We start from the raw sequence: 51,365 nt of genomic DNA, 5'->3' as shown, positions 1-51,365 counted from the left end.
AGTACGAGCCTGGTCGTCTCGCAGGCCGCCACGTCGACGACCGTGACGGTGCATGCGCACGACCTCTCGGCGACCGTCACCCCGGTCGCTCCTGGCACGGGCACGCCGACCGGCACGGTCACCTTCGCCGTCGGCGGCGTCCCGGTCGGCACCGCCACCCTGTCGGGCGGCACGGCCACGCTGACCTACACCGTGCCCACCGGCCGGGCGAACACGGTCGCCGCCGCGTACAACGGCGACACCGACTTCGCCGCGTCGTCGGTGTCGACCACGCGCCGCGATCCGCTGATCACCGCGCACGTGCAGAGCAGCAGCCCGCGCTCGTCGTACGGCTGGTACCACGCCGCGGTGACCGTCACCTTCACCTGCACGCCGCAGGGCGCCGCGCTCACGACGCCGTGCCCCGTCGCCGTGACGCTCACGCACGACGGCGCAGGCCAGTCGGTCAGCGGCACGATCATGGCGGCCGACGGCGGTGCGGCGACGGCGTCGGTCACCGGGATCGACATCGACACCGTGCGTCCGCGGGTCTCGATCGCGGGCGTGCGCAACGGTGCGACGTACCCGAGCGCACCGCGGGCACGCTGCTCGGCGAGCGACACGCTCTCGGGTGTCGCGCGGTGCACCCTCACCAGCAGCGTGCGCAACGGCCGCACCACCTACCGTGCCACCGCCGTCGACAAGGCGGGCAACACCGCGACGGCCACGGTGACGGTCACCGTGCAGGGGTACGCGCTCGCCGGGGCGCCGTTCGTCGACGGCGCCTTCACGGTGCACGTCGGACACGCCTACACGCTCGTCGTGCAGGGCGTGAGCGTGCAGCCGCACTTCTACGACGCCGCGGTCGTCCCGGCCCGACCGACGAAGCGCGACCAGGCCTTCCACGCCGCCGGACGCAACCGCTGGACCTTGGGTGTCTACATGCAACGGGCGTTGAGGTCACACCCGTACTGGTACCTCGGCGTGCTGGTCGGGCGCACCATGCACCTCGTCAAGATCCGGATCGCGCCATGAGTGATGAGGTGGAGATGACCGCGACGACGCGGCGGACGTTCCTGGCCGGCGGTCTCGGTGTGGTCGGCCTTGCGGTGGTGGGGACGAGTGAGGGTGTCGCCGACGCAGCGACGGCGCCCGCCCCGGCACGGCGGCACTACCGCGCGTCCGTCGGCAAGGTGTTCGTGCTGCGGCACGGCACGCACGCCTACCGCGCGCGGCTGACGGCGATCCGCAACCTGCCGCACGCCGGCACCAAGCACCGCGAGCAGTGCTTCTCGCTGGTGTTCACCAGCCTGCGCGGGCACATCCCCGACGGCACCTACACCGTGCAGCGGCGCGGCGTGCGCACGCACTCGCTGTTCGTGACCGGCGGCGGACGCAGCACCCACGCCATCGTCAATCGGGCGCACTGACATGACCGCACAACGCACCCTCGAGACCCGGCCGGTGACACAGGCCGACCTGCCGTTCCTGCGCGACCTGTTCGTCGAGTCACGTCCGGGGTTCGACCTGTTGCCGCCGATGGTGGTCGACCAGCAGCTGCTGGCCCAGCGATGGCAGTACCGCTTGCTGCACCCTGCGGCCGTCGACGAGATCGTGCTGCTCGATGGTGCGCCGGTCGGCCGTGTCTGGACAAGTGTTGAGGACGGTCGGCTGCACCTGCTCGACCTCGCCGTGCGTGCTGCGCACCGGCGCCGGGGCATCGCGCGCGTGGTGCTCGGGCGGCTCGCGAGCACGGGTCTGCCGATCGAGCTGCAGGTGTGGCGCGAGAACGACGCCGCGATCGCGCTGTACCGCTCGACGGGCTTCGTCGAGGTGGGCCATCAGGGCGGCGGTCACCTCGCGATGCACCGGCCTGCATCGTCGTCCGACCTGGACCGACCCGTGCACGAGAGCGAGGCGGCGCGATGAGCACCCCCTTCATCGGCGAGATCCGCATGTTCGGCGGCAACTTCGCCCCCGTCGGCTGGTTGTTCTGCCAGGGACAGCTGCTGCCGATCGACCAGTACGACGCGCTGTTCAACCTCATCGGCACGACCTACGGCGGCGACGGGCAGAGCACCTTCGCGCTGCCCGACCTGCAGTCGCGCGTGCCGGTGCACCAGGGCTCGGGGTACGCGCTCGGCCAGACCGGCGGTGCCGAGCAGGTGCAGCTGACGGCGAGCCAGATTCCGCAGCACACGCACGGGCTGCGCGCCGCGTCGGGGCCGGGCACCACCGCGTCCCCGTCGAACGCAGTCTGGGCCGGCAGCACCTACGACGCCTACAGCGACCAGACCCCCGACACGGCGATGTCGGCCGCGGCGGTCTCGTACACCGGCGGCAACCAGCCGCACGAGAACATGCCGCCGTTCCTGGTCATCAACTTCATCATCGCCACCGAAGGCATCTACCCGTCACCGAGCTGACGCCACGATCCGCGCGAGGAGTGCTTCGTGTCAGACCCGTACATCGGCGAGATCAAACTGGTCTCGTTCAACTTCCCGCCGAAGGGCTGGGCGTTCTGCAACGGCCAGCTGCTGCCGATCAACCAGAACCAGGCGCTGTTCTCGATCCTCGGCACGTTCTACGGCGGCAACGGTCAGACCAACTTCGCGCTGCCGAACCTGCAGGGGCGCGTGGCGCTGGCCTACGACGCGCAGCACCCGCTCGGTGAGATGGCCGGCGAGGAGCTGCACACGTTGACGCTGAACGAGCTGCCCGCGCACAACCACCTCGCGCAGGCGTCGGACACGGCAAGCAACCCCGGCAGCAGCCCCGCGGGGGCCGTCTGGGCGCAGAACGGCGCGGCGATGTTCGCCTCGGCCTCCGACGTCGCGATGGCCCCGGGTGCGCTGGGTTCGGCGGGGGGCGGCCAGGCACACGAGAACCGCCCGCCGTACCTCGTCCTGAACTACATCATCGCGCTCCAGGGCATCTTCCCGTCGCAGAACTGACCCGGCTCGTCCGCAGGAGACCTCCATGACCGATCCTTTCCTCGGCGAGATCCGCATGTTCGCCGGCAGCTACGCGCCCTACGGCTGGGCGTTCTGCGCCGGCCAGCTGCTGCCGATCAGCCAGAACACCGCGCTGTTCTCGCTGCTCGGCACCTACTACGGCGGCAACGGCACGTCGAACTTCGCGCTGCCGAACCTCAACGGCAGCGTGCCCGTCGGCCAGGGCCAGGGCCCCGGGCTGTCGGATCGCGTCCTCGGCGAGACGGGCGGGGCCGAGGCGGTGGGCCTGCTCGTGGGCGAGATGCCGTCGCACACCCACCAGGCGACGGCCGTCTCGTCCAACGGAGATCTGACGTCGCCGGCCGCCCTGACGACCTGGGCGCCCGCGAGGTTCGGACGGGCCGCGCAGAACCTCTACTCGACCGGCGCGCCCGACGTGGTGATGAACGCGAACGCGCTGGCCCTCGCCGGCGGTAACCAGCCGCACAACAACATGCCGCCCTACCTCGCCGTCACGTTCATCATCGCGTTGCAGGGCATCTTCCCCTCGCGTCCCTGATCGACCCTGGCGGCGGGATGTCGGCCGCGCGATAGTCGTGCCGACACCGACGACGGGGGACGAGCGTGAGCGAGACCGACCTCGAGCCGACGCGCCGCGCGCTGCACGCCGTGGCCGAGCACCTGCTGGCGGGGCCGCAGTACCGGGCGAGCGGACGCATCCGGCTCGCCGTGACGGCGGACGGGTTCGCCACCGTCGCTGACCCGGCCGTCCGTCTCGCGGGTGCGGAGGTGAGCGCGGGTGATCGCACGTGCCCCGTCGCCGGGACGGTGCGGCGCCTCGGCTTCGCGCTCGGACTCGAGCCGGGGCGGCCGGAGGGTCTCTACGAGGACGGCTCGGGCGTCGGACTCGACGACACGCTCACCGTCGACCCGGACGCCGCCGGCATCGTCCTCGCCGCGCTGATCACCGGCGACGCCGCGCTGCGCGAGTTCGCACCGGACGAGACGCCCGTGCTGTGGCCCGAGCACTTCGACGTGGCGATCCGCATCGACGAGGTCAACTACGGGGTGTCGCCCGGCGACGGCTTCGTGCCCGAGCCGTACGCGTACGTCGGCGTGCACCCCGTGCCGCCGGGCGGGTTCTGGAACGCGCCGTTCGGGGCCGCGCGTCCACTGCGCGAGCTCGGCCGGGCCGCCGACGTCGCGGCGTTCTTCGCCGAGGGACGCGCTGCCTCCGCAGGCTGACTGTCGCTGCGAGCGACCCGGCGCTTGCGTGCCGACCCTTCGCTCGACCGCTGTCGCACGGCTCGGCCCGAGGGCTACGCTGCGCCGCCATCACGACCTGGAGGCGGCCATGCTCAGCGACACGACGGCGACGACGATCCTGATGGTGCGCGACGGCGAGCGCGCGGTCGAGTTCTACCGCGACCGGCTCGGTCTGAAGTACGAGGGGCGGCAGGCGACCGACGAGGAGCTCTTCTCGCTGCGCGCCGGTGGCCTCGCGCTGCGGGTCGACCCCACAGCGACGGCGTCCGGACGCACCGAGATGTCCTTCGAGGTCGACGACATCGTCGGCGAGATCAAGGAGCTCGAGTCGCGCGGTGTCAGCTTCCAGGACTACGACCTGCCCGGTCTGACGACCGTCGACCACATCGCCGAGCGCGACGGGCAGAAGGCCGCCTGGTTCCTCGACCCCGACGGCAACGTGCTCTGCCTGCACCAGCTGCCGTCCTGATCGACGGCGCGAAGCAGGCGCGTCCGGCGTCTGCCCGCGTCGACGGGGCGGTTGGCCGACGGGTGTGTCTGGTGCGGGTGCATAGGGTCTGCCCGCGCCGGCTGGGCGGGGCGGGGCGGGGCGGGGCGGCGGACGTTTCCCGTTCGCGCCGGCCGGTCGCGTCCCACTGCCTGGTGCGCCGCGGCGATCGTGTGCAGGACGCGCGCGGAACTGCGGTGTGTCTGCACATGATCGCGAGCGGGCTTCCGATCATGTGCACGGCGCGCGCGGGACGTCGGCGTGTCTGCACATGATCGAGAGCGGGGTTGCGATCGTGTGCACGGCGCGCGCAGGACTGTGGCGTGTCTGCACATGATCGCGAGCGGGCTTCCGATCGTGTGCACGGCGCGCGCGGGACGTCGGCGTGTCTGCACATGATCGCGAGCGAACGCAGTACGGACGGGCTTGCCCCGTCTGCGCGGGCAGACCCTATCGACCAGCGCGACGAATTGCTTCCCGAGCAGCGCTGGCCGTGGACATGCTCAGGCGAGGTCGACGTCGTTCGCGGGGCCGTCCGAGTCCGCGTCGGTCACGGCGCCGGCCGGGCTGGGCAGCACCGGGATCTGATCCCACCGCTCGAGCCACTGCTCGACCCGGTTGGTCGCGATCGAGTGGTGGTCGGAGTCGGGGTTCACCGGCCGGGTGCCGCTGCGGAAGGCGAGGTACTCGTCGTGCTTCTCGCTGATGTCGTTCAGCATCCACCACTCGGGGACGACGTAGCTGCGCACGGCCGGGCCGGGGCCGAGGTGCACGAGCACCCAGAACGCCCGCGGGTGTTCGTCCTCGGCCATGGGAGTGCCGTAGCTGGCGCGGGTCTGCCAGTCGCCGGCCGTGCGGGCGCGCACGACGAGCCGCACCTCGCCCTCACCGCCCGGGCCGGTGACGACGACCTCGCGGCGGTTGCCGTCCTGGACGACGCGGGCCTGGCCGCCCCGCTCGGTGACCTCCTTGACCACGGCGGCGATGCCGCGGTCGTTCACCGACATGGTGACCCGGGGTGCAGCAGGAGCGCTCGGCCGGGCGCTCGTGCTGCTGCGCGGGGCCGTCGAGCGGGTGGTCGCCGTGCGCGTCGTGGTCGCGCGGCTGGTCGTCGTGCGCGTGCCAGTCGCGCGGGCCGCCGACTTCTTCGCGGGCGCCGCGACCGTCCACGTGACCGCGCCCTCGCCGTTGTGGCTGAACCGGCACGTGTAGTGGGTGCCGGCGGCGTCGGTGGTCCAGGTGACGGCGGCGTCGCTGCCGCAGCGGGGGCACGTCGGGGTCATGGTCACCATCGTCCCAGCCCGCGTGCTCGCCCGGACGCCCGAGGCGCGGCGCGCTGCGTCCGCCACACTCGTCCGGCTCGAAGATCCTCGGCCGCGACCGATGAATCCTCTTCCGCCGGCGGGTCATAGCTGGTGTCATCGATCGACTCGACCGCAGGAGGCCTCATGTCCACCATCACGCCGCACCTCTGGTTCGACCGGCAGGCCCGCGAGGCCGCCGAGTTCTACGGCGAGGTCTTCCCCGACTCGGGGCTGACCAGCAGCTCGGTCATCGGCGACACCCCGGACGGCGAGACCGAGGTCGTGACCTTCCGGGTGTGGGGTCAGGACTTCATGGCGATCAGCGCCGGTCCGCGGTTCACGATCACGCCGGCGATCTCGTTCATCGTCAACTTCGAGCAGGACGCCGACCTGCTCGACCAGGTGTGGGCGCGGCTCACCGACGGCGGCACCGTGATGATGGACGTCGGCGAGTACCCGTTCAGTCGCCGCTACGGCTGGGTGGCCGACCGCTTCGGTGTCTCGTGGCAGCTCATGGTGACCAACCCCGAGGGCGACCCGCGCCCGCGGATCACCCCCGCGCTGACCTTCGTCAACGACGTGTCCGGCCAGGCCGAGGAGGCGACCGACGCCTACATCAAGATCTTCGGTGACGCCGAGCGCGGGACGATCGCGCGCTACCCAGAAGGTGTCGAACGGAGCGAGCCGGGCACGATCATGTACTCCGACTTCCGCCTCGGCGACTCTTGGCTCGCCGCGATGGACGGCGGTCGCGGCCACCAGTGGGGCTTCAACGAGGCCGTCTCGCTGGTCGTGAGCTGCGCCGACCAGGCCGAGATCGACCACCCCTGGGACGCGCTGTCGGCTGTCCCCGAGGCCGAAGCGTGCGGCTGGTGCAAGGACCGCTGGGGCGTCTCGTGGCAGATCATCCCGGCCGAGTTCGGCGAGCTGATGGGCTCGGGCACGCCCGAGCAGTCGCAGCGCGTCGTCGCCGCGTTCATGCAGATGAAGAAGTTCGACATCGCCGCGCTGCGGGCCGCCTACGACGGCTGAGCCGGGTCACGACCGCGCGTTGTCGACGGCGGTGTTGCGGGCGCTCGTCGACCGGCCGAGGGCGGCGACCTCCGCGTCCATCTTCTCGAGCATCGCCGGCGCCTTCTGCAGCGTCGCCTGATCGCCCGCCTTGGACGCGAGCAGCACGCGCAGTCCGTGCATGACGGCGACCCAGCGCGGCACGTAGATGCGGCGCTTGCGGCCGGCGATGCCCGCGACGAACGCGTCGATGCACTTGGCCAGCGAGGTCGTCCGGCCCAACGGGCCGGGCAGCGCGGCGAGCATGTCGTTGAAGGCGCCGAGGTCGTCCTTGGCGTCCTGCACCAGCGGGGTGTCGATCCACGACATGTGCGCGGTGCCGACGTCGACGCCGTGGTGGGCGACCTCGAGGCGCAGCGCATTGCCGAAGTGCTCGACGCCCGCCTTCGACGCGTTGTAGGCCGCGAGACCCGGCGCGGCGGCGAAGGCCGCGAGCGACGACACGACGAGCACGTACCCGCGTCGCTCGATCACCGACGGCAGCGCGGCGCGCACCGTGTGGAACACGCCGTTGACGTTGATGTCGATGACACGGCGGAAGGTGGCCGGGTCGACCTGCAGCACCGATCCGTAGCTGGCGATGCCCGCGTTCGCGACGACGATGTCGATGCCGCCGAAGCGCTCGACGCCCTGGTCGACCGCGGCCTGCACCGAACCGAGGTCGGTCACGTCGGCGACGATGCCGACCGCGCACTCGCCGAGCGACGCGGCAAGCTCCTGCAGCGGCGCGCCGTCGACGTCGAGCAGCACCAACCGGCAGCCCCGCTTCGCCAGGGCCTGTGCGAGGCCGGCGCCGATGCCGCGCGCCGCGCCGGTGATGAGGACGACCTTGCCGGTCAGTTCAGCCATGCCGACACCATGTCACCCCGGCGTCCGCTGGGCCAGTTCACCCGGACTTGACCAAGATCGACTCGTATGTCTAGTGTGTGGAACATCGCTCGGCGCTAACCCTTCGCCAGCCGCTTCCTGTGCTTGGTGGGGCTCAATCCCAGCCTCTGCGAATCCCCTCATCCGACCGGTGTCGCGCCGTCCCGACTCGGCTCAACGAACGTTGAGCCTGTGGTCCTGACTCCGCGGCCCGGCCTTCGACCAACTGAAGCGGGGGAAAGAGCGTCGGCGCCGCGGACACCCGTGGCGCCGACGTTCCCGCCGAGGTCAGGCTCCGCAGATCGGGATCTTGGGTGTCACGCTCGAGAGGTCGACGACGCGTTTCTTGGTCTCGAGCCCGAATTCGAGCTTGGTGTTCGGCAGTACCTTCTGCAGCACCCCGACCAGCGACGAGTCGAACTCGACGCTCGCGCCGCCGGAGATGTCGACGTTGAGGAAGACGCTCTTGCAGAGTGTCAGCGGGGCGCCGAGTGCCGAGCCGTAGGTGACGCCGACCGCGACGGTGACCCCGGCGTTCGGTCCGGCATTGAACAGCGACGGACCGACGCCGACGGACCCCTTGATGTTGACGGCGAAGACCGCACCGCTCGGCGCCAGCGAGAGCCCGGCCAGGCTGTCGGTGAGGCTGCGCACGACGCTGACCTTCGGCGCGAGCACGTCGCCCGACGGGGCGATGCCGATGGGGCCGGCGAGCCCGTACTCGCCGAGCCCGTTCAGGGTGGCGTTGGCTCCGCCGAGCGCGAAGCTCAGACTGATCTTGTACTTCAGTGCGAAGGTGATCGGGAGATAGGCGGTCTCCGGCCCGGGTGGGAGGGTGACGCTGAGCCGTCCGGACGGGAGCAGCGCGACCTTCTTCGACCCGAGATCCTTCTTCACCCCGACGCCGACGCTGAAGCCGAGCTCGAAGCCGGTGATGCCGTTGATGCGGAATCCGCTCGACGTGGTCCGTCCGTTGCTGACGCCGTAGGCGCCGTCGATGCTCAGGTTCTTGGTCTTGAAGGACATGTCGACGGCCGCCTTCAGCCCGTCGGTGGAGTTGTGCTCGACCGTCGCACCGATCTTCTTGGTGCTGTAGGACAGGCCGACCTTCCACTCGCCGATGGTGAACGACGGGGAGATCGACGGCGGCGGCAACGGCTTCGTGGCCGTGACGGCCTGCGCTCGGAACGAGCTGGGCAGGTCGTCCTTCGTCGGTGTGGACGGCCCGATCTGCAGCCCGGGTACCAGCTGGAAGCGTGCGGTCGCCGGGTCGATGGCCCGGTGCAGGTCGATCCGGCCGTTGCGCAGCACCTCGTTCAGCTGCACGGGGGCGATCGTGACCCGACGCGTGCCTGCGCCGTCGGTGAGCGCGACCACCCGGCCGGCCACGATGCTCGTCATCAGCAGCACCGACCCGACCCTGAGCCGGCCGGCGTTCGGGGCGTGCGCGTCGATCGTCCACGTCAGCCCGTCGTCGGTCGCCCCCCTGACCGCCGCGGCGCCACCCCCGACCACGACGACGTCCGGCTGGTAGTCGACGCCGGTCGGTCGCGCGCCGTAGCCGAACGCCTGCTGTTGCTGCGGCGTGCCGGTCGACGTGGTGTCGCGGCGGGTGTCACTGCGCGAGCCCTGTCCCGTGATGCTGCCCGACGAGCAGGCGGTGACGGCGAGCAGCAGGGACGCGACGAGCGTGAGCAGCCGCGTCCTCATGCCAGCCGGCCGATGGCGATGCCGGCGAGCTTGATCAGCGACGGGCCGGTGTCGACGTCGTCCAGTCGCAGCAGGCGCAGCCCGACCCAGGTGCCTTTCGCCTTGACGAAGATCGCGCCGTCCTCGAGGTGCGCCTCGTCGCCGACGCCAGGCACCGTCCTGAACGTGTGACCGAGATCGATCTTGTCGATGTCGTAGTACTTCTTGGCGCCGTCGCCGACGTAGACCTCGAGCTGGCCGACGGCCCCGCTGGTCGGGGTGGCGAAGGTGCACAGCTGCTGGGCGCGCATCTTCGGCATCAGCTTCGTGCCGGCGATGGCGTCGGCCTCCTGCTGGGTGACCAGCGAGCACGGATTGCTCTTGGCCGCCGTGCCGGGATCCTCGAACGACTCGCTCGGCGTCGGTGCCGGGGCGGACGACACGGGCGCCGCCGACGGCGAGCCGGCACCCGAGCCGGTGCCGCCGACCGCGTCGCTGCTGCATGCCGTCGTGGCGAGCAGGGCGGTCGCGGCCAGGGCGGCCGCGGTGGTGATCATCGAGCTCATCGTGGGTCCCCCGTCCCGAGCAGCCATTCGGCCGGATTGATGCGGTCCACCCGCCACCCCGCCGCCTCCACCGCGACGCTGACAGCTGCCTCGTCGCAGCCCTCGACGAACGCGATGACGACCTCGTCCGCCGGCAGGTGGATCACCGCGGCCACCCGGAGGTGGTCGGGCAGGCGCGGGAACGGTTCGTGCGGCGCGACGTGCCCCCCGGTCGCGTCGTACCGCTCGACGGCGAAGAGGCGAGTGGACACGTCCGGGACGCTAGGAGCGCGGCGACGGCGAGGAATCGGGGGATTCCCTACGCGCCGGGGTCGGTCACCCCTCGGTGCGGCGGCCGGCGAGCGCGACGCCGAGCTCGGCCCGGGACGTGATGCCGAGCTTGCGGTAGACGCGCGCGAGGTTCGCCTCGACCGTCTTCGGGCTGATGAACAGCGTGTCGGCGATGACCCGGTTGGTGCGTCCGTCGGCCGCGAGCCGGGCGACGCGGTGCTCGGTGGCGGTCAGCTCGAGCGGGGCGGCGACGCGCTCCCCGAGCCGGGTGAGTTCGGCACGCGCCCGCGCGGCCCATGACGCCGCACCGAGCTCGTCGAACGCGGCGACCGCTGCGTCGAGACGCTCGCGCGCCTCGCGCTTGCGGCGGGCCCGCCGGTGGGCGATGCCGGCGACGAGCAGGCAGCGGGCCCGTTCGAGGGGCACCACGTCGGCGGGCAGGGCGGCGTACGCCTCGTCCAGGGCGGCGAGCGCGTCGTCGACCGGGCGCCCGGCAGCGGCCTCGACGAGCACGGTGCTGCGGGCGATCCCGAGCGCCGTCCACGGCCGCGGCAGCCGGTCGTGCCTGCGCCTCAGGCGCTGCAGTGCCTGCTCGGTGGTCGCCGGGTCGCCTGCGCCGACGCACGCCTCGACCCAGTCGGGCTCGAAGCGGCTGGCGAGCGGTTCGACCAGGCCGAGCGCATCGATGGCGGCGGCCAGCTCGGTGTAGGCGGACGCCGCCTCGGCCGGGCGCCCCGCGGCCAGCGCGACGTTGCCCGCCAGCAGCAGATGGATGCGCCGCCGCCACCAGTCGTCGGTCTCGGCCGCGATCCGAAGTTGCTCCGCCGCCGTCGCACCCGCGGCCTCGAGCTCGCCGACGCAGGCGTCGAGCAGCCCGCCGAGCCAGGTCTCGGCGACCAGTCCGGACGCGAGCTGTGCCCCGAGCTCGCGCGCCGCGTCGACCCACCGGCGCGCGTCGACGTAGCGACCGGCCTGGATCTCGGTCTCGGCGAGATGGGTCATCAACTCGTGTTGCGACGGTTCGTCGCCGAGCTCGACGGCGCGGTCGAGCATCCACTGCAGGCGGTCGCGGGCACGGGCGTGGTCGTCGATGCCCTTCCAGAAGATCGCCGGGATCGTGCCGGCCAGCCAGCTCGGCTCGTCACCCTCGAGCGCCAGCGCCTCGTCGAGCAGCGACAGCCGGATCGGCTGTCCGGCCCGCACCTCGTTGAAGAACTGCGACTCAGGGCGGACGCGAGCACCGACCGGTCGCTCTGGCCGAGCAGGCCCCGTGTCGGGGAGTCGTGGCGGCGCCCGGCCAGCAGCCGCGCGCCCGCGCTCGCGTGCTCGCCCGCCACGGACGGGTCGTCGACGAAGATCGCCAGATGGGCGTGGATGCGCCCGGCCAGCGGCGACGCGGGATCGACGTGCTCGAGTGCCTGCCCCGCCGCCCGTGCGGCCGTGGTCACGTCGTCGGCGCTCCATGCGACGGCGGCGCGCAGCAGCAACGCCTCGGCACGGGCGTCACCCGTCGCGTCGGCGGCCATCCGTTCGGCCTGCGCTGTCGCGGTGCCGTAGTCGCCGGCGTCGAAGCGGCAGTGCGCGGCGGCCAGCCGCCGTCGGGCTGCGCCGTCGGGATCGTCCGCCGGGGTCAGCGCCGCTGCCCGGTCGTAGAGCCCGGCCGCCAGTTCGGGCGCACCACGGGCGCGCCGCCGCGCGGCCGCGGCGTCGAGGTCGTCGGCGATGCCGGCGTCGGGCTGCACGGTCGCCCGCGCGAGGTGCAGCGCTCGTTCGTCGGGGTCGGGGGTGGCGGCGGCGATCGTGCCGTGCAGTCGCCGCCGCGCCGTCGGGGTCAGCGACGACCGCACCGCGGCCGCGTACATCGGGTGCGCGAACCGCACGCGCCCGGTCACGTCGACGGTGACCAGCCCGGCGGACTCGGCCGCCTCGAGGGCCGGCAGGTCCGCGCCGGCCGCGGTGAGGTCGCCGAGCCGCGGGGTGGTGAGCAGCGCCGCGAGACCGACGGCGTGCTGCGCTGGATCGGGCAGCGCGCCGAGTGTCGCGGCGACGAGCTCCTGCAACGACGCGGCGACCGGGAGGTCGTCACCGGGTGCCGGCGGCACCGGCAGCCGCAGTACGGCGCGGGCCAGTTCGGCCGCGAGCAGCGGGTTGCCACCCGAGTCGTGCGCGATGCGCGCGAGCAGGGGGCGCCCGAGCGAGGTCTCGAAACGGTCGGCGATGAGGTGGTGCAGGGGTCCGCTGCCGAGCGGGGTGAGCGTGATCCGCTCGGCGCGCTCGGGGGTCGCGTCCAGGCCGAGCGGCAGGGTGGCCGTGCCGTCGGTGCGGGCCGTGATCACCATCGCGAGCCCGGGCAGCCGGCGCACGGCGAAGCGCAGCGCGCGCTCGCTCGGCGGATCGAGCCACGGCGCGTCGTCGACTGTCACGACCACCCGGCTCGCCGCGCGCGTCAGCGCGTCCTTGAGCAGGGTGCGCGTGGCCGCCCCGAGTGCCCGCTCGTCGACCTGGAGGTCGTCGTCGAGCAGCAGTGCCGCGTCGACGGCGGCGCGCTGCGGGCCGGGCAGCTGCTCGGCGTGCTCGCGCAGCGGCTGCAGCACGTCGGCGATCGCCGCGAGCGGCAGGTCGTGCTCGGCCTCGGTCGGCGCACAGCCGAGCACGGTCCGACCGTCCTCCCGAGCCCGGCGCACCAGCTCGCGCAGCACGGCGGTCTTGCCGATCCCGGCCGGTCCCTCGAGCACGACGACCCGGTGCTCGCCGAGGGCGCGCATCGCCCGGTCGAGCACCTCGACGCGTCCGAAGACCGCGCTGATCATCGTGCGAGCCTGGCACCGCGGCGCCGCCGGGTCCATCCGGCGACGCGCGCGCTCACTGGGTGATCTGGCCGCGCAACACGCTGGTCTGGTGGCTCGGGTCGCCGTTGTAGCGCTGATCCGAGACGTCGACGATGTGGTAGGCCTGAGTGTCGATGCCCTCGGGCACGGTGAAGCTGCCGCGAGCCTTCGCGCCGAGCGTGCCGATGGCGACCATCTTGTTCGCGCTCGGGTCGTAGAGCCAGACCTCGTAGTAGCCGTGCGGCGCCGGCAGTCCGGACGTCGTCACCGTCATCTGCCGGCCGTAGGGCGACGCGTGCATGGTCGCCTCGCCGTGCGCGGCCGCGGCCGTGCCGGGCTGGGCGGCGAGGTCGGCCGACGCGGTCGAGCTCGCCGGTGCCGAGCGCGAGTGGCCGACGGCCCAGCCGATGCCCGCGGCCGCGACGACCGCGGCGGCCGCGAGCAGCGGAGCGAGCAACCGCCGGCGCGGACGCAGCGGGGTGACCGTCGGCGTGACCGTCCGGCCGGGGCGGTCGTCGTCGGCCACTGCGGCGTGGATGCGTTCCCACACCTGTGGAGACGGGCCGGGCGTGCCGTCGTCGGCGGCGCCGACCCGGGCGATCTCGCGGATCGCACGGAAGGCGCGCAGCTCGTCCTGGCACAGATCGCACGTCTCGATGTGGGCGGCGAGCTCGGCGTCGACCGGGTTGTGCAGCGCCAGGTGCGGCAGTTCGTCCCAGGCGCGGCGGTGCAGGTCGTCGCTCGCGGCGAACCGGCGGTCGTCCGCGGGCGGGGTGGGGTCAGACGAGGGCGACACCGGCTGCCTCCAATCGGGTGCGAAGACGGAGCAGGCCGCGCCGGGCGTGGCTCTTCACCGTGCCGAGCGGCAGCCCCGTGGCCGCCGCGATCTGATCATGGGTGAGGTCGTCGAAGAAGGCGAGTTCGAGTACCCGGCGTTGGCTCTCGGGCAGCTCGGCGAGCTCGTCCGCGACCACGACGGCGTCGACGGCGCGATCGGCCGGGTCACCGCCGACGGGCGGGGTGGGCGGCAGATTGGCGGTGAGCGCAGCGAGGTCGCGCACCTCGCGGGCGCGCGCACGAAGCACGTCGACCGCCCGGCGGCGGGCGATGCCGACCAGCCACCCGGCGAGCGAGCCGCGAACGGGGTCGAAGGTCTCGCGTCCGCGCCAGGCGGAGACGAACGTCGCCTGGGTGACGTCCTCGGCGTCGGACGCGTCCTGCAGGGTGCGCAGCGCGAGGCGGTACACCAGCGGGCCGTGCTCGTCGTAGGCCGCCCGCAACGCCCAGTCGTGCCCGGCCACGAAGGCGTCGGCCAGCTCGCGCCGGTGCTGCTCGTCGGTCGTCACGCCGCGCTCCCGTGGTTCGGCGAGGGGTGACGCGGCACGCCGGGGACGCAGCACGACCGCTCCTTCCGCCGCTCGGACATCGGGCCCTCCTGTCGGGTTCGACGGTGTTACGTCCGACGGTTCACGGCCGGATGCACCCCGGACAATCTGTGCCGGGTGTGCATCCGGGGTGCGGGATCGGGACGCAGTAGGGGGTGTCGCCGGCCGAGGGGCCGGCGCATCGATGCAGGACCGACCCGAGGAGGACGTCATGCCCGCTCGTCGTCTCGCCGCGCTCGTCGCCGGCGCCGCCCTGACCGTCGCCGTCCCCGGCGCCGCCCTGGCGGCCGGCTCCGGTGCCGCGCACACCACCGCCCCGGCCCGCGCCGCCGCAGCTTCGACCACGTACGTCGTCCCGGTCGGCGGCGTGACCATGCTCAAGCTCGCCCCGGCGACCGCGCAGGCCCTGGCGGCCAATCATGTGTCGGTGCGGCTCGCCAGCGAGGCCCGAAGCCTCAAGTCCGGCATCGGGTTCCCGATCACCGGCGGCCTCGTCAACGCCAAGACCCTCGGCGGACGCATCACCCACATGGGCGGCCTGACCTTCGTCGCCGGCGGCAAGCAGCTCACCGTCCGCGACTTCGTCATCAACACCGTGCGCGGCAAGCTCACCGCGTACGTCGACCAGGCCAAGACCCGCATCGACCTGCTGAACATCGACCTCGGCCACGCCAAGGTCACCGCGTCCTCGACGCACGTCGGCGTCGCGAACGTGGGCGCCACCCTCACCGCCGCGGCGGCGTCGGCGCTGAACAGCTACTTCAAGACCAACCTGTTCAAGGCCGGCCTGGCCATCGGCACCGCGCAGGTCAGCGCGAAGGTGGTCGTGCTGAAGAGCTGACCGCTGCTGACCGCTGCCGAGTGGTGGGTTCTGCGTCGAGTGGTGGGTCACAACCCGCCACACGCGCCGGAACCCACCACACGGTGGTCTGGGGCCCGCCTCTGGACCGGTAGCAACCTTGGGACGAACGGGACGGAGGCGGCGTGGCGAGGATCGTGGTCATCGGGGCGGGCGTCGGCGGGTTGACCGCCGCCGCGCGGCTGGCGGCGTCGGGGCACGACGTCACCGTCTGCGAGGCCGCGCCGACGGTCGGCGGCAAGCTCGCGTCGCGGTCGGTCACGGTCGAGCAGGGCACGTTCCGCTTCGACCTCGGCCCGACGCTGCTGACGCTGCCCGAGGTCTTCCACGAACTGTTCGCCGCGACCGGTGACGCGCTCGAGCTGCCGCTGCAGCGCCTCGACACGATCGTGCGGCACCGCTTCGCCGACGGCGCGCAGGTCGACACCGTCAGCAACGCGGTGGCGCAACGCCTGGTTATGGACGAGGCGTTCGGGGCGGGCGCCGGCGCGGCGTGGCAGCGGCTGATGGACCGCGGCGCGGCGATCTGGCGCGCGGTCGAGGAACCGATCTTCCGCACACCGCTGTCGCCGCGCCTCGCCTTCGGGCTGGCCGCCCGGTTGCGGCACCTCGGCGACCTGCGGGCGGTCGCTCCCGGGCGCACGTTGCGCAGTGTTGCGCGCAGTCTGTTCCTGGACGAGCGGCAGCAGCGGATGCTCGAGCGGTACGCGACCTACGAGGGGTCCGACCCGCGGCGTGCGCCGGCCGCCCTCGCGGTCGTGCCCTACCTCGAGGCGGCGCACGGCGCCTGGTACGTGCCGGGCGGCCTGCACCGCATCGCCGGTGCGCTCGCCGATCGGGTCGCCGACCGCGGCGGACGACTTCGGCTCGGCACCCGCGTGACGGCGATCGAGACCGACGGCGGCCGGGTGTCAGGGGTGCGGCTGGCGGACGGGCGCCGGCTGCCTGCGGAGGTGGTCGTGGCGAACGCCGACGCGTCCAGCGTCTACGGGCAGTTGCTGACCGAACGGCATCGGCTCGACCGCGCGGCACCACCGGCCGACTCGCTCAGCGGCGTCGTGCTGCTGCTCGGCCTGCGCGGGCGCACCCCGGGCCTCGCGCACCACACCGTGCTGTTCGGCGACCGGCCCTACGGCGACGAGTTCGACGCGGTCTTCGGGCGGCCCGGGCGTCCGGTCGCCGACCCGGTGCTCTACCTCAACGTGCCCGGCGACGCCGCGCCGAGCGGGTTCGAGGCGATGTACGTGCTCGTCAACGCACCCCGCCAGGGTGAGCCGGGCGGGCCCGGCACCTTCGACTGGACGGCGCCCGGTGTGGCAAAGCGGTACGCCGACGACCTGCTCGAACTGCTGGCCAAGCGCGGCGTCGACGTGCGTGACCGGGTGCTGTTCCGCGAGGTGCGCACGCCCGCCGACCTCGCGCGCGACACGCTCGCGCCGGGCGGTGCGATCTACGGGCGGGTGCAGCACGGGGCGTTGTCGACGCTGCGGAGACCGGCGAACCGCTCACGCACGCGGGGACTGTTCCTGGTCGGCGGCTCGACCCACCCCGGCGGCGGCCTGCCGCTCGTGGCGCTGTCGGGCACGGTCGTCGCCGATCTCGTCGGCCCGGCCTGAGCCGCTGCGCCGGCGTTCGTGCAGCTGCAGCGTGGCGAGGTACCCGACCAGGAACACCAGGTGCTCGAGGTAGATGAGGAAGCCGATCGCGGCGACCGTTGCCGCCGGCCGGTACCCGCCGAAGGCGTGGTCGAAGCCGGACACCGCGCGCACCACGATCACGTACGCGAGGGTCTGGCTGGCCAGCCATGAGGCCGTCCAGAACCCGCTGATCAGCAGCGCCCGTGCGCCCGGCCGGGCACTGGCGAACCAGCGGTAGACGACGACGAGCACGGCGAGCAGCGCGAAGAACAGGATGTTGAAGGCGACGAGGATGCCGAGCAGCCGCGCGCCGAGCCCGTCGCCGAAGGGGTCGAGGAGCAGCGGCCGCAGCAGCCCTACGAGGACGATCTCGCCGACGACCACCATCGCGACGAGGACGCCGGTGAGCACGCGTCCGCGCACCCAGCGCGACTTGCGCTCGGGTGCGGTCGAGAACCGTTCGAGGCTGCGCACCATCCCCTCGGCGTAGAGCGAGGTGGGGACGAGGGCGACGAGCACCGTCCACCAGCTGGTCGCGGCCGCGCTGTGCGCGAACGCGACGATGCGGTCGCCGAGCCCGAGCGGCCCGTGCAGGTAGCGGGCGAGCCCTTCGGCGGTGCGCGCGACGTCGTGGCGTCCGAAGCAGGCGGCCGCGACGCGCGTGCCGATGGCCAGCAGCGGGATCAGGCCGAACGAGGCGTAGCAGGTGAGGGCTGCCGCGACGACGAAGACGTCCGACCGTCGGGCACGCGCGCGCAGTCCCGCGGCGAAGGCTCGGAGCGCGGCGCTGTCCACCTGACTCAGCATCACCAATCGGCGCGGCGCTCAACCCGTGCGGCCGGGGTCAGCGCTGCGGGCCGACCGGTGTGCGGACGAGCTGGGCCAGGCCGACGGCGGTCGCGCCGACCCAGACGCCGCCGACGAGGCGGTACTGCCACGGGTGTCCGGAGATCGCCGTCGTGAGGCAGGCGACGATCGCGCAGATGGCGAAGGTCGGCCGTTCGGCGACGGTGACCTTTGCCGGGACGCGCCGGATGCGCCGCAGCGTGTCGACCGACAGCGCCCCGGCCGCCGCGGCCGTGGCGAGTGGCGCCGGAGTGCCGCTGCGCGCCAGCACGGTGGCGAAGGCGACGTCGCAGCACCGGTCGGCGATGGCGTCGGCGATCGCGCCGCCACGGGTGGGGCGGTCGCGCACGACGGCGACGGCACCGTCGAGCCCGTCGCAGACGACCGCGCCGAGCACGCACGCGGCGGCCGGCAGGGGAGCGGTGCGGGCGAGCGACACGGCGGCGACCGCGGACGCGACGCCGGCGGCGGTCACGGCGGTCGGCGGCACGTGCGCGCGGTGCAGCACGCGGCCGCCCGCCCACATCAGCCGCAGCCAGCCACCGACGAACGGCATCGACGTCGGGTCGATCCCGTGGTGCAGCGCCGACCACCGCCCGCGCAGCTCGTCACGCGTGACACCCGCGGTCTCCGGCATGCGATCGAGGCTACTGAGCCCGCCGGGCCGGTGCCGGTGCCTCAGTCGCTCGTGAGTGCGCGGATCATGACGAGATCGTCGAGACCGTCGAAGTCGGCCGCGTTGCGAGTCCACAGCTCCGCATCGACGACGCGCGCCGTGGCCGCGATCAGCAGGTCGCTGACCCGGCGCCGCGGCTGCCGCCCGACGTCGACCGTCCGGGCGGCGAGCCGGCCGTACTCGCGCGCCACGGCATCGTCGACCGGCAGTGCGTCGAAGGTCGCCTCGATCGTGCCGAGTCGGCGCAGTCGTTCCGACCGTATTGCCGGGTCGCGCGCGACGAGCACGCCGAAGTGCAGTTCGGCGAGCGAGATCGCGCTGATCGCGACCTCGACATCGCCGAGCTCGACGGCCGGCCCGAGGAGCACACTGGTGTCGAGCAGCGCCCTCACCGGTCGGACGGCTCGCCCAGGGCGTCGTCGACCAGCTCGCGGTCGGTCTCCCACTCGACGTCAGCCGGACCGCGGAAGATGCCGTCGAGGTCGGTACCTCGGCGCCATTGGTTGCGCCGCACCGGGCCGAGTTGGGCGACAGGTCGCCCGTTGATCGTGACGGTGATGATGTCGCCTCCCTCGGCCTGGCGGACGAGGTCACTGGCCTGTTGACGCAATTCACGCAGCCCGGTGGTCGGCATGCTCACGACGGTAGCACTTGTGCAACGTGGGTGCTCATCCCGCGCGCTCCTGCTCGACGGCCTCCCGGACCGACAGCACGGCCAGGTCGGCCGCGGCGCGACCGGCCGCGTACCCGGCCTCGTGCGAGACGCGGACGCCGTGCGACGTGGTCTGCGGGAACAGCCGACCGAGTTTCGCGTCGACGCGGTCGGCGCGCTGCGACAGCACCGGCAGCAGCGTGCCGCCGCGCGCCGCGTCGGCCGTGGCGGTGACGTCGGCGGCGGCGTCGCGGAGCCGCTCACGGATGCGGCCGGCGTAGGCAACGAGGAACGACTGCCGGTACGACCTCGTCCGCGACGTCCCGGTGCGCGTGTACTGCGAACCGACCGCCGTCATCGCGCGGGTGGCCTGCACGAGCAGCGAGGTGCTCAGCAACTCGGCGAGGTCGAGGTCGCTCGTGAACCCGACCAGTGTCACGAAGCCCCACTGCTTGGTGAAGACGCATCGGCATGTGTTCGCGTCGGCGACCGCGGCGACGAGCAGTGCCTTGCTGTCGACGTACGGGGCATCGAGCCAAACCCGTCGCACCGTCGGCGCGTGTGTCGTCGGGGCGGCCGCGTCGGCCATCGCGCGGTCGATCGCGTGCACCGTCGTGAGCTGCTGCGCCTTCGCGGTGAACGCCTCGGCCTCGTCGGCGAACTCGGTGGCCTCGGCCTTCGCCAGCAGGGCACGGACGCGCCGCAGCACCCGTTCGTCCGCGACGGGGGCCGAGGGCAGCCCCGAGCCGCTCGTGCCGGGCGCCGGCAGTGTCGGCTCGAGCGCGGGCAGCTCGCACAGCAGGCCGCCGAGCCGGATCAGCGCCGCGCAGGCGTCGTCCCAGTCGAGCTGCGCCCGACGGGCCCACGTGGCGACGTCGGCGTCGCGGCCGTGCGCCCCGAGATCCGCCGGCTGGGAGAGCCACGCGGGGTGGAGGTCGCGGCGGCTGATGCCCCTCACCGCTGCGGCGAGCACGTCGAGCACCAGCCGGCCGACGGCCGGGTCGACGTGTCGACGCAACACCTCGTGCAGGTCCGACGGTGCCCACCCCGAGTCGGCGAGCCCGCGCACGAGGAACCGCAGCTGGTCGTCGATTGCGGCCTGCTGGATGTCGACCGGGTGGTGCAGGAAGGCGAGCTCATCGGCCGGTGTCGCCAGTCCGGCCGCCCGCCGCAGCGCGAGGTCGCGGAAGGCCAGTGCGGCGGCGCCGACCCGCAGTGCGCGCATGGCCGGGTCGTCGACGAAGGGCGGCGGCGGGCTGACCGGTCGCGAGCGACCGACGTGCTGGGTGGCCCGTCGCCGGCGCTTGTCCGCGCGCCGCTGCTGGTTCGTCCGACTCATGCAGCGGAGTCTGCGCACCCCCTCTGACAAATTCCGCGAGGCCGGTCGGCGCGTCCCCGAACCGGCGGGCGACGGATCAGTGCAGCGGGATGTCGAACCCGTCGCCGCGCTCGTCGTCCGGGCGGCGGCCGAAGATCCGCCGCTGCGACTCGTCGATCGGCACGTCGTTGATGCTGGCCTCGCGACGGCGCATCAGGCCGCGCTCGTCGAACTCCCACAGCTCGTTGCCGTACGAGCGGAACCACTGTCCGGACGCGTCGTGGCACTCGTACTGGAAGCGCACCGCGATGCGGTCGGAGGTGAAACTCCAGAGGCTCTTGCGCAGGGCGTAGTCGAGCTCGCGCTGCCACTTGGCCGTCAGGAACTCGACGATCGCCGCGCGTCCGACGACGAACTGGTCGCGGTTACGCCACTGCGAGTCCTCGGTATAGGCGAGGCTGACCCGGTGTGGGTCGCACGTGTTCCATGCGTCCTCGGCCGCCTGCACCTTGGCGAGGGCGGCGGCGCGGTCGAACGGGGGCAGCGGCGGACGGGGTTCGCTCATGATCCGATACTAGTTCGATGGTCGAACCATCGGTGTACTGTCGAGACACGTGACTCGCGACGGATCCCTCAGCGCCCTGCGCGCCCTCGTCCGGATGTCGCGGCTGCTCGAGGCCGGCTCGAACGGGCTCAGCCTCGCGCACTACCGCGTGCTGGCCGCCGTGAGCGAGGGCGACGAACGCGCGTCGCACGTCGCCGCCCGGCTCGCGCTCGGCAAGCCGACGATCAGCGCGAGCGTCGACGCGCTCTGCAAGCGGGGGCTGCTGACCCGCGAGCCGAACCCGGACGACCAGCGCGCCGTGGCGCTGCGGGTGACGCAGGCCGGCCGCGCCGAGCTGGTCGCCGCCGAGGAGGGCATGCTGCGCCGGCTCGACGCCGTGCTCGCCCGCGTGCCCGACCCGGCCGGCACCGAACGCGTCCTGGCCGGCCTCGCGGACGCCCTCGACCAACTCGCCGCCGAACGACTCGGGGCGCGCGCATGAGCGACGCCGTCGCGCTGCCGGCCGACGCCGGCTGGGTGCGCAAGCTCTGGTCGATCATGCGGCGGCACCGCCGCAACGTGATCATCGCCGTGGTGGCGGCGATCGTCGGCAGCGCCTCGCAGACACTGGTGCCGCTGATCGCCCGGCAGATCGTCGACAACGTCGTCGTCAGCCGCCGCGACAGCCTCGCGCCCTGGCTGATCGTGCTCTTCGCGACCGCGGTGCTGGCGTTCGCGCTGGCCTATGTGCGGCGCTACCGCGGCGGCCAGGTGGCGCTGCGGGTGCAGTTCGACCTGCGCAACGCGATGCACGACCACCTGCAGCGGCTCGACCTCGCCACGCTCTCGACCATGCCGACCGGGCAGCTGGTGGCGCGGGCGAACTCCGACTCGGCGCTCATCCAGGGCCTGCTCAATTTCCTGCCGCTCATGACCGGCAACCTGCTGATGATGCTGCTGTCGCTCGGCGTCATGTTCGTGCTGTCGCCGCTGCTGGCGCTGCTGGCCCTGGTCGTCGTGCCGCTGCTGTTCGCCGTCTCGTACCGCATGCGGCGACGGGTCTTCCCCGCCACGTGGGACGGGCAGCAGCGCGAGGGCGACGTCGCGCAGATCGTCGACGAGGACGTCACCGGCGTGCGCGTGGTGAAGGCGTTCGGGCAGGAGGAGCGCGAGCTGCAGCGGCTGGTCGCGGCCGCACAACGGCTGTACGGCTCGCGCATGCGTGCCACCCGACTCAACGCGCGGTACCAGCCGCTGCTCGAGGCGGTGCCGGTGTTCGCGCAGGTGCTGATCCTCGTCGCCGGTGGTCTGCTGGCGCTGCACGGCCGGATCAGTCTCGGCACGTTCCTCGCGTTCTCGACCTACGTCGGCCAGTTCGCCGCGCCCGCGCGCCAGCTCGCGGCGGTGCTCACGGTCGGCCAGCAGGCACGCGCCGGCGTCGAGCGGATCTTCCAGTTGCTGGAGCTGCGGCCGCGCATCGCCGACGCGCCCGATGCCGTCGAACTCGCCGACGTGCGCGGCGAGATCGTCTTCGAGGACGTGCGGTTCGGCTACGACCCGGACGCCCCGGTGCTCGACGGCCTGCAGCTCCGCATCGCCCCCGGCGAGCGCGTGGCGATCGTCGGCGCGAGCGGCAGCGGCAAGTCGACGGTCGCGGCGCTCGTGTCGCGGTTCCACGACCCGCAGGCCGGTCGTGTGCTCGTCGACGGCCACGACGTACGCGAGGTGCGCCTCGCCTCGCTGCGACGCCGCATCGCCGTCGCGTTCGAGGAGAGCTTCCTGTTCTCGGACACGATCCGCGCCAACATCGCCTACGGACGCCCCGGTGCGAGCCACGACGAGATCGTCGCCGCCGCCCGTGCCGCGCAGGCCGACGGCTTCGTGCGCGGGCTGCCCGAGGGCTACGACACGGTGGTGGGCGAGCGCGGGCTCACCCTCAGCGGCGGGCAGCGGCAACGCGTCGCGCTCGCCCGCGCGATCCTGGCCGACCCGCGCATCCTCGTGCTCGACGACGCGACGAGCGCGGTCGACGTGGCCACCGAGGAGGCCATCCACGACAACCTGCGCGACGTGCTCGCGCACCGCACCACGCTGCTCGTCGCGCACCGGGTGTCGACGCTGCACCTCGCCGACCGCGTGGTCGTGCTGGACGGCGGCCGGGTGGTCGCGTCCGGCACGCACGAGGAACTGAGTGAGAGCAACGCGCTGTACCGGTCGCTGCTGTCGGGTCTCGAGGCCGAGCCCCTGCGCCAGGCGGGCGACCGCATCGAGGCGCTCGCGGCGCTGACGGCCGACGGCGTGACGGCCTCGGCCTGGACGAAGCAGCCCGGCGCCGCCCGCGCCGGTGGCACGACCGCACGCCCGGGTGCCGCGACGCTCGGCGCCGGCCACGGCGGCGGCGGCCACGCCCACGCACAGCTCGCCGGCCTGCCCGCCACACCGGCGCTGCTCGCCGCCGTCGACAGGCTCCGGCCCGTGCGCGACAAGGCCGACGTCGACCTCGCCGTCGAGTCGCGCCGGCAGCGGCACTTCAGCCTGCGAGCGCTGCTGCTGCAGTTCAAGCGGCCGCTCGGCCTCGGCCTGGTGCTCGTGGTGCTCGACGCGCTGTTCGGGCTGGCCGGGCCCTACCTGGTGAAGACCGGCGTCGACGACGGCGTGCGCGTCGGCTCGCAGACCACGCTGTTCGTCGCGTCCGGCATCTTCCTGGCCGTCGTGCTCGCCGACCTGCTCGACGGTGTCGCATCGACCTTCGTCACCGGCCGCACGGCCGAGCGGATCATGCTGTCGCTGCGCATCCGTGTCTTCGCGCAACTGCAGCGGCTCTCGATGGACTACTACGAGCGCGAGCTCGCCGGCCGGATCATGACCCGGATGACGACCGACGTCGACCAGTTCGAGTCGCTCGTGCAGAACGGCCTGCTGTCGGCGCTGGTGTCGTTCGTGACGTTCGCCGGCGTCGGCGTCACCCTCGTCGCGGTCGATGCGGAACTCGGGCTGTTCACGCTCAGCGTGGTCGTCCCGCTCGCCGTCGCGACCATCTGGTTCCGGCGCCTGTCGTCGCGTCTCTACGACATCTCGCGCGAGCGCATCGCGATCGTCAACGCCGACTTCCAGGAGAGCCTGTCGGGCGTGCGCGAGTCGCAGGCGTTCACGCACGAGGCCGCCACCATCGCGCGGTTCCACTCGCTCGGCGAGGCCTACCTGCGCTCGCGGCTCGCCGCACAACGGCTCGTCGCGACGTACTTCCCGTTCGTGCAGTTCCTGTCCGCCGTCGCCGCCGCGCTCGCGCACGGCGTCGGCGCGGTGCTGATCCGGCAGGGCTCGCTCACCGTCGGCGCCCTGATCGCCTTCCTGCTCTACATCGACCTGTTCTTCTCGCCGATCCAGCAGCTGTCGCAGGTCTTCGACGCCTGGCAGCAGACGCGTGTGTCGGTGCAGCGCATCGCCGACCTGATGGCCCTCGACCCGTTGACGCCCGAGCCCGACGCGCCCGAGTCGCTCGACGAGGTGCGCGGCGAGGTCGAGCTGACCGGCGTGCGCTTCGGCTACCCGAACTCGGCGGCGGGCGAGGCGTTGCGCGGTCTCGACCTGCGCGTCGCGCCGGGCGAGACCGTCGCGCTCGTGGGGGAGACAGGCGCCGGCAAGTCGACGGTGCTGAAACTCCTGACCCGGTTCTACGACCCGACCGCGGGCACGGTGCGCCTCGACGGGCACGACCTGCGCCGCATCAGCCTGCACGACTTCCGCCAGCACCTCGGCTACGTGCCGCAGGAGGCGTTCCTGTTCACCGGGACGATCCGCGACAACATCGCCTACGGCCGGCCCGACGCGTCCGACGCGCAGATCGAGGCGGCCGCACGGGCCGTCGGGGCGCACGACATGATCGCCGACCTGCCCGGCGGCTATCTCACCGTGCTGGGTGAGCGCGGCGGCTCGTTGTCGTCGGGCCAGCGACAGCTCATCGCGCTGGCCCGCGCGGAGCTCGCCGACCCGGCGCTGCTGCTGCTCGACGAGGCGACGTCGAACCTCGACCTGGCGTCCGAGGCCCGGGTGACGGCCGCGATGGAGCAGGTCGCGCGGCACCGCACCACGATCGTGATCGCGCACCGCCTGCAGACCGCGCAGGTCGCCGACCGCATCGTCGTGCTCGACCAGGGCCGCGTGGCGGAGCACGGCACGCACGAGGAGCTGCTCGCCGCCGACGGCCGCTACGCCCGCATGTGGCGCGCCTTCGACAGCGTCGGCATCGGACGCGTCGCCTGAGCCGCGGCGCGACCCGGCCGCCAAGGCCGACGTCGGTCAGGACCGCGGCAGGACGCCGGTGAGCAGCACGTCCTCGGCGACCTCGCGCAGCTTGCGATGCCGGTGCTGGCTGGTGGCGACGAGACGCTGGAAGGCGTCGTCGTAGGTCAGCCGCTCGGACGCCATCACGATGCCGACGGCCGCCGAGATCCGCTCGCGGCTGTCGAGCGCCTTGCGCAGGTGGCCGACCCGGTCGCGCTGGGTCATCGCCACCATCGCCAGGGCGACGACGCCGGTCACCAGGTCGATCGCCGCGCCTGCCTCGACGAGCTCGGCGGACGCCCCGTAGAAGTTCACCGAGCCCGCCGGCAGACCGTCCACGAGCAGCGGTCGGCTGACCACGAAGCGCACCGGCGTCTGCATGATCGCCGCGGTCGTGAAGTCAGGCCACCGCTTGTCGGTCTCGAGGTCGACCTCCAGACCGCGCTTCCATCGCAGGGCGGTGATGCAGGGGCCTTCACCTGCGGCGTACTGGAACCCGTCGACCTGCACGGCCACGTCGTCGCTCGCCGCCGTCGTCACGAACTGGCCCTTGATGTCCTGGGTGGTCGACGCCCAGGAACAGCCCGGCAGCACGGTCGTCGCCGTCATCATGATCGCGCGCGCGGTGGTCACCGCATCGGCGTCGGCATCGGCGGTGAGCGCGGCGAGCGCGGTGATCGCCGCGCCGACGTCCGCCGTCGTGGTCATGGCGTCTCGCCCGGCAGGCGGCCGTCGCGCAGCAGCGCCTCGGCCACCTCGCCGATCCGCCGGCGCGAGCTGCGCGCCGACCTGCGCAGCCGGTTGAACGCGGCGGCGTGGTCGAGCCCGTCGCGTCCCATGAGGAACCCGATGCCGCGTTCGATGGGCACGCGGTTCTCGAGCGCGTAGCCGAGCTGGTCGGCGAGTTCACCGGCGCGGTCGGCGGCGACGGCGGCGCTGATGGTGGCCTCGAGCACGCGGCCGTAGCTGCGCAGCGCCTCGCGCTCCGACTCGTCCCACCCGTGCGCGCCGTGCTTGTAGACGTCGAGACTGCCGATGGGTAGGCCGCCGAGGCGGACCGGCACGCCGAGGACGGCGCGCACACCGGCGGCGGCGAGATCCGTCGCGATCTCGGGGTAGCGCTCGTCGTGCTCGATGTCGTCGACGATGGTGATGCGGTCGTGGACGAACGTGTCGATGCAGGGCCCCTGCCCGGTCTCGAGCTGCGACTTCTCCAACAGCCGTCCGGGCCCGTCGGTCGCCACCGCGTACCGCAGCTGACCCTGGTCGTCGGCGACCATGAGGCCGCTGCCGTCGACGGTGAACAGCGTGACGCAGGCGTCGATGACGGCGCGCACGGCGTCGTGCAGGTTGGTGTCGCCCGACGGCTCGGACAGGCGGCGCAGTGACGAGGTCAGTGCGGCGGCATCGATGTTGAGACGGTTCGGCGTGTTCATCCGGCGCGTCCTCCGGCGGAGATCCCGGGATCGTGAGCCGCGCCGTGCTTCGGCCGCGGTGCTGCTGTCTGCTCGGATCGGCCGCCGTCAGGTGCGACGGCCGAGGCCGACAACCTGAGCATTCCCGCCACGACGCCGGCGAAGCTCGCGACGGCCTCGACCTCGGCGTCGCTCCAGTGGTGCGGCGACGTCCTGATCGCGTTCAGGTTCCCGACGTTGTCGCCGTCGATGAGGATCGGCGCCGACACCACGGCCCACGAGCCGCCGTCCCGCAACGCCGAGGAGAGCTCGGGATAGTCGTGGGTGAGGTCGTCGCTGCGCAGGGCCTCGGGGCCCGCCAGTGCGGTGACGCCGGGACCGACCCGGAGGTGCTCCTGGGTGCTCTCGAGATCGTGCGCGGCCGGGCCGGAGGCGGCGACGGCCCGAAGGACGCCGTCCTCGTCGAGCAGCAGGATGCCGACGCTGTCGACGGCCAGCACGCAGTCGGCGGCGGCGATGACGGTCGCCAGGCGCGCCGACGGACCGCCCAGGGTCAGTTCACGTTCGAGGCTGCGGACGCTCTCGGTGACCTGGTCGGGATCAACCGACACGGTGGCCTGCTCGCTGCGCACGACGGGCGCACCGCGACGCGGATGTGCGACGCAACCGACACCTCCGGGACCGGACGCCACCGTGCACGACGGAGCGTCACCGGGCCGCGGGAGACAGGGCGGCGGGACGAAGCGATCATATCGACCCGAGGCGCCGCACCGGCGTCAGGGTCGGGCCGCGTCGGACGCCGTCGGACCGGGTCGGGCCGGGTCGGAGGCGGTCGGAGCCGGCTCGTTCGGAGCGGGAGCCGAGCGGGAGCCGAGCGGGAGCCGAGCGGGAGCCGACGTCAGTCGCCGGCGGACTCGATGGTCCAGCGCTCGAGCAGCCCGGTCATCTCGAGGACGCGATGCACCCGCGGCGACGGGTCGATGAGGGCGAACGCGACCTCGGCGTCCTCCGCAGCGCCGGAGATCTCGACGATCGCGCCGAGGCCGGTCGAGTCCATGAAGCTGACCCCCGACAGGTCGAGCGCCACCCCGGTCGTGCCGTCCTTGTTGATCGCGGCGAGGGCCTGGTCCACCATCTCCTGCTTGCTGGCGAAGTCGAGGGAGCCCTGCAGGTGCAGGATGTGCCGCGACTCGGGCGTCGTCTCGGTACGGATCGTCAGTTCCACGTCGGTCAGATTATCGACGGCCCTCGTCCGGCGGCGCCGGGGTGCGATCGCCGGTGGACGCGGCACGTGGTCCGAACACCTGCTCCAGCAGTGCGGCCGTCGCCGGGTCGTCGATGGCGGGTGGTTCGACGTAGTCCTCGAACTCCCACTTGGCCCAGCGCCCCAACTTCGTCGCCAGCTCGTCCCAGTCGGCGCCGTCGACCGATGCCACGTGCTCGCGAACAACTCGCTGGACGTCCTCCCAGTCCCACCTGTCGATGATCAGCATGTGACGGCCCGACTGCGGACCGTCGCGCCTGACCAGCCGCTTGAGGGCCTTCGGTGTGATGACGAGGAGCGAGAACATGTCCTGCCCGACGTCGCTGCCTGTGCGGGCCTCGTCGGCGTCGGACACCCAGAACTGCACCAGGAATTCGACGTCGGTCGGGTCGGGCACGACGTCGTCGGCCATTTCGAGGTCGCCGCACATGATCGAGGTCAGCGTCGCCTTCATCGGTTCTCCAGGTTGATGTGCACGTTGTGCGGCCAGCCGCGCTGCCCAGCGAAGTCCTTGCGCTCGAGGTTGACCTGCCAGCGAGCCTGCTTCTTCTTCAGCATGGGGAGCCGGTACTGACGCAAGCCGTCCCGGCTCAACCACACCCGGCCGTTGCTGGACAGTCGCGCACCCGGCCCGACCCAAGCGCGGCCGACCGAGTCTGCCTCGGCGCGCGTCATGCGGACCGGGTAGGTGGACAGCCCGCGTCGTTCGATCAGGTCTGCGAGCAGCGTGCGCATCGCTTCCGCCCTGTCGGCGCCGCTGAGGCCTTCCATGCCGCCTGCGCCGACCCGTCGCACCGCGGCCATCGACAGCCCGCGTTCGGCCTCGACCTCGGCGCGGACGGCGCGGGGCGCACGGGCGAGCTCGCCGGCGCGGACGACGATGACGCCGGCGACGGCCGGTTCGGCGCCGAGCAGCGGGCCGAGGGCCTCGATGGTGGCGGCGACATGGTCGGCCGCGGCGACGACCGTCAGCCGCACCGTGGCGATGAGCGTTCGCAGCCGTTCGATGACACTGCCGATCCGCGCCGCCGTGAGGCCGATGCGAGCCGCCTCGGCCGCCTGCGCCGGCGCCTCGGCGATGCCGAACGAGAACAGACCGCCGACGAAGCCGGCCGTCTCGATGCCCGCTGTCCACGCGAGCAGGTCCTCGAGCTCGTCGACGATCGCCGCATGCGCCGCGTCGAGATGGTCGGCGTACGCCGCGCACGCGTCGCCGAGTTGCTGGTGCGCCGACGCCACGTCGGCGAGATGGCCGCGGAGCGCTCGGCACGCACCCTCGGCCGCGGGCCGGTCGGTGGTCGGCGCGCAGAGCAACGACGACTCGGCCGCCCAGGTCGAGGCGGCCGCCTCGCGGACGACGGCCGCTGACGCCCGCCAGGCGCGGGCGGCCGAGCGCAGCCGGTCCTGGTGGCCGTTCGGCCAGACGTACCCGACCACGTCCTCGACGAGCGACCATCCGGACGGCGTGGAGGACCCGCCACCGACCGCCGACGCCGGCCGGCCGAACGTGCAGGTGATCGACGACCAGGCAGCCGTGTCGGCGACGTGGTGCGTGCGCCCGGACGACGCATCCTCGGCGACCGCATAGTTGAAACCGGCCTGCTCGAGCAGCCCGGCCAGCCGGAAGCTGCCGTCGACCACGGCCTCGGTCGCGGTGATGACGCGCTCCGCCGCGGCATCGAAGTCGGCGCCCCACGCGCGTCCGCTGGGGTCGTCGCCGGCCATGCCCGGCTGGTCGACGCCGGCGAGCGCCTCGTTCCAGACGCGGTAGGCGAGCCGGCCGAACACGCTGCTGGCGGCCGGGAAGACGACCGGATCGACGAGCAGCGGACCGAACGGCATGGCCGGAAGCGTAGGGAGCGGGAGCGCGGCGCGGGGTGGCCTGTGGACAACCGCTGAGGATGTCCTCGACTCGCTACGTGCCCGTAACCTACGGTGACGTAGCCTGGGCGCATGGACCTCCTGCGTGAGCTCGAGCCGACCGTCGCCGCGAACCTCGACCGCCACCTCGGCATGGCCAAGGAGTGGCACCCCCACGACTACGTGCCGTGGAGCCGGGGCCGCGACTTCGCCTACCTCGGCGGCACCGACTGGCAGCCCGAGGACTCACCGCTCGATCCGGTCGCCCAGACCGCGATGGTCGTGAACCTGCTGACCGAGGACAACCTGCCGAGCTACCACCGCGAGATCGCGACGCGGTTCGGCCGGGACGACGCGTGGGGCGCCTGGGTGGGGCGGTGGACGGCCGAGGAGGGTCGTCACGGCATCGCGCTGCGCGACTACCTGGTGGTCACCCGGGGCGTCGATCCCGTCGAGCTGGAGCGCGCCCGGATGGCGCAGATGACCGTGGGCTACGACTCGGGTGACAAGACCGCGCTCGAGGCGATGGCGTACGTGTCGTTCCAGGAGCTGGCGACGCGGGTGTCGCATCGCAACACCGGCCGTGCCACCGGCTGCCCGGTCGCCGAGCAGCTGCTGTCCCGCATCGCGACCGACGAGAACCTGCACATGATCTTCTACCGGAACCTCATGGCGGCGGCCCTGGACCTCGATCCCGACCAGGCCATGGAGGCGATCCGCGACGAGGTCATCGGGTTCGCGATGCCGGGCGCCGGCATGGCCGATTTTGCCCGCAGCTCGATGATCATCGCCAAGGCCGGCATCTACGACCTGCGCCTGCATCACGACGAGGTGCTGCTGCCCGTCCTGCGGCAGTGGAAGGTCTTCGAGCGCACCGACTTCGGCCCGGCGGGGGAGAAGGCCCGCGACGACGTCGCGGCGTTCCTCGCCTTGCTCGACGCGAAGGCGACGCGCTTCGTCGAGCGTCGTGCCAAGGCTGCGGAGCAGGCGGAACACGCGGAGCAGGCGGGCTGATCGCTCGCCGCGCGGTCGTCCTCTCGTCGACCACGCGGCGTCCGCGAGGTTGGGCTCAGTCACGCGACACGATCGCCGTCGCGAGCGCGTCGAGATCGCCGGCGCGCAGCCCGGGCCAGCCGTGCAGGACGTCCCGCCACTTGTCCGGGACCGCCGACGCGCCGAGCGCGGCCCCGAGCAGGCCACCTGCGATGGCCGCGACCGTGTCGGTGTCACGGCCCCCGCGCACGGCCGCCTCGAGCGCGAGGCGGAGCCGGTCACCCGGCGGACCGTCGGATCGGGTCGTCGCGATCGCGCACCACGCCGCCTGCAGGGCCTCGACCACCCAGCCGTTCCGCTCGAAGTCGGCGGGACGGCCACGTTGCGCGGCCTCGAGCCGTGCCGCCCACACCTCGGCGCGGTCGGGCGCGAGGTGCGCCAGCCCGACCGTCGCGTCGAGTTCGCCGGTCAGCACCCCGTGCCGGATCGCGAGGCACCAGAGCACACAGGCCTCGCCCGCCTCGTGATCGTGATGGGTGAGCGCGCTGACCGCCGACGCCGCCTCGACGAGCGCGGGGACGTCGTGCAGGTGCGCGAGCGCGACTGGAGCGGTGCGCATGAGCGAGCCGTTGCCTGCGGTGTGCCCGGTGCGCCGGTGCAGTTCTGCCGAGGCCGCGCGCGCCTCCGCCGCGGTGCCCTCGAGCACCTGGCCCAGGACGGCCCTGGTCTGGTTGCCGACGTCGGTCGCGGTGCGGGCCCACTCGACCCACGCGCGCACGACGCGGTCCTGCGCCGTTGCGGTGCGCAGATCGTGTCCGTCGGCAGCGACCCGCGCGATGGCGACGGCCATCGCGGTGTCGTCCGTCCACTCGCCCGGCGCCCAGGCGAATCCGCCACCGCCCCGCATCTCGACCGGTGTCGAGGGTGGCAGCGGCGGCCCGAACTCGTACCCCGCGCCCAGGGCGTCACCCGCGGCCGTGCCGAGCAGCACCCCACGGACGCGGTCGAGTTCGGCGGGCGTCAGGGTTGTCGTCCCGGCTGTCATGGTCCTCCAAGATTCTTTTGCGCGGCTGCGCGCAAACGCTGGTTAGACTGCGGTCGTGGCGACTGAGCGAACACGCACCCGGAGCGCCCGCCCGGTCGGCGCGAGCGGGCCGTCGCGGCCTGCCGTCGCCGTCGACACGGCGCTGCTCACGGTGGCCGACGGCGAGCTCCAGGTCGTCCAGGCGCGGCGCCCGAACGGCAAGGGCTGGGCCCTCCCCGGGTCGTTCCTCGAGCCCGGCGAACGGCTGCACGACGCCGTCGCTCGGTCGCTCGCCGACAAGGTCGGCGTCACCGGACTGAGGCCGCGCCAGCTGCAGGTGCTCGACGAACCCGACCGTGACGAGCACGAATGGGTGCTGTCGGTGGCCCACGTCGACGTCGTGGCGCTCGACCGCCTCGCCGACCGCGACCCGGACGACACCCGCCTGATGCCGGTCGACAGACCGGGTCGCCTGCCGTTCGGGCACAACGAGATCATCCGCCGTGCCCTCGACGACGTCCGGGCCCGGTACGCAGCACTGCCCGACCCCGACGGCCTGCTGCCCGACACCTTCACCCTGCGCTCGCTGCGGATGGTGCACGAGGTCGTCGCCGGATCGGCCCCACAGCGCGACACCTTCCGTCGCGTGATGGAGCCGCACCTGGTCGGCACCGGCGCCACCGCCGCCGGTTCGCGCGGCCGCCCCGCCGAACTGTTCCGCCGGCGCTGACGACCGCGGCTCACGGCACTTCCTCGTCGCTGGAGGCCTCGGCCGGGAACGGCGTCGAACCGCCGAACATCGCCGCGAACAGGGGCCCGATGTCCGCCGCGACCGAGGACACCGCGTCCACCGCCTGCATCAGCACCGGCGCCGTCAGCCCGATCGGACTGATCGTCTGACTCACGACGACGACCCCGTTGCCGTGGTGCACCTGGGCCGTCAGCGTGCGCGCCTGGATCTCGTTGATCTCACGCAGCACCGCGAGCGTCGGCTTGATGCCGTGCGCGGCGTGCGCCCACACCCGCACCATCGGCGGCTCGCCCTCCAGCACCGTGACCCAGCAGGCCGCCGTGCTGCTGCGGAAGCCGATGTCGCCGTCGCCGTCGATGTGCACCCGGCACACGTCCCACGCCCGCTGCAGCAGCACCTCCACGTGCGACCGCACCCAGTCGATCTCCGTCATGTCGCCCTCCCTTCGACAGCCATGACCATCGCAGAGGGGTACGACAATTTCCGGCGAGCGGCCAGAATGCCGATCATGCCGATCTGCCGCCCCGAGTCGCCGCGGTTCCAGAACGGGGCCGAGCACAAGGTGTGGCAGACGCTGCGCGATCAGCTCGGCCCGTCCGACGTGCTCATCAGCGGGCTGCGCTTCACCGACCGCAGCAAGGACCACGAGGCCGACCTCGTCCTGCTGCTCCCGGGGCGGGGCGTCGTCGTCGTCGAGATCAAGGGCGGCAGCGTCTGGCGGGCGGGCGACGGCCAGTGGTTCCAGTCGCGCGGACCGGGCGCCGCCCCCATCGATCCTGTCTCCCAGGCGCGCGGCTGCAAGTACGCACTGCGCGACTACATCGAGCACGACAGGCGGTGGAGCGCCGGCGGACGCCGCCGCGTGCGCTGGACCCACGCCGTCGTGCTGCCGAACACCGACCTCGGCCCCGACTTCGACGCCCCCGAGGCGCCGCGGTGGTCGGTCGCCGACCGGACGGACCTGCCCGTGCTCGCCGACGTCCTCGCCGCGATCCCCGAGCGCCAGGACACGGCGAACCGGGTCCTCGACCACGACGACGTCGCCGTCATCCTGGACATCCTCGCCGGCCGCGGACGCGCCCAGCGCGACATCGTCGCGGAGGCCGACGAACGCGACGACGAGGCGCAGCGCCTGACCGAGGCGCAGGCCGTGATCCTCGGGGCCATCCGGCTGCTGCCGCGGGTCGAGGTGCGCGGCGGCGCCGGCAGCGGCAAGACCTGGCTGGCCGTCGAGCAGGCCCGGCGCCTCACCGCCCAGGGCGACCGGGTCGCACTGCTCTGCTACTCACGCGGGCTGGCGGCGTACCTGCGCCGGCACATCGACACCCTGCCGCGTCGGCAGCGCCCCGCCTACGTCGGTGAGTTCCACCGCCTGGGCCGCGAGTGGGGCGCGGCGCCGGGCAGCGACGACGACAGCGATTACTGGGAACGCCGGTTGCCGGTGCAGATGCGCGAGCTCGCCGAGGCGCTGCCGCCCGGCCGGCGCTTCGACGCGGTGATCGTCGACGAGGCGCAGGACTTCGCGGACGAGTGGTGGCCGGCCGTGCTGGCGGCGCTCCGGGACGAGGAGGCCGGCGGGCTGTTCGTCTTCAGCGACGAGGGGCAGCGGGTGTTCGCTCGCTTCGGGCAGCCGCCGGTCGCCCTCGTGCCGCTCATGCTCGACCAGAACCTGCGGAACACCAAGCAGATCGCGCAGACCTTCAACTCCCTCGCACCCATGCGCATGCGGCTGATCGGCGGCGACGGTCCGGACGTCCGGTTCGTCGACTGCCCGACGGGCGAGGCCCTCTCGGCCGGCGACGACGCCGTCGACGCGCTGCTCGACGACGGCTGGCGTCCGGCCGACATCGCGCTGCTGACGACCGGCAGCCGGCATCCCGAACAGGCGCAGCGGCAGGCCGAGGGCCAGGACGCGTACTGGCAGTCGTTCTGGGACGACGAGCAGGTGTTCTACGGCCACGTGCTCGGGTTCAAGGGGCTCGAGCGGCGAGCGGTGGTGCTGGTGCTCAACGAGGCGACGATCGGCGACCGATCGCGCGAACGGCTCTACGTCGGCCTGTCCCGCGCCCGTGACCAGCTGATCGTCTGCGGCGACCGTTCGGTCGTGCGTGCACTCGGCGGCGACGAGGTGCTGCGGCGGCTCGTCGGCTGACTCAGGCCCGCTCGGCGAGGCCGCGCAGGTAGGCGGCCTGCCCGGCGTGCTGGAGGTCGTCCGACAGCACGCTCACGAGGCGTACGCCGAGCGTGACCGGTGGGTCCCAGCGGTCGTCGACGACGCGGTCGAGGTCGTCCTCGCCGAGCGTGCGCACGAAGTCGGCCGTCGCGGCGTGCGTCGCGTCGTAGTAGCCGCGCAGCAGGTCGGCGCCGACCCGCACGGCCCCCACGTCGTCGGCGGACTGGCCGTACCCGGTGGCGTCCGCGTCGAACGGCAGACCGAACCGCTCGTGCCAGCCGCCGTCACGCCAGACCTGCGTCGTGCCCGCCGCGTCGGCCACGTGATCGTCCTGGACGCGGGTGAGGTGCCAGACCAGCCACGCCACGGTGTTCGCCTCGGCATCGGCCCGGAAGGTCAGCGCCTCGTCGCCGATCCCGTCGAGCACGTGGTGGACGACGCCCGAGACCCGGTCGAGCGCGTCGAGGAGCACGTCGGCAGCCCGCATGCGGTCAAGCTTCCAAGGACGTCGGCCCGCCAATCCAGGCCCGGGCGACGGTCCGCCGGAAATTGTCGGTACCCACTTCTACGCTGCGGCGAGGACTTGAGAGGGTGGCCCCGATGCTGATCATCCACCGCGCCGAGCGGGCCGACGCGCTGGCGACCGCGCTCGGCGAGGTGCTCGCCGCGCCGGCCGACGACGTCTTCCGGCCCGAGATCGTCGCGGTGCCGAGCAAGGGCGTCGAACGGTGGCTCGCGCAACGGCTCAGCCACCGGCTCGGGGCCGGCGCGCACGGCGACGGGGTCTGCGCGAACGTGCTGTTCCCGTCCTCCAGCCGTCTGCTCGACGAGCGCGCCGCCGAGGCGGACGAGACCTACCGGGAGTCCGTCGAGCGGTGGCATCCCGAGCGTGCCGTCTGGCCGCTGCTCGAGGTCGTCGACCGGTGCGCGCCGACCGAGGCGTGGTGCCGGGTGCTGGCGGTTCACCTGGGCCTCGACGGGTCGGGCGTCGAGAAGGGCCGGCGGTTCGCCGTCGCGTCCAAGCTGGCGCAGCTGTTCGACCGCTACGGCCGCTCGCGTCCCGAGATGATCAACGCATGGCAGCAGGGACGCGACGAGCAGGGTGACGGCGAGCCGCTGCCCGACGATCTCCGGTGGCAGGCCGAGCTGTGGCGCCGGCTGCGCGCCGAGATCGGGCACCCGGCGCCGGCGGAGGTGCTCGACGCCGCCTGCGCCCGCCTCGCGCCCGGGCCCGGGTTCTCGATCTTCGGCCCCACCCGCATCTCGGCCGCGCGGGTGCGCATCCTGCACGCCCTCGCCGCCGACCGCGACGTGCACCTCTGGCTGCACCACCCGTCGCCGATGCTGTGGCAGCAGGTCGCCGAGCGGGGCGAGAGGCCCGGGCGCCGACGCGCGCAGCCGGTCGCGGCACGCCACCCGCTGCTCGCCTCGATGTCGCGTGACGTGCGCGAGCTGCAGCAGTCGCTGATGGCGGCGCCGCACGACGACCGCCACCACCCGATCCCGGCGCGGCCGGCCACCCTGCTCGGGCGACTCCAGGACGACCTGGCGCACGACCGTGCGCCGTCGACCGACCTGATGGCCGACGGGAGCGTGCAGGTGCACGCCGCGCACGGCCCGGCCCGCCAGGTCGAGATCCTGCGCGAGGTGCTGCTCGGCCTGCTCGCGGCCGACCCGACCCTCGAGCCGCGCGACATCCTCGTGATGTGCCCGGACGTCGAGACGTTCGCGCCGCTGGTCGCCGCAACCTTCGGGATGGCCGACGAACCCGGTGGACATCCCGCGGCCCGGCTGCGGGTCAAGCTCGCCGACCGTGCCCTGCGCCAGACGAACCCGCTGCTGACGCTGCTCGCCCGGCTGCTCGACCTCGCCATCGGCCGGGTCACCGCGACGCAGGTGCTCGACCTCGCGGGGTCGGCGTCGGTGCGGCGGCGGTTCGGCTTCGACGACGACGACGTCGAGCGGCTGCGCGAGTGGGCCGTCGCGTCCGGCGCCCGGTGGGGGCTCGATGCCGAGCACCGCGGCGCGTACCACCTGGGGCACCTCGCCCAGGGCACCTGGCGCACCGCGCTCGACCGCATCCTGCTCGGCGTCACGATGGAGGACGACGCGGCCTGGGTGGGCACAACCGTGCCGCTCGACGACGTCGACAGCGGCGACATCGACCTCGCCGGCCGGCTCGCCGAGTTGGTCGCCCGCGTCGACGAGGCGGTGCGCACCTTCGCAGGAACCCACACGATCCCCGAATGGATGCGGCTGCTCGCCGCCGCGACGCTGTCCCTCGGCGAGGCCGAGCAGCCCTGGCAGACGATGCAGTTGCGGCGCGAGCTCGACGAGGTCGCGACGGCGGCGGAGGGTTCGGACCTCACCCTCGGCCTGGCCGATGTCGCGTCGCTGCTGCGCGGACGCCTCGCCGGTCGCCCGAGCCGCGCGAGCTTTCGCACCGGCACGCTGACCGTCTGCACCCTGGTGCCGATGCGGTCGGTGCCGCACCGCGTCGTGTGTCTCGTGGGCATGGACGACGGCGTCTTCCCGCGCCGGGCGGTGCCCGACGGCGACGACGTGCTCGCCCGCGAGCCGCGCACCGGCGAGCGCGACGCCCGCAGCGAGGACCGCCAGCTCTTCCTCGACGCCGTCTGCGCGGCGCAGGAGACGCTGGTCATCACCTACACCGGCGCCGACCCGCGCACGGGCGTCGAAGTACCGCCCAGTGTGCCGCTCGGCGAGCTGCTCGACGTGCTCGGCGGGGCGCGGGACGGCGTGGTCGTGCGGCATCCGCTGCAGCCGTTCGACGCGCGCAACTTCACGCCCGGCGCGCTGCGTCCGCGCGAGGTGTTCTCCTTCGACCCGTCCGGGCTCGCCGGCGCCCGCGCTGCCGCACGGCCGCGTCACGAGCCGGCGCCGCTGGTCGCCGACCCGTTGCCGTCGCCGGCGCCGTCCCCGGTGATCGACCTCGACGACCTGGTGCGGTTCGTCCAGCACCCCGCGCGCGGCTTCCTCCGGCAACGGCTCGACATCGCACTGCCGCGCGAGGAGGAGGAGCCGTCGGACGACCTGCCGATCGAGGTGAAGGGTCTGTCCGAGTGGGCCGTCGGTGACCGGGTGCTGCGAGCCTGCGTCGGCGGGATGCCGACACGCACCGCCGCCCGCCTCGAGCGGATGCGCGGCGACCTGCCGCCCGGCCCGCTCGGTGACGCCACCCTGCAGACGGTCGGCCGCAGCATCGACGCGCTGCTGCACGCATCGGCGGCCGAGCGTGCGATCGAGCCGAGGTCGCTCGACGTCGCGGTCACGCTGGTCGACGGACGCAGCCTCGTCGGCACGGTGCCGGGTGTCCGAGGCGACGTGGTGCTCTCGGTTACCTACTCGTCGCTGCGGCCGCGCCAGCGGCTCGCCGCCTGGGTCGCGTACCTGGCCGTGGTCGCGGCGACCGGCGACGGCCGCTGGCGCTCGGTGACGATCGGGCGTGACCGTGGCGATGCGGCGCGCTGCCAGTTCGGGGGAGTAAGCCCCGCTGATGCTCAACTGGTGTTGAGTGAGCTCGCGCGGCTGCGCGACGTCGGGTTGTGCTCGCCGTTGCCGGTCGCCCTCGCGACGTCCGAGGCCTATGCCCGTCGCCGCAGCCGGGGCATGCCCGTCGATCCGGCCGTCGCGTCGGCCGAGCAGCAGTGGATCAAGGGGTTCGCCCCTGAACGCGAGGAGTTCGAGCACGTGCTGCTCTACGGACGCGAGGCGCCGCTGCGCCGGCTGCTCGCCGAGCCCGCGGGTGACGACGCGATCGGTGGCGAGACGACGCGGTTCGGCGCGCTCGCGCGCCGCATCTGGGAACCGCTGTTCCGGGCGGAGTCATGAGCACGGCACGACTGGCCGCCGCGTTCGACCTGCTGGGCTCGTTGCCGACCGGGACGACCCTGCTCGAGGCGAGCGCCGGCACGGGGAAGACCTTCACCATCGCCGCGCTGGTCGCGCGCTATCTCGCCGAGGGCGAGGCCACCGTCGACGAGCTGCTGATCGTGACCTTCGGGCGCCTCGCGACCCAGGAACTGCGCGACCGGGTGCGCGAACGTCTCGTGTCGACCCGCGACGCCCTGCTCGATGCCGCCGGCGTCGTCTCGTCCGACGACCCGCTCGTCCGTCACCTCGCCGCCGACGGCCCGGTCGAGACCGCGGCCCGTGCCGCCCGGCTGGCGACCGCGCTCGCTGCCTTCGACTCGGCGACCGTCGTGACGACGCACGAGTTCTGCCAGCAGGTGCTGCGCGGTCTCGGGTCGGCCGGCGACCTCGACGCCGACGCGACGCTGGTCGAGAACCTCGACGACCTCGTCACCGAGGTGGTGCACGACCTCTACGTGCGCAAGTGGGGCCGTGGCGACGAGCGTCCCGACTTCACGCTCGGCGAGGCAGTGCGGCTGGCCACCGTCGCCGTGAACGACGGGCAGGCGCTGCTGCAGCCGGACGACACCAACGTGCGCGTGCGGTTCGCCGAGGCCGTGCGGCGCGAGGTCGACCGTCGAAAGCGGCTGCGTCGCGTGCTCGGCTTCGACGACCTGCTCACCCGGTTGCGCGACACCCTTCGCGACGACGACGCCGGCGCGGCCGCCCGCAGCCGCCTGCAGGGCCGGTACCGCATCGTGCTGGTCGACGAGTTCCAGGACACCGATCCGGTGCAGTGGGACATCCTCCGGCTGGCCTTCCACGGCGTCGCGACCCTGGTGCTCATCGGCGACCCGAAGCAGGCGATCTACGCCTTCCGCGGGGCAGACGTGCGGGCGTACCTGGCCGCGGCCGACGTGGCCGACCACCGCGCGACGCTGCCGTTGAACTGGCGCAGCGACCCGCCGCTGCTGCAGGGCCTCGACCGGCTCTTCCGCGGCGCAGCGCTCGGCGACCCACGCATCGTCGTCGTCCCGGTCGCGCCGGGTCTCGTGGGTCGCTCGCTCGCCTCCGACGAGGCGCCGGTGCGGCTGCGGGTGGTGGCGCGGGGTGGCGGCGATCCGCTGTCGGCCGACGAGGCGCGGGCGCGGGTGACGGCCGACCTCGTCGCCGACATCGCCGCGACGCTGCGCGACGCACCGCTACTGACGCCGCGCGAGGGCGGCCCGGCGCGTCCGGTGCTGCCCGGAGACATGGCGGTCATCGTGCGCACGAACAAGCAGCTGCACCTCGTCCATGGCGCGCTGCTCAAGGCTGGCATCCCGGCGGTCGTGCGCACCGCGTCGAGCGTCTTCGCGACCGCCGCGGCGCGGGAGTGGCTCGTGCTGCTCGAGGCGCTCGAGCAACCACACCGTGCGGCCCGCGTGCGCCGACTGGCCGTCTCACCCTTCGTCGGGTGGGACGCGGCGGCCCTCGACGGTGGCGACGTCGACCGCCTCGGCCTGCGGGTGCGGCACTGGGTGCGGGTGCACGCCGAGCGCGGGGTTGCCGCGCTCCACGAGTCCGTCGCGCGCGACGAACACCTGCCCGAGCGGCTGCTGGCGCTCGTGAACGGCGAGCGCGACCTCACCGACCTGCGCCATGTCGGCGAGGCCCTGCACGCAGCCGCGATGACCGACCAGCTCGGCCTCACCGCGCTGCTCGAGTGGCTGCGGCATCGCATCGCCGAGGCCGAGCGCGAGAGTTCGAGCGAGCGCAGCCGCCGGCTCGACTCCGATGCCGCGGCGGTCCAGATCGTGACGGTGCACGCGAGCAAGGGGCTCGAGTTCCCGAACGTCTTCGTCCCCTTCGCCTCCGACCGGTGGGTGCCCGAGCCCGACGAACCGCTGTTCCACGACGACCAGGGCCGCCGGGTGCGGCACATCGGCGGGAAGGGCAGTCCCGGGTTGGCCGCCGCCCAGGCAGCTGCGCTGACCGAGGACTTCGGTGAGGACCTGCGCCTGCTCTACGTGGCGATGACGCGTGCCCAGGCGCGGGTGACGGCGTGGTGGGCCCCGAGCGGACGCAACACCGAACGCTCACCCCTGCACCGGCTGCTGTTCAGCCCCGACCCGGCGGACGAGGTCGGCGAGCGGTTCCCCGTGCCGCGCGACTCGGTGGCCCTCGCCACGATCGCGCAGCTCGCCGTCGAGGGCTGCCTCAGCGTCACCGCCGCCGTTGCGGCGGCGGAGGTGTCGGTGCCCGCGCGTGCGGCGGCGATCCCGAGCCTGGACGCGGCCCGGTTCGACCGCGGCCTCGACCTGTCGTGGCGACGGACGTCCTACACGGCGCTGACGGCCGCGGCGCACGAGACGCCCGCGATCGCGACCGAACCCGAGGTCGCGGAGAAGGACGACGAGCCCGAGGTGCCCGTCGCCGCGACCGGTGCGCCCGAGCTGCTCGACGTGGTCTCGCCCATGGCGGCGCTCGCCGGCGGTGCCGCGTTCGGCACCTTCGTCCACGCCGTGCTCGAGGAGCTCGACCCGGTCGCACAGGACCTGGAGGACGCCGTGCACGAGCGGGTCGTCGCCGAGTCGTGGCGGCTCGACGGCGTCGACGCCGCCACCGTCGAGGCGGTCACCGCCGGCCTGCTGCCGGCGCTGCGCACGCCGCTCGGGCCGGTGCTCGACGAGCGCTCGCTCGCGCAGATCGCCCCGACCGACCGGCTCGTCGAGCTCGAGTTCGAGCTCCCGCTACGGGGCGGCGACGAACCCAATGGCACGTCGACGCTGGCCGAGGTCGGCTCGCTGCTGCGGCGACGGCTGCCGGCCGACGACCCGCTCGCGGCCTACGCCGCCGTGCTCGCCGACCCCGTGCTGGGCGATTCCGTGCTGAAGGGGTACCTGACCGGCAGCATCGACGCGGTGGTCCGATCGGGCGACCGCTTCGTCGTGATCGACTACAAGACCAACCGCCTCGGCACGCCCGACGCGCCGCTCACCGCCTGGGACTACCGCCCCGAGGCGCTGCGCGCGGCCATGATCGGCGCGCACTACCCGCTGCAGGCGCTGCTCTACGAGGTGGCGCTGCACCGCTTCCTGCGCTGGCGGGTGCCCGGCTACTCGCCCGAGCGTCATCTCGGCGGGGCGCTGTACCTGTTCCTGCGGGGCATGTGCGGGCCGGCCGTGCGGTTCGGCGACGGTGCCCGGCCCGGCGTCTTCGCCTGGCGCCCACCGATCGAGCTGGTCACCGAACTGTCCGATCTGCTGGCGGAGGGCACGCGATGACGTCGTTGCTGGCGGTGCGGGCACCGGAACTGCTCGCCGAGTTCAACCGGCTCGGCGTGCTGTCGGTGGCCGACGTCCACGTCGCCCAGCGGCTCGGCGCGCTGGCCGCCGAGACCGACGAGCGGGTGCTGCTCGCCGTTGCGCTGCTCGTGCGCAGCACCCGGCAGGGGTCAGTGGTGCTCGACCTGGCCGAGGTCGCCGACACCGTCACCGCCGAGGACGGCGGCGACGAGGCCGCCGACGATCGCGACGCGGTCGACCCGGCGACCGGCGCGACGTCGCCGACCGCCGCGCCGCTGGTCTGGCCGGCCACCGACGAATGGGCGGCCGCCTGTGCGAGCAGCCCGCTGGTCGCGGAGGTCGAGGGCGGTCCGCCGGTGCGACAGGTCGGCACGCGGCTGTGGCTGTCGCGGTACTGGCGCCAGGAGTCGGTGGTGGCCGACGAACTGCTGCGCCGCAGTTCGCGGGTCGGCACCGGCGCGGCGCTCGACCTGGCCCGCCTGCGCGCCGACCTGGACGACCTGTTCCGCGCGGACACCGAGAGCGATCAACGGCTCGCCACCGCCGTCGCGGCGCTGTCGCCGGTGAGCGTCATCGCCGGCGGCCCGGGCACGGGGAAGACGACGACCATCGCGCGGCTGCTCGCGGTGCTGCTCCGGCAGCAGCCGGACGCCCGCATCGCCCTGGCCGCCCCGACCGGCAAGGCCGCCGCCCACCTCGAGGAGGCGGTGCGTGCCGCCGGCGACCCGCTCGGCCCCGCCGACCGGGCGGCGCTGCAGCGGCTCTCGGCCGTCACGATCCATCGCCTGCTCGGACGGCGGCCCGGCTCGGCCGGGCGCTTCCGGCACGACCGCGACAACCGGCTGCCGTACGACGTGATCGTGGTCGACGAGAGCTCGATGGTCTCGCTGACGCTCATGGCCCGCCTGCTCGAGGCCGTGCCGACCGCCGGTCGCATCGTGCTGGTGGGCGACCCCGACCAGCTCGCGTCCGTCGAGGCGGGCGCGGTGCTCGGTGACCTGGTGGATCCGGATGACGTGGGGCCGGTCCGGGCCGAGCTCGCGGCACGGCTCGAGGCCACCGGCACGCCGGTCGCGGGCGGCCGGCCGGACGGCACGGGCGCGGCGCTGCGCGAGTCGGTCACGCTGCTGCGCCGGGTGCGGCGCTTCGACCGCGGCGGGGCGATCGCCACCCTGGCGGAACACGTCCGGGCCGGTCGCGCCGACGCCGCGCTCGACCTGCTCCGAGCAGGGCGGGACGAGCTGCAGCTGCACGAGAACGCCGACGACGAGCCGCTCGGTGACGCCGCCATCGCCGCGCTGCAGCGCTCGGCCACCCACGAGCGCGCGGTGATCGACGCGGCACGTGCCGGCGATGCCGGCGCCGCGCTCGACGCGCTGGACCGCCACCGCCTGCTCTGCGCGCACCGCACCGGTCCGCGCGGCGTGCGGATGTGGGCGACGACGATCGAGCGGTGGCTCGGCGCCGCCGACCCGACGCTGGTGCCACGACTCGACGGGCGCTACGCCGGGCAGCCGCTGCTCGTCACCGCGAACGACTACGAGAACGAGCTGTTCAACGGCGACGTCGGTGTCGTCGTCGAGCGCGACGGCGAGCTGATCGCCGCCTTCCGTCGTGGTGGCGCGGACGTGTCGATCCCGCTGGTGCGGCTGTCCGACGGGCGGCCGATGCACGCGATGACCATCCACCGCGCGCAGGGCAGCCAGTTCGACGACGTCACCGTGCTGCTGCCGCTCGCCGGGTCCCCGCTGGCGACGCGGCAGACGTTCTACACGGCGATCACCCGGGCGGTCTCGTCCGTCACCGTCATCGGGTCGGCGGACGCCGTGCGCACCTGCATCGAGCGGCCGACGGCGCGGGCGACGGGACTGCGCGACCGGCTGGCCGGCCGTCTCGGCTGACCGTCCGGACACGCGGGCCGACCGCCTGCGCCCGTAGACCGTGTCGCCCGCGTCTCACACGGCGATGAGGTCGTCCGGGGCGAACAGCCGCACGTGGCCGCGGGTGGCCAGGTGCATGGGCCAGCGCGGGCCGAGCCGTGCGTACGCGACGCCGACCGCGCGTGCCCACGCCCGGTCGCCCGCGGACATGGTGCCCGGCCCGGGCCGCGACAGCAGCACCGCCATCGAGGCCCAGCCCACCTCGTCCCGCAGGTCGTGCAGGATGCCCGCGAAGGTCGCCAACACCTCGGTGTCCGGGGTCGCGGGCAGGTCGTCGATCGGGACGACCACCGGCTCGAGCCGGCCGTCGGGGCCGAGGAAGACGTGCCACAGGCTGCGGGTGCCGAAGCCCTCCGTGCCCATCAGGTCGCGCCAGAGGTCGAACAGGTCGTGGTCGGTTCGGACGAAGGTCTCGTCCGGCGGTCGCAAGGTCATGGCGCAGCAGTCTGCGGTGCCGCGGACGCCGTTCCCGGGTTGTCCACAGGGGCGATCCGGCCAGTCCTGCTGCGCGGGCACGATGGGCACATGCGGGTGGCCATCCTCTCCGACACGCACGCACCCCGGTTCTGGAAGCGCTGCCCGGACGCGGTCGCCGAACGCCTGGTCGGCGTCGACCTGATCCTGCACGCGGGCGACGTCTGCACCGCCGCCGTGCTCGACGAGCTTGCCGCCTTCGCGCCGGTGCGGGCCGTGCTCGGCAACAACGACGGCGCCGACGTCGCAGCCTGGGGCGCGCCGCCGTCGCTCGAGCTCGACCTCGCCGGCGTCGCGGTCGCGATGGTGCACGACTCCGGGCCGGCGGCCGGGCGACCGGCGCGGATGCGCCGGCACTTCCCGTCCGCCGACCTCGTCGTCTTCGGGCACTCGCACATCCCGTGGGACACCGCGGAGGCCGGACAGCGGCTGTTCAACCCGGGCTCGCCGACCGACCGCCGACGCCAGCCGCACGCCACCATGGGGCTGCTCGAGGTGCACGACGGCGCCATCCGTGAGCTCCGCACCGAGATCGTCGGCTGAGGTGGTCCGGGCCTGCGGGGCGGTCAGCCGAGCGCGGCGGGCACGCCCCCGGCCAACCAGGTGACCGAGAAGCCGTCGCCGCGAGCGGTCGGGTTGCCGGTCGCGACCTCCCGGGTGCCCTGCCGGTCGACGAGGTCGACGGCCTCGCGGGGGAGCAGCGACGGGTTGGCCCGGTTCAGCCGGCAGTGCCGGAAGGTCACCACACCCCAGTCGGGCGCGGTCGAGATGGCGTTGTCGACCGCGGTGTCCTCCTGGATCCACTCGGCGGTGCGGCCCGGGCCGGCGAAGCCCACCGTGTGCGAGGCGCTCACCTTGGTCGTGTCGTCCCGCAGCCGCATCGTCCAGCGGCCGGACGCGAGCCGGGTGACCGACGCCGAGATCGAGTCGCCGGGGTGGATCGTCAGCGTCGGGAACAGCACCTCGGGTGCGACGTCGGTCGGGGTGATGACCTCCCACCAGGCGCGATAGATGCGGCGTCCGTGCGTGAGGTCGGCCTCGGTACCGGTCTGGATCAGGAACTGGTCGGACGCGGTCGCGCCGTCGATGCCGATCCAGGTCGACGAGTAGCCGGCGGCGGTGCGGGCGAGCGTCGGCACCCGCCACGATGCGGCGACGTGCGTGAAGCCGTGGCCGGTGCGGATGTAGCCGGCCCAGTTCAGCGAGTGCGCGCGGGTGCCGGCGTGGCCGTGATGGAAACGGACGATGCGGTGGTCGGCGAGCACGTGGTGCGCCGAGGCGGCCGCGGGCGGTGCGGCCAGCAGCGGGACGGCCGCGGCGGCGAGCAGCAGCAGCGGTCGGAGCGGACGGACGAGTGGTGACATCGGTTTCTCCTCGATCGGGACCGGACTTCGGGACTGGACGAGCGAGGAAGCTAGGCGGCTCGTGTCCCTCCGCGGGCGGCTCGACGCGGGGCCTGTGGACAACCGGCCGATGTGGACGACGGCGGATGGCGGGTGGGCCGGCGCCCTACCGTCCGAGCCGAATCCCAGGTCCGACGCGCAGGCCGAACGGCCGGGGCAGAGCCGACCGTTCGGGTCTCGACGGGCCCGCCTGCGTCCCGTATTCTTAACACGAAACTCACATGAAGGGGCGCCGTGTCCGGTCAGCCGCACGTCATCGATCTCCCGCACTGGCGGGCGCTGGCCCGTCATGCCGGACGCACGCTGCTGCTGGTGTCGGTGCTGCCGGTCGCGGCCTTCTACCTCGGCTACGCGCTCGTCGGGTTGAGCGCCGGCATCATCGCGGCCCTCGCCTGGTACTACCTCAGCATCGTCGTCCGCACGCTGCGCGGCGAACCCGTGCTCGCCGCCATGGGCGTCGGCGCCGGCCTGCTCACCTTCCGCGCCATCACGACGTGGATCACCGGCAGCGCGACGCTGTACTTCCTGCAGCCCGTGCTCGGCACCGTCGCCACCGCCACGGCGATCGCGGCGACGGCCCTGGCGGGCCGACCGATGCTCGACCGGCTCGCCCACGAGTTCTGCCCCGTGCCGCCGGAGCTGTCGAACCGGTTGCGCGAGCGCCGCTTCTTCGGCCGCCTCTCGATCGTCTGGTCGCTGACCTACGTCGTGAACGCCGTCGGCACCGTCTGGCTGCTCACCGCCTCGTCGCTCGGCGGCTTCCTCGTGCTGAAGACGCTGCTCTCGCCGGTGCTCACCGGCGTCGCCGTCGCGGTGTCGTACCTGCTGCTGCGCCTCACCCTTCGCTCCGAGGGCGTGCGTCTGCGGTGGGGGGCCCGGCCCGTCGCCGTCTGACGCGCCACCGCGACCCACCTACCGTGGGGGCATGCCACTGCCCGGCCGCCGGCCGCCCCTGCTGCTCGAACTCGACCTCACCCAGCCGCCGGCCGCGCCCGAGCCGGACGACCTGCTCTCGCGGCTGCAGGCCCGCTCGCGTCCGCAGCTGCGGCCGGTGCTGCGGGCCCAGCACGATGCCGGACGCGACCGGCGGGTGCGCGGCCTGATCGTGAAGGTCGGCGGCGCGCTCCCGTGGGCGGTCATGCAGGAGCTGCGGCGCGGCGTGCAGGCCTTCGCCCGCACCGGCCGCCCGACGCTCGCGTGGGCCGAGAGCTTCGCCGACAGCGACACCGCCGCCTACGTGCTGGCCACGGCCTTCGACGAGATCTGGCTGCAGCCCGGCGGCAGTGTCGGCGCACTCGGCATCGGGCTCGAGACGACCTTCCTGCGCGGCGCGCTCGACAAGCTCGGCATCGAGCCGCAGTTCGAGCAGCGGCACGAGTACAAGAACGCCGTCGACCGCATCACCCGCAGCGACTTCACCGAGGCGCACCGCGCCTCGCTCGACGCGCTCGCGGGCTCGCTGTTCGCGGCCGCGGTCGACGACATCGCCGCCGGACGCGACCTGTCCGCCGACGCCGTCACCGGGCTGATCGACACCGGCCCGCGGACCGCGGCCGAGGCCCTCGAGGCGCGCCTCGTCGACCGTCTCGGGTACCGCGACGAGGCGTACGCGGCGATGCGCGACCGGGTGGGCGCCGAGGCCCAGCTGCTCTTCGCCGACCGCTGGAAGCCGCCACGCACGATGCCGAAGCGCCACCGCGGGCACGTCGCGCTCGTCGACATCCACGGCGGCATCGCCTCGGGCCGCAGTCGCCGCGGGCCGATGGGGCGCCAGGTCGGCAGCGACACGGTGTCCGCGGCGCTCCGGGCGGCGCTCGCCGACGAGCACGCGCCGGCCGTGGTGCTGCGCGTCGACTCGCCGGGCGGCTCGGCGGTCGCGTCCGAGGTGATCTGGCGCGAGGTCGAGCGCGTGCGTGCCGCCGGCAAGACGGTCGTCGTCAGCATGGGCGCCCTCGCGGCGTCCGGTGGCTACTACGTCGCGGGCCCGGCGGACGTGGTCGTCGCCCTGCCCGCCACGCTCACCGGCTCGATCGGCGTCTTCGGCGGCAAGCTCGTCACGACCGAGCTGCTCGAGAAGCTCGGACTCACCACGGGCTCGGTGCAGCGCGGCGAGCGGGCGCTCATGTTCTCGTCCCGCCGGGGGTTCGACGACGGCGAACGCGAACGGTTCGCCGCCGCGATCGACGCGATCTACGCCGACTTCGTCGCGAAGGTCGCGGCCGGCCGTGGCCGCCCGGTCGCCGAGATCGAGCCCCTCGCCCGGGGACGGGTCTGGTCCGGACGCGACGCGCTCGACGTCGGCCTGGTCGACGAGCTTGGCGGCCTGCGCGACGCCGTGCGCATCGCCCGCGCCCGCGCCGGCCTGCCCGACGACGCGCCGGTGCGCCCCGCGGTGCGCGTGTCGCCCGCGCAGCGGCTCGGCCGGCCGAAGAACTCCGACGACCCGAGGGCGTGGGCGCATGCCGCACCGTTTGACGCCGCCTGGGCCCGCCTGCCCGGTGCCGACGACCTGCTGCTGCGCATGCCCGGGCTGCGGCTGCGCTGACGGCGGCCGGTGACGCCTGCGCCGGCAGCGGGTACGCCTCCAATCGGGATCAACGCTGAGGGAGGACGCCATGCCGGCGAAGAAGGACATGTCCTCGACCGTCGCGCGGTCGTCGGCCAAGGCGCAGCGCACGTGGGGCAAGACGCACGACGCCGCGGTGGACGAGTACGGCGAGGGCGAGCGCGCGCACCGCACCGCGTTCTCGTCGCTGAAGCACTCGTTCGAGAAGATCGGCGACCACTGGGAGGAGAAGGCGGGTGGCAAGCAGGGCCCGTCGGACTCCCAGGCCGCCAAGAAGGGCGCGGCAGCGCGACGCGGCGGCAAGACGGCGGAGGGCGTCGACGCGAACGCCACCAAGGCGCATTTGCTGGACGTCGCGAAACAGCTCGACATCACCGGCCGGTCGCGGATGACCAAGGACGAGCTGGTGGACGCGATCAAGAAGGCGAACCGCAGGGCCACCGCGTCCGCGCGGAAGCAGTAGCCCTGCGGCGAGGCGGCCTCAGGCCCGCTCGAGCACCACGACGGGGATCTCGCGGTCGGTCTTGGTCTGGTAGTCGTCGTAGTCCGGCCAGGCCTGCGTCATGACCTTCCACAGTGCCGGCTTCTCGTCCGGTCCGGCGTCGTGCGGCCGCACCTTGAAGCGGTCGCCGAGCACCTGGATCTCGACGTCGTCGGGGTTGGCGTGCAGGTTGAGGTACCACTCCGGGGGCTTGGGTGCGCCGCCCTTGGACGCCACGATCGCGTACTTCCCGTCCACCTCCTGGTAGATCAGCGGGTGGATGTACTCCTTGCCGCTCGTGCGGCCCTTGGTGAACAGCAGCAGGCACACCGTGCCGCGCCACTCGTGGCCCTCCTTGCCGTCGGTGGCCAGGTACCGCTCCACGTGCTCCTTGCCGAACAACACCTGCGTCGGATCGCTCATGACCCCAGCCTGCCCGATGGAATAGTCGGGTTCACCACCGCGTTCGGGCGTGCAGTTGCAGATGCAACTACATTCGAGGAGGCTGGAGAGCATGGCTGCCGTCACCGCTGACACCCTGACCCTGCCCCGCGTGAAGGCTGCGGCGCTCGGCGACACCGAGCGTCCCGTACTGGCCGTCACCCAGGGCCCGACCGGCTACGAGGGCGAGGGCTTCCCTGTGCGCCGCACCCTGGCCGGCGTCTCGTACCGGTACCTCGACCCCTTCATCATGATGGACCACATGGGCGAGGTGGAGTACGAGGCCGGCGAGCCCAAGGGCACCAACTGGCACCCGCACCGCGGCTTCGAGACCGTCACCTACCTCATCGACGGCCAGTTCATCCACCAGGACAGCCACGGCGGCGGCGGTGTCATCACCGACGGCGCGACGCAGTGGATGACCGCCGGGTCGGGCCTGCTGCACATCGAGACCCCGCCCGAGCAGCTCGTCGAGCGCGGTGGCCTGTTCAACGGCTTCCAGCTCTGGGTGAACCTGCCCGCGAAGGACAAGTGGAAGGCACCGGCCTACCAGCCGGTCGAGGCGCAGGACCTGCTGCTGCTCTCGAGCGCCGACGGCGGCGCGTTGCTGCGCGTCATCGCCGGTGACGTCGACGGGCACGTCGGCCCGGGTTCGACGCACACGCCGATCACCCTGCTGCACGCGTCCATCGCCCCCGGCGCGAGCCTCAGCCTGCCGTGGCAGCCGACCTACAACGCGCTCGCCTACGTCTACGCGGGCAACGGCACCGCCGGTACCGACGGGCACGAGGTGCACGCCGGCACCACCGTGGTCTTCGGCAAGGGCGACCGGCTGACGCTGACCGCCGATACGAAGCAGGACTCGCGCAGCAACTCCCTCGAGGTGATCCTGCTCGGCGGCGAGCCGATCGGCGAGCCGATGGTGCACTACGGCCCCTTCGTCATGAACACCCGCGAGGAGCTGCAACAGGCGCTCGAGGACTACCACGCCGGCCGCCTCGGCGTGATCCCGCCCGACGCGATCATGCCCCACGTGCCGCGGGGGTAGTTCGCCGCAGGCGAACATGGATGACGGAACAACCAACGGCCTCTCGGACTTGAGTCGACGACACTCAAGCGAGAGGCCGTTGGCATGTCCGTGACGTTGAATCTCCCGATCCTGACCCTGCCCGACGCCGTCGTGCTGCCCGGGATGGTCGTCCCGGTCGAGCTGGACGACGCGGCGCAGGCCGTCGTCGACGCCGCCCGGGTCGGCGCCGACGGCCAGTTGCTGCTGGCGCCCCGCCTGCCCGACCGTTACCCGGCCTTCGGCGTGGTGGCGACGGTCGAGCAGGTCGGGCGCATCCCCGGCGGCGCCCGCGCCGTCGTCCTGCGCGCCGGCGAGCGCGTGCGCATCGGCACCGGCGTCACCGGTCCGGGCGCGGCGCTGTGGGTCGAGGCGGAACTCGTCGACCCGAGCCCAGTCAGCGAGGCGGTGCACGCCCAGGCCGCCGAGTACAAGCAGCTGGTCGTCGCGATCCTGCAGCGGCGCAACGCGTGGCAGGTCATCGACTCCGTCCAACGGCTGACCGATCCCTCCGAACTCGCCGACCTCGCCGGCTACGCGCCGTACCTGTCCGATGAGCAGAAGCGCGAACTGCTCGAGACGCCCGATGTCGAGCAGCGGATCGAGCGGGTGCTCGAGTGGGCACGCGAACACCTCGCCGAACTCGAGGTCACCGAGAAGATTCGCGACGACGTCCGCGAAGGTATGGACAAGCGGCAACGCGAGTTCCTGTTGCGCGAACAGCTCGCCGCTATTCGCAAGGAGTTGGGCGAGGACGAGCCCGACGGCGCCGAGGACTACCGCGCGCGTGTCGAGGCTGCCGATCTGCCGGACAAGGTCCGCGAGGCTGCGCTGCGTGAGGTCGGCAAGCTCGAGCGCGCGTCCGACCAGTC

The 51,365-nt window shown here is 73.3% G+C and carries 52 protein-coding genes; 25 read left to right on the top strand and 27 right to left on the bottom strand.

Features of this window, described 5'->3' with window-relative positions; genetic code table 11:
- From ACTHMS_RS14315 to ACTHMS_RS14280, 8 genes are all read left to right on the top strand, one after another.
- On the top strand, window positions 1-1,014 hold a 1,014-nt coding region (locus ACTHMS_RS14315; RefSeq protein ID WP_440307347.1), incomplete at its 5' end, for an Ig-like domain-containing protein.
- Entirely contained in the window at window positions 1,011-1,409 is a 399-nt protein-coding gene (locus tag ACTHMS_RS14310) for a DUF6916 family protein (protein WP_440307346.1), read from the top strand. The genes ACTHMS_RS14315 and ACTHMS_RS14310, both read left to right, overlap by 4 nt.
- Before the next feature lies 1 nt (window position 1,410).
- A complete protein-coding gene (locus ACTHMS_RS14305; protein ID WP_440307345.1) occupies window positions 1,411-1,908 on the top strand; it encodes a GNAT family N-acetyltransferase in 498 nt (165 codons plus the stop codon).
- On the top strand, window positions 1,905-2,405 hold the full coding sequence (locus ACTHMS_RS14300; RefSeq protein ID WP_440307344.1) for a phage tail protein: 501 nt from the start codon (window positions 1,905-1,907) through the stop codon (window positions 2,403-2,405). The genes ACTHMS_RS14305 and ACTHMS_RS14300 overlap by 4 nt, the downstream gene beginning before the upstream one ends.
- Window positions 2,406-2,432: 27 nt before the next feature.
- Window positions 2,433-2,933, top strand: coding sequence for a phage tail protein (locus ACTHMS_RS14295; protein WP_440307343.1), 501 nt, complete (start codon window positions 2,433-2,435; stop codon window positions 2,931-2,933).
- Window positions 2,934-2,958: 25 nt separating this feature from the next.
- Window positions 2,959-3,492, top strand: a complete 534-nt coding sequence (locus tag ACTHMS_RS14290) for a phage tail protein (protein ID WP_440307342.1) — start codon at window positions 2,959-2,961, stop codon at window positions 3,490-3,492.
- Window positions 3,493-3,557: 65 nt separating this feature from the next.
- Window positions 3,558-4,178: a hypothetical protein gene (locus tag ACTHMS_RS14285; protein ID WP_440307341.1), complete on the top strand. Its 621-nt coding sequence runs from the start codon at window positions 3,558-3,560 to the stop codon at window positions 4,176-4,178.
- Between the two features lie 109 nt (window positions 4,179-4,287).
- The gene (locus ACTHMS_RS14280; protein ID WP_440307340.1) at window positions 4,288-4,668 is read left to right on the top strand and encodes a VOC family protein; all 381 of its coding nucleotides are present in this window, start codon (window positions 4,288-4,290) and stop codon (window positions 4,666-4,668) included.
- Between the two features lie 521 nt (window positions 4,669-5,189).
- Here ACTHMS_RS14280 and ACTHMS_RS14275 read toward each other — a convergent pair.
- Entirely contained in the window at window positions 5,190-5,969 is a 780-nt protein-coding gene (locus ACTHMS_RS14275) for a hypothetical protein (RefSeq protein ID WP_440307339.1), read from the bottom strand.
- 165 nt (window positions 5,970-6,134) lie between these two features.
- Between ACTHMS_RS14275 and ACTHMS_RS14270 the strand changes: the two genes are divergently transcribed.
- On the top strand, window positions 6,135-7,022 hold the full coding sequence (locus ACTHMS_RS14270) for a VOC family protein (RefSeq protein WP_440307338.1): 888 nt from the start codon (window positions 6,135-6,137) through the stop codon (window positions 7,020-7,022).
- 6 nt (window positions 7,023-7,028) lie between these two features.
- Here ACTHMS_RS14270 and ACTHMS_RS14265 read toward each other — a convergent pair whose 3' ends face one another.
- The 8 genes from ACTHMS_RS14265 to ACTHMS_RS14230 form a co-directional block, all read right to left on the bottom strand.
- Entirely contained in the window at window positions 7,029-7,910 is an 882-nt protein-coding gene (locus ACTHMS_RS14265; RefSeq protein WP_440307337.1) for an SDR family oxidoreductase, read from the bottom strand.
- A gap of 306 nt (window positions 7,911-8,216) precedes the next feature.
- On the bottom strand, window positions 8,217-9,638 hold the full coding sequence (locus tag ACTHMS_RS14260; protein ID WP_440307336.1) for a hypothetical protein: 1,422 nt from the start codon (window positions 9,636-9,638) through the stop codon (window positions 8,217-8,219).
- Window positions 9,635-10,174 carry a hypothetical protein gene (locus tag ACTHMS_RS14255; protein ID WP_440307335.1) on the bottom strand — a complete coding sequence of 180 codons (540 nt, stop codon included), beginning with the start codon at window positions 10,172-10,174 and terminating at the stop codon, window positions 9,635-9,637. The genes ACTHMS_RS14260 and ACTHMS_RS14255 overlap by 4 nt, the downstream gene beginning before the upstream one ends.
- Window positions 10,175-10,179: 5 nt before the next feature.
- Entirely contained in the window at window positions 10,180-10,434 is a 255-nt protein-coding gene (locus ACTHMS_RS14250; protein WP_440307334.1) for a hypothetical protein, read from the bottom strand.
- Window positions 10,435-10,498: 64 nt separating this feature from the next.
- Window positions 10,499-11,455 (bottom strand): helix-turn-helix transcriptional regulator, encoded by a 957-nt coding sequence (locus ACTHMS_RS14245; protein WP_440307349.1) that lies wholly within the window; start codon window positions 11,453-11,455, stop codon window positions 10,499-10,501.
- A complete protein-coding gene (locus ACTHMS_RS14240) occupies window positions 11,455-13,263 on the bottom strand; it encodes an AAA family ATPase (RefSeq protein ID WP_440307333.1) in 1,809 nt (602 codons plus the stop codon). Before ACTHMS_RS14240 ends, ACTHMS_RS14245 begins: the two co-directional genes overlap by 1 nt.
- Before the next feature lie 52 nt (window positions 13,264-13,315).
- The gene (locus ACTHMS_RS14235; RefSeq protein ID WP_440307332.1) at window positions 13,316-14,077 is read right to left on the bottom strand and encodes an anti-sigma factor; all 762 of its coding nucleotides are present in this window, start codon (window positions 14,075-14,077) and stop codon (window positions 13,316-13,318) included.
- Complete coding sequence (locus ACTHMS_RS14230; RefSeq protein WP_440307348.1) at window positions 14,061-14,627, bottom strand: RNA polymerase sigma factor; 567 nt, start codon at window positions 14,625-14,627, stop codon at window positions 14,061-14,063. The genes ACTHMS_RS14235 and ACTHMS_RS14230 overlap by 17 nt, the downstream gene beginning before the upstream one ends.
- A gap of 250 nt (window positions 14,628-14,877) precedes the next feature.
- Between ACTHMS_RS14230 and ACTHMS_RS14225 the strand changes: the two genes are divergently transcribed.
- Window positions 14,878-15,507 carry a hypothetical protein gene (locus tag ACTHMS_RS14225; RefSeq protein ID WP_440307331.1) on the top strand — a complete coding sequence of 210 codons (630 nt, stop codon included), beginning with the start codon at window positions 14,878-14,880 and terminating at the stop codon, window positions 15,505-15,507.
- A 143-nt stretch (window positions 15,508-15,650) separates the two neighbouring features.
- A complete protein-coding gene (locus tag ACTHMS_RS14220) occupies window positions 15,651-17,141 on the top strand; it encodes a phytoene desaturase family protein (RefSeq protein ID WP_440307330.1) in 1,491 nt (496 codons plus the stop codon).
- Here the strand turns inward: ACTHMS_RS14220 and ACTHMS_RS14215 are convergent.
- From ACTHMS_RS14215 to ACTHMS_RS14190, 6 genes are all read right to left on the bottom strand, one after another.
- Window positions 17,031-17,957 (bottom strand): YhjD/YihY/BrkB family envelope integrity protein, encoded by a 927-nt coding sequence (locus ACTHMS_RS14215; RefSeq protein ID WP_440307329.1) that lies wholly within the window; start codon window positions 17,955-17,957, stop codon window positions 17,031-17,033. The two genes, ACTHMS_RS14220 and ACTHMS_RS14215, sit on opposite strands and share 111 nt — an antisense overlap.
- Before the next feature lie 49 nt (window positions 17,958-18,006).
- The gene (locus tag ACTHMS_RS14210) at window positions 18,007-18,645 is read right to left on the bottom strand and encodes a CDP-alcohol phosphatidyltransferase family protein (protein WP_440307328.1); all 639 of its coding nucleotides are present in this window, start codon (window positions 18,643-18,645) and stop codon (window positions 18,007-18,009) included.
- Between the two features lie 41 nt (window positions 18,646-18,686).
- Window positions 18,687-19,076: a PIN domain-containing protein gene (locus ACTHMS_RS14205; RefSeq protein WP_440307327.1), complete on the bottom strand. Its 390-nt coding sequence runs from the start codon at window positions 19,074-19,076 to the stop codon at window positions 18,687-18,689.
- A complete protein-coding gene (locus ACTHMS_RS14200; protein WP_440307326.1) occupies window positions 19,073-19,318 on the bottom strand; it encodes a type II toxin-antitoxin system Phd/YefM family antitoxin in 246 nt (81 codons plus the stop codon). Before ACTHMS_RS14200 ends, ACTHMS_RS14205 begins: the two co-directional genes overlap by 4 nt.
- A 34-nt stretch (window positions 19,319-19,352) precedes the next feature.
- On the bottom strand, window positions 19,353-20,675 hold the full coding sequence (locus tag ACTHMS_RS14195) for a DUF2786 domain-containing protein (RefSeq protein WP_440307325.1): 1,323 nt from the start codon (window positions 20,673-20,675) through the stop codon (window positions 19,353-19,355).
- Window positions 20,676-20,751: 76 nt separating this feature from the next.
- Window positions 20,752-21,219 carry a DUF1348 family protein gene (locus ACTHMS_RS14190; RefSeq protein WP_440307324.1) on the bottom strand — a complete coding sequence of 156 codons (468 nt, stop codon included), beginning with the start codon at window positions 21,217-21,219 and terminating at the stop codon, window positions 20,752-20,754.
- Window positions 21,220-21,268: 49 nt separating this feature from the next.
- On the opposite strand from ACTHMS_RS14190, the gene ACTHMS_RS14185 reads away from it, so the two are divergent.
- Both ACTHMS_RS14185 and ACTHMS_RS14180 read left to right on the top strand, forming a co-directional pair.
- The gene (locus ACTHMS_RS14185; protein WP_440307323.1) at window positions 21,269-21,700 is read left to right on the top strand and encodes a MarR family winged helix-turn-helix transcriptional regulator; all 432 of its coding nucleotides are present in this window, start codon (window positions 21,269-21,271) and stop codon (window positions 21,698-21,700) included.
- Entirely contained in the window at window positions 21,697-25,461 is a 3,765-nt protein-coding gene (locus tag ACTHMS_RS14180) for an ABC transporter ATP-binding protein (protein WP_440307322.1), read from the top strand. Before ACTHMS_RS14185 ends, ACTHMS_RS14180 begins: the two co-directional genes overlap by 4 nt.
- 36 nt (window positions 25,462-25,497) lie before the next feature.
- On the opposite strand, the gene ACTHMS_RS14175 is transcribed toward ACTHMS_RS14180, so the two are convergent.
- From ACTHMS_RS14175 to ACTHMS_RS14150, 6 genes are all read right to left on the bottom strand, one after another.
- Window positions 25,498-26,190: an ANTAR domain-containing protein gene (locus ACTHMS_RS14175; RefSeq protein ID WP_440307321.1), complete on the bottom strand. Its 693-nt coding sequence runs from the start codon at window positions 26,188-26,190 to the stop codon at window positions 25,498-25,500.
- Entirely contained in the window at window positions 26,187-26,918 is a 732-nt protein-coding gene (locus ACTHMS_RS14170) for a GAF and ANTAR domain-containing protein (protein ID WP_440307320.1), read from the bottom strand. The genes ACTHMS_RS14175 and ACTHMS_RS14170 overlap by 4 nt, the downstream gene beginning before the upstream one ends.
- Window positions 26,915-27,529, bottom strand: a complete 615-nt coding sequence (locus ACTHMS_RS14165; RefSeq protein ID WP_440307319.1) for a GAF domain-containing protein — start codon at window positions 27,527-27,529, stop codon at window positions 26,915-26,917. Before ACTHMS_RS14165 ends, ACTHMS_RS14170 begins: the two co-directional genes overlap by 4 nt.
- A 266-nt stretch (window positions 27,530-27,795) precedes the next feature.
- On the bottom strand, window positions 27,796-28,122 hold the full coding sequence (locus tag ACTHMS_RS14160; RefSeq protein WP_440307318.1) for an STAS domain-containing protein: 327 nt from the start codon (window positions 28,120-28,122) through the stop codon (window positions 27,796-27,798).
- 10 nt (window positions 28,123-28,132) lie between these two features.
- Window positions 28,133-28,615: an Imm8 family immunity protein gene (locus tag ACTHMS_RS14155; RefSeq protein ID WP_440307317.1), complete on the bottom strand. Its 483-nt coding sequence runs from the start codon at window positions 28,613-28,615 to the stop codon at window positions 28,133-28,135.
- Window positions 28,612-30,003 (bottom strand): hypothetical protein, encoded by a 1,392-nt coding sequence (locus tag ACTHMS_RS14150; protein WP_440307316.1) that lies wholly within the window; start codon window positions 30,001-30,003, stop codon window positions 28,612-28,614. The genes ACTHMS_RS14155 and ACTHMS_RS14150 overlap by 4 nt, the downstream gene beginning before the upstream one ends.
- Before the next feature lie 111 nt (window positions 30,004-30,114).
- Between ACTHMS_RS14150 and ACTHMS_RS14145 the strand changes: the two genes are divergently transcribed.
- A complete protein-coding gene (locus tag ACTHMS_RS14145; protein WP_440307315.1) occupies window positions 30,115-31,035 on the top strand; it encodes an acyl-ACP desaturase in 921 nt (306 codons plus the stop codon).
- Between the two features lie 55 nt (window positions 31,036-31,090).
- On the opposite strand, the gene ACTHMS_RS14140 is transcribed toward ACTHMS_RS14145, so the two are convergent.
- Window positions 31,091-32,059 carry an ADP-ribosylglycohydrolase family protein gene (locus ACTHMS_RS14140; RefSeq protein WP_440307314.1) on the bottom strand — a complete coding sequence of 323 codons (969 nt, stop codon included), beginning with the start codon at window positions 32,057-32,059 and terminating at the stop codon, window positions 31,091-31,093.
- A gap of 55 nt (window positions 32,060-32,114) precedes the next feature.
- On the opposite strand from ACTHMS_RS14140, the gene ACTHMS_RS14135 reads away from it, so the two are divergent.
- Window positions 32,115-32,768 carry an NUDIX hydrolase gene (locus ACTHMS_RS14135; RefSeq protein WP_440307313.1) on the top strand — a complete coding sequence of 218 codons (654 nt, stop codon included), beginning with the start codon at window positions 32,115-32,117 and terminating at the stop codon, window positions 32,766-32,768.
- Between the two features lie 10 nt (window positions 32,769-32,778).
- On the opposite strand, the gene ACTHMS_RS14130 is transcribed toward ACTHMS_RS14135, so the two are convergent.
- Window positions 32,779-33,222 (bottom strand): T3SS (YopN, CesT) and YbjN peptide-binding chaperone 1, encoded by a 444-nt coding sequence (locus tag ACTHMS_RS14130; protein WP_440307312.1) that lies wholly within the window; start codon window positions 33,220-33,222, stop codon window positions 32,779-32,781.
- A gap of 75 nt (window positions 33,223-33,297) precedes the next feature.
- Between ACTHMS_RS14130 and ACTHMS_RS14125 the strand changes: the two genes are divergently transcribed.
- Window positions 33,298-34,941 carry an NERD domain-containing protein gene (locus ACTHMS_RS14125; RefSeq protein WP_440307311.1) on the top strand — a complete coding sequence of 548 codons (1,644 nt, stop codon included), beginning with the start codon at window positions 33,298-33,300 and terminating at the stop codon, window positions 34,939-34,941.
- Window position 34,942: 1 nt separating this feature from the next.
- Here ACTHMS_RS14125 and ACTHMS_RS14120 read toward each other — a convergent pair whose 3' ends face one another.
- Window positions 34,943-35,449: a mycothiol transferase gene (locus tag ACTHMS_RS14120; RefSeq protein WP_440307310.1), complete on the bottom strand. Its 507-nt coding sequence runs from the start codon at window positions 35,447-35,449 to the stop codon at window positions 34,943-34,945.
- A 113-nt stretch (window positions 35,450-35,562) separates the two neighbouring features.
- Here ACTHMS_RS14120 and recC point away from each other — a divergent pair, with 113 nt between their 5' ends.
- The 3 genes from recC to recD are packed head-to-tail and all read left to right on the top strand — an operon-like array spanning window position 35,563 to window position 44,023.
- Window positions 35,563-38,814, top strand: coding sequence for an exodeoxyribonuclease V subunit gamma (gene recC, locus ACTHMS_RS14115; protein ID WP_440307309.1), 3,252 nt, complete (start codon window positions 35,563-35,565; stop codon window positions 38,812-38,814).
- Window positions 38,811-42,101 carry a UvrD-helicase domain-containing protein gene (locus ACTHMS_RS14110; RefSeq protein ID WP_440307308.1) on the top strand — a complete coding sequence of 1,097 codons (3,291 nt, stop codon included), beginning with the start codon at window positions 38,811-38,813 and terminating at the stop codon, window positions 42,099-42,101. Before recC ends, ACTHMS_RS14110 begins: the two co-directional genes overlap by 4 nt.
- Window positions 42,098-44,023, top strand: coding sequence for an exodeoxyribonuclease V subunit alpha (gene recD / locus ACTHMS_RS14105; RefSeq protein WP_440307307.1), 1,926 nt, complete (start codon window positions 42,098-42,100; stop codon window positions 44,021-44,023). The genes ACTHMS_RS14110 and recD overlap by 4 nt, the downstream gene beginning before the upstream one ends.
- A 54-nt stretch (window positions 44,024-44,077) precedes the next feature.
- On the opposite strand, the gene ACTHMS_RS14100 is transcribed toward recD, so the two are convergent.
- The gene (locus tag ACTHMS_RS14100) at window positions 44,078-44,497 is read right to left on the bottom strand and encodes a hypothetical protein (RefSeq protein WP_440307306.1); all 420 of its coding nucleotides are present in this window, start codon (window positions 44,495-44,497) and stop codon (window positions 44,078-44,080) included.
- Window positions 44,498-44,587: 90 nt separating this feature from the next.
- Here ACTHMS_RS14100 and ACTHMS_RS14095 point away from each other — a divergent pair, with 90 nt between their 5' ends.
- Window positions 44,588-45,079: a metallophosphoesterase family protein gene (locus ACTHMS_RS14095; protein WP_440307305.1), complete on the top strand. Its 492-nt coding sequence runs from the start codon at window positions 44,588-44,590 to the stop codon at window positions 45,077-45,079.
- A 23-nt stretch (window positions 45,080-45,102) separates the two neighbouring features.
- Here the strand turns inward: ACTHMS_RS14095 and ACTHMS_RS14090 are convergent, their stop codons facing one another.
- Window positions 45,103-45,900 carry a G1 family glutamic endopeptidase gene (locus ACTHMS_RS14090; protein ID WP_440307304.1) on the bottom strand — a complete coding sequence of 266 codons (798 nt, stop codon included), beginning with the start codon at window positions 45,898-45,900 and terminating at the stop codon, window positions 45,103-45,105.
- Window positions 45,901-46,173: 273 nt separating this feature from the next.
- Here ACTHMS_RS14090 and ACTHMS_RS14085 point away from each other — a divergent pair, with 273 nt between their 5' ends.
- The 3 genes from ACTHMS_RS14085 (at window position 46,174) to ACTHMS_RS14075 (ending at window position 48,968) form a co-directional block, all read left to right on the top strand.
- Window positions 46,174-46,833, top strand: a complete 660-nt coding sequence (locus ACTHMS_RS14085) for a DUF3159 domain-containing protein (protein ID WP_440307303.1) — start codon at window positions 46,174-46,176, stop codon at window positions 46,831-46,833.
- A gap of 31 nt (window positions 46,834-46,864) precedes the next feature.
- Window positions 46,865-48,484 (top strand): signal peptide peptidase SppA, encoded by a 1,620-nt coding sequence (gene sppA / locus ACTHMS_RS14080; RefSeq protein ID WP_440307302.1) that lies wholly within the window; start codon window positions 46,865-46,867, stop codon window positions 48,482-48,484.
- Window positions 48,485-48,554: 70 nt separating this feature from the next.
- The gene (locus tag ACTHMS_RS14075) at window positions 48,555-48,968 is read left to right on the top strand and encodes a ChaB family protein (RefSeq protein ID WP_440307301.1); all 414 of its coding nucleotides are present in this window, start codon (window positions 48,555-48,557) and stop codon (window positions 48,966-48,968) included.
- 18 nt (window positions 48,969-48,986) lie between these two features.
- Here the strand turns inward: ACTHMS_RS14075 and ACTHMS_RS14070 are convergent, their stop codons facing one another.
- A complete protein-coding gene (locus ACTHMS_RS14070; protein ID WP_440307300.1) occupies window positions 48,987-49,409 on the bottom strand; it encodes a nitroreductase family deazaflavin-dependent oxidoreductase in 423 nt (140 codons plus the stop codon).
- Between the two features lie 91 nt (window positions 49,410-49,500).
- Here ACTHMS_RS14070 and ACTHMS_RS14065 point away from each other — a divergent pair, with 91 nt between their 5' ends.
- Together ACTHMS_RS14065 and ACTHMS_RS14060 are read left to right on the top strand one after the other, a co-directional pair.
- Window positions 49,501-50,475, top strand: a complete 975-nt coding sequence (locus tag ACTHMS_RS14065; RefSeq protein ID WP_440307299.1) for a pirin family protein — start codon at window positions 49,501-49,503, stop codon at window positions 50,473-50,475.
- Between the two features lie 84 nt (window positions 50,476-50,559).
- On the top strand, window positions 50,560-51,365 hold an 806-nt coding region (locus ACTHMS_RS14060), incomplete at its 3' end, for an LON peptidase substrate-binding domain-containing protein (protein ID WP_440307298.1).

The sequence above is a fragment of the Jatrophihabitans sp. genome, from assembly GCF_051960575.1.
Lineage (GTDB): Bacteria > Actinomycetota > Actinomycetes > Mycobacteriales > Jatrophihabitantaceae > JBQCEE01.
The sequence above is the reverse complement of the archived record's forward strand: the minus strand, read 5'-3'. Positions and strand labels throughout refer to the sequence as shown.

Excerpts from the sequence above, each read along its gene's own strand:
- ACTHMS_RS14310 (WP_440307346.1), top strand. The coding sequence starts at position 1,011 with ATGAGTGATGAGGTGGAGATGACCGCGACGACGCGGCGGACGTTCCTG.
- ACTHMS_RS14305 (WP_440307345.1), top strand. The coding sequence starts at position 1,411 with ATGACCGCACAACGCACCCTCGAGACCCGGCCGGTGACACAGGCCGAC.
- ACTHMS_RS14300 (WP_440307344.1), top strand. The coding sequence starts at position 1,905 with ATGAGCACCCCCTTCATCGGCGAGATCCGCATGTTCGGCGGCAACTTC.
- ACTHMS_RS14290 (WP_440307342.1), top strand. The coding sequence starts at position 2,959 with ATGACCGATCCTTTCCTCGGCGAGATCCGCATGTTCGCCGGCAGCTAC.
- ACTHMS_RS14280 (WP_440307340.1), top strand. The coding sequence starts at position 4,288 with ATGCTCAGCGACACGACGGCGACGACGATCCTGATGGTGCGCGACGGC.
- ACTHMS_RS14275 (WP_440307339.1), bottom strand. The coding sequence starts at position 5,969 with ATGACCCCGACGTGCCCCCGCTGCGGCAGCGACGCCGCCGTCACCTGG.
- ACTHMS_RS14270 (WP_440307338.1), top strand. The coding sequence starts at position 6,135 with ATGTCCACCATCACGCCGCACCTCTGGTTCGACCGGCAGGCCCGCGAG.
- ACTHMS_RS14265 (WP_440307337.1), bottom strand. The coding sequence starts at position 7,910 with ATGGCTGAACTGACCGGCAAGGTCGTCCTCATCACCGGCGCGGCGCGC.
- ACTHMS_RS14260 (WP_440307336.1), bottom strand. The coding sequence starts at position 9,638 with ATGAGGACGCGGCTGCTCACGCTCGTCGCGTCCCTGCTGCTCGCCGTC.
- ACTHMS_RS14255 (WP_440307335.1), bottom strand. The coding sequence starts at position 10,174 with ATGATCACCACCGCGGCCGCCCTGGCCGCGACCGCCCTGCTCGCCACG.
- ACTHMS_RS14245 (WP_440307349.1), bottom strand. The coding sequence starts at position 11,455 with ATGACCCATCTCGCCGAGACCGAGATCCAGGCCGGTCGCTACGTCGAC.
- ACTHMS_RS14240 (WP_440307333.1), bottom strand. The coding sequence starts at position 13,263 with ATGATCAGCGCGGTCTTCGGACGCGTCGAGGTGCTCGACCGGGCGATG.
- ACTHMS_RS14225 (WP_440307331.1), top strand. The coding sequence starts at position 14,878 with ATGCCCGCTCGTCGTCTCGCCGCGCTCGTCGCCGGCGCCGCCCTGACC.
- ACTHMS_RS14210 (WP_440307328.1), bottom strand. The coding sequence starts at position 18,645 with ATGCCGGAGACCGCGGGTGTCACGCGTGACGAGCTGCGCGGGCGGTGG.
- ACTHMS_RS14200 (WP_440307326.1), bottom strand. The coding sequence starts at position 19,318 with ATGCCGACCACCGGGCTGCGTGAATTGCGTCAACAGGCCAGTGACCTC.
- ACTHMS_RS14195 (WP_440307325.1), bottom strand. The coding sequence starts at position 20,675 with ATGAGTCGGACGAACCAGCAGCGGCGCGCGGACAAGCGCCGGCGACGG.
- ACTHMS_RS14190 (WP_440307324.1), bottom strand. The coding sequence starts at position 21,219 with ATGAGCGAACCCCGTCCGCCGCTGCCCCCGTTCGACCGCGCCGCCGCC.
- ACTHMS_RS14180 (WP_440307322.1), top strand. The coding sequence starts at position 21,697 with ATGAGCGACGCCGTCGCGCTGCCGGCCGACGCCGGCTGGGTGCGCAAG.
- ACTHMS_RS14175 (WP_440307321.1), bottom strand. The coding sequence starts at position 26,190 with ATGACCACGACGGCGGACGTCGGCGCGGCGATCACCGCGCTCGCCGCG.
- ACTHMS_RS14170 (WP_440307320.1), bottom strand. The coding sequence starts at position 26,918 with ATGAACACGCCGAACCGTCTCAACATCGATGCCGCCGCACTGACCTCG.
- ACTHMS_RS14155 (WP_440307317.1), bottom strand. The coding sequence starts at position 28,615 with ATGAAGGCGACGCTGACCTCGATCATGTGCGGCGACCTCGAAATGGCC.
- ACTHMS_RS14150 (WP_440307316.1), bottom strand. The coding sequence starts at position 30,003 with ATGCCGTTCGGTCCGCTGCTCGTCGATCCGGTCGTCTTCCCGGCCGCC.
- ACTHMS_RS14145 (WP_440307315.1), top strand. The coding sequence starts at position 30,115 with ATGGACCTCCTGCGTGAGCTCGAGCCGACCGTCGCCGCGAACCTCGAC.
- ACTHMS_RS14140 (WP_440307314.1), bottom strand. The coding sequence starts at position 32,059 with ATGACAGCCGGGACGACAACCCTGACGCCCGCCGAACTCGACCGCGTC.
- ACTHMS_RS14130 (WP_440307312.1), bottom strand. The coding sequence starts at position 33,222 with ATGACGGAGATCGACTGGGTGCGGTCGCACGTGGAGGTGCTGCTGCAG.
- ACTHMS_RS14125 (WP_440307311.1), top strand. The coding sequence starts at position 33,298 with ATGCCGATCTGCCGCCCCGAGTCGCCGCGGTTCCAGAACGGGGCCGAG.
- ACTHMS_RS14120 (WP_440307310.1), bottom strand. The coding sequence starts at position 35,449 with ATGCGGGCTGCCGACGTGCTCCTCGACGCGCTCGACCGGGTCTCGGGC.
- recC (WP_440307309.1), top strand. The coding sequence starts at position 35,563 with ATGCTGATCATCCACCGCGCCGAGCGGGCCGACGCGCTGGCGACCGCG.
- ACTHMS_RS14110 (WP_440307308.1), top strand. The coding sequence starts at position 38,811 with ATGAGCACGGCACGACTGGCCGCCGCGTTCGACCTGCTGGGCTCGTTG.
- recD (WP_440307307.1), top strand. The coding sequence starts at position 42,098 with ATGACGTCGTTGCTGGCGGTGCGGGCACCGGAACTGCTCGCCGAGTTC.
- ACTHMS_RS14100 (WP_440307306.1), bottom strand. The coding sequence starts at position 44,497 with ATGACCTTGCGACCGCCGGACGAGACCTTCGTCCGAACCGACCACGAC.
- ACTHMS_RS14095 (WP_440307305.1), top strand. The coding sequence starts at position 44,588 with ATGCGGGTGGCCATCCTCTCCGACACGCACGCACCCCGGTTCTGGAAG.
- ACTHMS_RS14090 (WP_440307304.1), bottom strand. The coding sequence starts at position 45,900 with ATGTCACCACTCGTCCGTCCGCTCCGACCGCTGCTGCTGCTCGCCGCC.
- sppA (WP_440307302.1), top strand. The coding sequence starts at position 46,865 with ATGCCACTGCCCGGCCGCCGGCCGCCCCTGCTGCTCGAACTCGACCTC.
- ACTHMS_RS14075 (WP_440307301.1), top strand. The coding sequence starts at position 48,555 with ATGCCGGCGAAGAAGGACATGTCCTCGACCGTCGCGCGGTCGTCGGCC.
- ACTHMS_RS14070 (WP_440307300.1), bottom strand. The coding sequence starts at position 49,409 with ATGAGCGATCCGACGCAGGTGTTGTTCGGCAAGGAGCACGTGGAGCGG.
- ACTHMS_RS14065 (WP_440307299.1), top strand. The coding sequence starts at position 49,501 with ATGGCTGCCGTCACCGCTGACACCCTGACCCTGCCCCGCGTGAAGGCT.